The sequence below is a fragment of the Ruegeria sp. HKCCSP346 genome, from assembly GCF_017872595.1.
GTDB lineage: Bacteria > Pseudomonadota > Alphaproteobacteria > Rhodobacterales > Rhodobacteraceae > Ruegeria.
The window spans coordinates 284,408-340,437 of sequence record NZ_JAEDOT010000001.1 but is presented as its reverse complement, the minus strand read 5'-3'; the positions used below and the strand labels follow the sequence as shown (position 1 = coordinate 340,437).

General features: G+C 58.8%; 56 protein-coding genes, 1 tRNA gene and 1 riboswitch (2 of these 58 running past the window's edge). Of the genes, 27 read left to right on the top strand and 30 right to left on the bottom strand.

Annotated elements, in window-relative coordinates; all coding sequences use genetic code 11:
* Positions 1-199: the 3' portion of a hypothetical protein gene (locus tag I9185_RS01730; protein ID WP_210092202.1), read on the top strand. Its footprint begins 11 nt before the window's first position; only the last 199 of its 210 coding nucleotides appear in the window; its start codon lies beyond the left edge, outside the window; its stop codon occupies positions 197-199.
* 4 nt (positions 200-203) lie between these two features.
* Here I9185_RS01730 and I9185_RS01725 read toward each other — a convergent pair.
* Positions 204-290, bottom strand: a tRNA-Leu gene (locus I9185_RS01725).
* Positions 291-431: 141 nt separating this feature from the next.
* On the opposite strand from I9185_RS01725, the gene I9185_RS01720 reads away from it, so the two are divergent.
* Both I9185_RS01720 and lipB read left to right on the top strand, forming a co-directional pair.
* On the top strand, positions 432-1,091 hold the full coding sequence (locus tag I9185_RS01720) for a DsbA family oxidoreductase (RefSeq protein WP_210092201.1): 660 nt from the start codon (positions 432-434) through the stop codon (positions 1,089-1,091).
* Positions 1,092-1,130: 39 nt separating this feature from the next.
* Complete coding sequence (gene lipB, locus I9185_RS01715) at positions 1,131-1,787, top strand: lipoyl(octanoyl) transferase LipB (protein WP_210092791.1); 657 nt, start codon at positions 1,131-1,133, stop codon at positions 1,785-1,787.
* 315 nt (positions 1,788-2,102) lie between these two features.
* Here lipB and I9185_RS01710 read toward each other — a convergent pair whose 3' ends face one another.
* A complete protein-coding gene (locus I9185_RS01710) occupies positions 2,103-3,044 on the bottom strand; it encodes a cation diffusion facilitator family transporter (RefSeq protein ID WP_210092200.1) in 942 nt (313 codons plus the stop codon).
* Between the two features lie 82 nt (positions 3,045-3,126).
* Between I9185_RS01710 and I9185_RS01705 the strand changes: the two genes are divergently transcribed.
* On the top strand, positions 3,127-3,549 hold the full coding sequence (locus I9185_RS01705) for a helix-turn-helix domain-containing protein (RefSeq protein WP_210092199.1): 423 nt from the start codon (positions 3,127-3,129) through the stop codon (positions 3,547-3,549).
* Here the strand turns inward: I9185_RS01705 and I9185_RS01700 are convergent, their stop codons facing one another.
* Positions 3,550-3,969, bottom strand: a complete 420-nt coding sequence (locus I9185_RS01700) for an HIT family protein (protein ID WP_210092198.1) — start codon at positions 3,967-3,969, stop codon at positions 3,550-3,552.
* Between the two features lie 305 nt (positions 3,970-4,274).
* Here I9185_RS01700 and ctaD point away from each other — a divergent pair, with 305 nt between their 5' ends.
* The 3 genes from ctaD to I9185_RS01685 all read left to right on the top strand — a co-directional run bounded on the left by ctaD (position 4,275) and on the right by I9185_RS01685 (position 7,192).
* Entirely contained in the window at positions 4,275-5,933 is a 1,659-nt protein-coding gene (gene ctaD, locus I9185_RS01695; protein WP_170346621.1) for a cytochrome c oxidase subunit I, read from the top strand.
* Between the two features lie 123 nt (positions 5,934-6,056).
* Positions 6,057-6,656, top strand: coding sequence for a 2-hydroxychromene-2-carboxylate isomerase (locus I9185_RS01690; protein ID WP_171723474.1), 600 nt, complete (start codon positions 6,057-6,059; stop codon positions 6,654-6,656).
* Between the two features lie 44 nt (positions 6,657-6,700).
* Positions 6,701-7,192 carry a DUF2244 domain-containing protein gene (locus I9185_RS01685; protein WP_210092197.1) on the top strand — a complete coding sequence of 164 codons (492 nt, stop codon included), beginning with the start codon at positions 6,701-6,703 and terminating at the stop codon, positions 7,190-7,192.
* A gap of 5 nt (positions 7,193-7,197) precedes the next feature.
* On the opposite strand, the gene I9185_RS01680 is transcribed toward I9185_RS01685, so the two are convergent.
* Positions 7,198-7,683, bottom strand: coding sequence for a GatB/YqeY domain-containing protein (locus tag I9185_RS01680; RefSeq protein ID WP_210092196.1), 486 nt, complete (start codon positions 7,681-7,683; stop codon positions 7,198-7,200).
* A gap of 183 nt (positions 7,684-7,866) precedes the next feature.
* Between I9185_RS01680 and carA the strand changes: the two genes are divergently transcribed.
* Positions 7,867-9,033 (top strand): glutamine-hydrolyzing carbamoyl-phosphate synthase small subunit, encoded by a 1,167-nt coding sequence (carA, locus tag I9185_RS01675; RefSeq protein WP_210092195.1) that lies wholly within the window; start codon positions 7,867-7,869, stop codon positions 9,031-9,033.
* Between the two features lie 81 nt (positions 9,034-9,114).
* A complete protein-coding gene (locus I9185_RS01670) occupies positions 9,115-10,992 on the top strand; it encodes a glycosyltransferase (RefSeq protein ID WP_171723476.1) in 1,878 nt (625 codons plus the stop codon).
* A gap of 3 nt (positions 10,993-10,995) precedes the next feature.
* Here the strand turns inward: I9185_RS01670 and I9185_RS01665 are convergent, their stop codons facing one another.
* The gene (locus I9185_RS01665; protein ID WP_171633258.1) at positions 10,996-11,643 is read right to left on the bottom strand and encodes a GntR family transcriptional regulator; all 648 of its coding nucleotides are present in this window, start codon (positions 11,641-11,643) and stop codon (positions 10,996-10,998) included.
* Between the two features lie 100 nt (positions 11,644-11,743).
* Between I9185_RS01665 and I9185_RS01660 the strand changes: the two genes are divergently transcribed.
* The 3 genes from I9185_RS01660 to I9185_RS01650 all read left to right on the top strand — a co-directional run bounded on the left by I9185_RS01660 (position 11,744) and on the right by I9185_RS01650 (position 13,993).
* A complete protein-coding gene (locus tag I9185_RS01660; RefSeq protein ID WP_210092194.1) occupies positions 11,744-12,388 on the top strand; it encodes a pyrimidine 5'-nucleotidase in 645 nt (214 codons plus the stop codon).
* A gap of 85 nt (positions 12,389-12,473) precedes the next feature.
* Positions 12,474-12,722, top strand: a complete 249-nt coding sequence (locus I9185_RS01655) for a hypothetical protein (RefSeq protein ID WP_171228521.1) — start codon at positions 12,474-12,476, stop codon at positions 12,720-12,722.
* 74 nt (positions 12,723-12,796) lie between these two features.
* Complete coding sequence (locus tag I9185_RS01650) at positions 12,797-13,993, top strand: UbiH/UbiF family hydroxylase (RefSeq protein WP_210092193.1); 1,197 nt, start codon at positions 12,797-12,799, stop codon at positions 13,991-13,993.
* Between the two features lie 12 nt (positions 13,994-14,005).
* On the opposite strand, the gene I9185_RS01645 is transcribed toward I9185_RS01650, so the two are convergent.
* A complete protein-coding gene (locus tag I9185_RS01645; RefSeq protein ID WP_210092192.1) occupies positions 14,006-15,133 on the bottom strand; it encodes an aminotransferase class V-fold PLP-dependent enzyme in 1,128 nt (375 codons plus the stop codon).
* 229 nt (positions 15,134-15,362) lie between these two features.
* Here I9185_RS01645 and I9185_RS01640 point away from each other — a divergent pair, with 229 nt between their 5' ends.
* Positions 15,363-16,064 (top strand): GntR family transcriptional regulator, encoded by a 702-nt coding sequence (locus I9185_RS01640; protein WP_348539704.1) that lies wholly within the window; start codon positions 15,363-15,365, stop codon positions 16,062-16,064.
* Positions 16,065-16,070: 6 nt separating this feature from the next.
* On the opposite strand, the gene I9185_RS01635 is transcribed toward I9185_RS01640, so the two are convergent.
* Positions 16,071-16,529, bottom strand: a complete 459-nt coding sequence (locus I9185_RS01635; RefSeq protein ID WP_210092191.1) for an Lrp/AsnC family transcriptional regulator — start codon at positions 16,527-16,529, stop codon at positions 16,071-16,073.
* Positions 16,526-16,981, bottom strand: a complete 456-nt coding sequence (locus tag I9185_RS01630; RefSeq protein WP_209833413.1) for an Lrp/AsnC family transcriptional regulator — start codon at positions 16,979-16,981, stop codon at positions 16,526-16,528. Before I9185_RS01630 ends, I9185_RS01635 begins: the two co-directional genes overlap by 4 nt.
* A 131-nt stretch (positions 16,982-17,112) precedes the next feature.
* Here I9185_RS01630 and ilvC point away from each other — a divergent pair, with 131 nt between their 5' ends.
* The gene (gene ilvC, locus I9185_RS01625) at positions 17,113-18,135 is read left to right on the top strand and encodes a ketol-acid reductoisomerase (RefSeq protein ID WP_171633271.1); all 1,023 of its coding nucleotides are present in this window, start codon (positions 17,113-17,115) and stop codon (positions 18,133-18,135) included.
* Positions 18,136-18,267: 132 nt separating this feature from the next.
* On the top strand, positions 18,268-19,170 hold the full coding sequence (locus I9185_RS01620) for a DMT family transporter (RefSeq protein ID WP_209833415.1): 903 nt from the start codon (positions 18,268-18,270) through the stop codon (positions 19,168-19,170).
* Here I9185_RS01620 and glmM read toward each other — a convergent pair.
* From glmM to I9185_RS01575, 9 genes are all read right to left on the bottom strand, one after another.
* Positions 19,167-20,510: a phosphoglucosamine mutase gene (glmM, locus tag I9185_RS01615; RefSeq protein ID WP_171228515.1), complete on the bottom strand. Its 1,344-nt coding sequence runs from the start codon at positions 20,508-20,510 to the stop codon at positions 19,167-19,169. The genes I9185_RS01620 and glmM overlap by 4 nt on opposite strands.
* Positions 20,511-20,543: 33 nt before the next feature.
* The gene (gene folP, locus I9185_RS01610; protein WP_171633276.1) at positions 20,544-21,542 is read right to left on the bottom strand and encodes a dihydropteroate synthase; all 999 of its coding nucleotides are present in this window, start codon (positions 21,540-21,542) and stop codon (positions 20,544-20,546) included.
* Positions 21,539-22,459 (bottom strand): dihydroneopterin aldolase, encoded by a 921-nt coding sequence (locus I9185_RS01605; protein ID WP_170346604.1) that lies wholly within the window; start codon positions 22,457-22,459, stop codon positions 21,539-21,541. Before I9185_RS01605 ends, folP begins: the two co-directional genes overlap by 4 nt.
* 101 nt (positions 22,460-22,560) lie before the next feature.
* The gene (locus I9185_RS01600) at positions 22,561-23,934 is read right to left on the bottom strand and encodes a multicopper oxidase family protein (protein ID WP_210092190.1); all 1,374 of its coding nucleotides are present in this window, start codon (positions 23,932-23,934) and stop codon (positions 22,561-22,563) included.
* 73 nt (positions 23,935-24,007) lie between these two features.
* Complete coding sequence (locus I9185_RS01595) at positions 24,008-24,649, bottom strand: cell wall hydrolase (protein WP_210092189.1); 642 nt, start codon at positions 24,647-24,649, stop codon at positions 24,008-24,010.
* 187 nt (positions 24,650-24,836) lie between these two features.
* Complete coding sequence (locus I9185_RS01590; RefSeq protein WP_171633281.1) at positions 24,837-27,377, bottom strand: putative PEP-binding protein; 2,541 nt, start codon at positions 27,375-27,377, stop codon at positions 24,837-24,839.
* 89 nt (positions 27,378-27,466) lie between these two features.
* Positions 27,467-29,701, bottom strand: a complete 2,235-nt coding sequence (gene glyS, locus I9185_RS01585) for a glycine--tRNA ligase subunit beta (protein WP_210092188.1) — start codon at positions 29,699-29,701, stop codon at positions 27,467-27,469.
* Positions 29,702-29,710: 9 nt separating this feature from the next.
* On the bottom strand, positions 29,711-30,919 hold the full coding sequence (gltS, locus tag I9185_RS01580) for a sodium/glutamate symporter (protein ID WP_210092187.1): 1,209 nt from the start codon (positions 30,917-30,919) through the stop codon (positions 29,711-29,713).
* A gap of 8 nt (positions 30,920-30,927) precedes the next feature.
* Positions 30,928-31,449 carry a DUF6446 family protein gene (locus tag I9185_RS01575; protein WP_171633287.1) on the bottom strand — a complete coding sequence of 174 codons (522 nt, stop codon included), beginning with the start codon at positions 31,447-31,449 and terminating at the stop codon, positions 30,928-30,930.
* Positions 31,450-31,527: 78 nt separating this feature from the next.
* Between I9185_RS01575 and I9185_RS01570 the strand changes: the two genes are divergently transcribed.
* Positions 31,528-32,160, top strand: coding sequence for a MarC family protein (locus I9185_RS01570; RefSeq protein WP_171633290.1), 633 nt, complete (start codon positions 31,528-31,530; stop codon positions 32,158-32,160).
* Positions 32,161-32,168: 8 nt separating this feature from the next.
* Here I9185_RS01570 and I9185_RS01565 read toward each other — a convergent pair whose 3' ends face one another.
* Positions 32,169-33,098: a glycine--tRNA ligase subunit alpha gene (locus tag I9185_RS01565; protein ID WP_171633292.1), complete on the bottom strand. Its 930-nt coding sequence runs from the start codon at positions 33,096-33,098 to the stop codon at positions 32,169-32,171.
* A 206-nt stretch (positions 33,099-33,304) separates the two neighbouring features.
* Between I9185_RS01565 and I9185_RS01560 the strand changes: the two genes are divergently transcribed.
* Positions 33,305-35,044: a serine protease gene (locus I9185_RS01560; protein WP_210092186.1), complete on the top strand. Its 1,740-nt coding sequence runs from the start codon at positions 33,305-33,307 to the stop codon at positions 35,042-35,044.
* Positions 35,045-35,095: 51 nt separating this feature from the next.
* On the opposite strand, the gene I9185_RS01555 is transcribed toward I9185_RS01560, so the two are convergent.
* The 5 genes from I9185_RS01555 to metZ all read right to left on the bottom strand — a co-directional run bounded on the left by I9185_RS01555 (position 35,096) and on the right by metZ (position 41,647).
* Entirely contained in the window at positions 35,096-36,670 is a 1,575-nt protein-coding gene (locus I9185_RS01555) for a thiamine pyrophosphate-binding protein (protein WP_210092185.1), read from the bottom strand.
* Complete coding sequence (locus I9185_RS01550) at positions 36,670-38,118, bottom strand: TrkH family potassium uptake protein (protein ID WP_171723490.1); 1,449 nt, start codon at positions 38,116-38,118, stop codon at positions 36,670-36,672. Before I9185_RS01550 ends, I9185_RS01555 begins: the two co-directional genes overlap by 1 nt.
* Positions 38,119-38,170: 52 nt before the next feature.
* Entirely contained in the window at positions 38,171-38,821 is a 651-nt protein-coding gene (locus I9185_RS01545; protein ID WP_210092184.1) for a hypothetical protein, read from the bottom strand.
* 284 nt (positions 38,822-39,105) lie between these two features.
* The gene (gene folE2, locus I9185_RS01540; RefSeq protein WP_209833435.1) at positions 39,106-40,209 is read right to left on the bottom strand and encodes a GTP cyclohydrolase FolE2; all 1,104 of its coding nucleotides are present in this window, start codon (positions 40,207-40,209) and stop codon (positions 39,106-39,108) included.
* A gap of 253 nt (positions 40,210-40,462) precedes the next feature.
* Positions 40,463-41,647: an O-succinylhomoserine sulfhydrylase gene (gene metZ / locus I9185_RS01535; RefSeq protein ID WP_210092183.1), complete on the bottom strand. Its 1,185-nt coding sequence runs from the start codon at positions 41,645-41,647 to the stop codon at positions 40,463-40,465.
* 62 nt (positions 41,648-41,709) lie between these two features.
* A riboswitch (SAM riboswitch) is annotated at positions 41,710-41,787 on the bottom strand.
* Positions 41,788-41,909: 122 nt separating this feature from the next.
* On the opposite strand from metZ, the gene I9185_RS01530 reads away from it, so the two are divergent.
* Positions 41,910-42,608: a glutathione S-transferase N-terminal domain-containing protein gene (locus tag I9185_RS01530; protein WP_210092182.1), complete on the top strand. Its 699-nt coding sequence runs from the start codon at positions 41,910-41,912 to the stop codon at positions 42,606-42,608.
* 69 nt (positions 42,609-42,677) lie between these two features.
* Here I9185_RS01530 and I9185_RS01525 read toward each other — a convergent pair whose 3' ends face one another.
* Together I9185_RS01525 and I9185_RS01520 are read right to left on the bottom strand one after the other, a co-directional pair.
* Entirely contained in the window at positions 42,678-43,064 is a 387-nt protein-coding gene (locus I9185_RS01525; protein WP_171119571.1) for a hypothetical protein, read from the bottom strand.
* A 225-nt stretch (positions 43,065-43,289) separates the two neighbouring features.
* The gene (locus I9185_RS01520) at positions 43,290-43,682 is read right to left on the bottom strand and encodes an OB-fold nucleic acid binding domain-containing protein (protein ID WP_210092181.1); all 393 of its coding nucleotides are present in this window, start codon (positions 43,680-43,682) and stop codon (positions 43,290-43,292) included.
* 127 nt (positions 43,683-43,809) lie between these two features.
* Here I9185_RS01520 and I9185_RS01515 point away from each other — a divergent pair, with 127 nt between their 5' ends.
* Both I9185_RS01515 and I9185_RS01510 read left to right on the top strand, forming a co-directional pair.
* Positions 43,810-44,133: a 2Fe-2S iron-sulfur cluster-binding protein gene (locus I9185_RS01515; RefSeq protein WP_152457603.1), complete on the top strand. Its 324-nt coding sequence runs from the start codon at positions 43,810-43,812 to the stop codon at positions 44,131-44,133.
* A complete protein-coding gene (locus tag I9185_RS01510; RefSeq protein ID WP_210092180.1) occupies positions 44,133-44,876 on the top strand; it encodes a VCBS repeat-containing protein in 744 nt (247 codons plus the stop codon). The genes I9185_RS01515 and I9185_RS01510 overlap by 1 nt, the downstream gene beginning before the upstream one ends.
* A 134-nt stretch (positions 44,877-45,010) precedes the next feature.
* Here I9185_RS01510 and purD read toward each other — a convergent pair whose 3' ends face one another.
* Positions 45,011-46,279, bottom strand: a complete 1,269-nt coding sequence (gene purD, locus I9185_RS01505; protein ID WP_210092179.1) for a phosphoribosylamine--glycine ligase — start codon at positions 46,277-46,279, stop codon at positions 45,011-45,013.
* Positions 46,280-46,354: 75 nt separating this feature from the next.
* On the opposite strand from purD, the gene xseA reads away from it, so the two are divergent.
* Positions 46,355-47,839 carry an exodeoxyribonuclease VII large subunit gene (gene xseA, locus I9185_RS01500; protein WP_210092178.1) on the top strand — a complete coding sequence of 495 codons (1,485 nt, stop codon included), beginning with the start codon at positions 46,355-46,357 and terminating at the stop codon, positions 47,837-47,839.
* A 3-nt stretch (positions 47,840-47,842) separates the two neighbouring features.
* Positions 47,843-48,484: a glutathione S-transferase family protein gene (locus I9185_RS01495; protein WP_210092177.1), complete on the top strand. Its 642-nt coding sequence runs from the start codon at positions 47,843-47,845 to the stop codon at positions 48,482-48,484.
* Here I9185_RS01495 and I9185_RS01490 read toward each other — a convergent pair whose 3' ends face one another.
* A complete protein-coding gene (locus I9185_RS01490) occupies positions 48,485-48,880 on the bottom strand; it encodes a hypothetical protein (RefSeq protein WP_245223387.1) in 396 nt (131 codons plus the stop codon).
* 140 nt (positions 48,881-49,020) lie between these two features.
* Between I9185_RS01490 and I9185_RS01485 the strand changes: the two genes are divergently transcribed.
* From I9185_RS01485 to I9185_RS01465, 5 genes are all read left to right on the top strand, one after another.
* The gene (locus tag I9185_RS01485; RefSeq protein WP_210092176.1) at positions 49,021-49,659 is read left to right on the top strand and encodes a lysoplasmalogenase; all 639 of its coding nucleotides are present in this window, start codon (positions 49,021-49,023) and stop codon (positions 49,657-49,659) included.
* Positions 49,660-49,717: 58 nt separating this feature from the next.
* Positions 49,718-50,857, top strand: coding sequence for a signal recognition particle-docking protein FtsY (gene ftsY / locus I9185_RS01480; RefSeq protein ID WP_210092175.1), 1,140 nt, complete (start codon positions 49,718-49,720; stop codon positions 50,855-50,857).
* 90 nt (positions 50,858-50,947) lie between these two features.
* Positions 50,948-51,850, top strand: coding sequence for an EamA family transporter (locus tag I9185_RS01475; RefSeq protein WP_171633329.1), 903 nt, complete (start codon positions 50,948-50,950; stop codon positions 51,848-51,850).
* A gap of 16 nt (positions 51,851-51,866) precedes the next feature.
* Positions 51,867-52,472 carry an inner membrane-spanning protein YciB gene (locus I9185_RS01470; protein ID WP_171633335.1) on the top strand — a complete coding sequence of 202 codons (606 nt, stop codon included), beginning with the start codon at positions 51,867-51,869 and terminating at the stop codon, positions 52,470-52,472.
* Positions 52,473-52,587: 115 nt separating this feature from the next.
* Positions 52,588-53,256, top strand: coding sequence for a Crp/Fnr family transcriptional regulator (locus I9185_RS01465; protein WP_210092174.1), 669 nt, complete (start codon positions 52,588-52,590; stop codon positions 53,254-53,256).
* 218 nt (positions 53,257-53,474) lie between these two features.
* Here I9185_RS01465 and I9185_RS01460 read toward each other — a convergent pair whose 3' ends face one another.
* From I9185_RS01460 to I9185_RS01450, 3 genes are all read right to left on the bottom strand, one after another.
* On the bottom strand, positions 53,475-54,914 hold the full coding sequence (locus I9185_RS01460) for a Do family serine endopeptidase (protein WP_245223446.1): 1,440 nt from the start codon (positions 54,912-54,914) through the stop codon (positions 53,475-53,477).
* A 185-nt stretch (positions 54,915-55,099) separates the two neighbouring features.
* Entirely contained in the window at positions 55,100-55,294 is a 195-nt protein-coding gene (locus tag I9185_RS01455) for a DUF2065 domain-containing protein (RefSeq protein WP_152457591.1), read from the bottom strand.
* Positions 55,294-56,030, bottom strand: the 3' portion of a protein-coding gene (locus I9185_RS01450; protein WP_152457590.1) for a protease modulator HflC. Its footprint extends 160 nt past the window's final position; the window shows 737 of its 897 coding nt (coding positions 161-897); the start codon falls outside the window, past its right edge; its stop codon occupies positions 55,294-55,296. Before I9185_RS01450 ends, I9185_RS01455 begins: the two co-directional genes overlap by 1 nt.

Genomic DNA, 56,030 nt, shown 5'->3' with positions numbered 1-56,030 from the left:
AGAAAATACCCTGGGGGTGCTACCGGGCAGAAACCTCGGCATTCCGATGAACGTCCAAAATGCGGAACTGATTCAAGTTCTGAAAGCGGATCTTTCCCATGGCACCTCTGTCTTCGGCAACCCTTTCGGACGTCGCACAGTGGGCACCACACCGAATGCAATCTTCGCACCCGCCCTCAACTACCTGTTCTTTCTCTGAAAGTTGGTGCGGTCGAGAAGACTCGAACTTCCACGGGAGTTACCCCACAGCGACCTCAACGCTGCGCGTCTACCAATTCCGCCACGACCGCACTGCCAATGACTTGGTAACGCGGCGTATAGACGTTGGTGCGCGCGATGTGAAGAGGCAAAAACGCAGTGGTTTAAATTCCTTCGCCACGGGCATATCTCTCCAGTGGACAACACGCTATTGACCTGACAGGAGCCACACAATGCCACCGCCCGATAACCGCCCGATCGTTCAGATCGATATCGTCTCGGATGTTGTGTGTCCCTGGTGCGTTGTCGGGTTTCGACAGCTTGACATGGCGTTGCAGCAACAGGGTGTCCTTGCCCGGCTTCGCTGGCATCCGTTCGAGTTGAACCCGGACATGCCCCCCGAAGGCCAGAACCTGCGTGAACATATCATGGCGAAATACGGCTCGACCGCCGAGCAAAGCCAGCAGGCACGGGACAAGCTTACCTCGATCGGGGCCAAGCTCGGCTTTGCCTTCAACTTCGACGATGACAGCAGAATGGTAAACACATTCGCGGCGCATCAGTTGCTGGATTGGGCGGAATCAGTCGGCCGACAGCATCCTTTGAAACTGGCTCTGTTCGACGCATATTTCACAGCGCAGCGGGATGTTTCCGATATGGATGTTCTGCTGGAGGCTGTTCGATCCATCGGGCTGGACGCGGATACGGCGCGACAAGCGCTTGAAAGCGGAGAACACATAGCCCCGGTGCGTGAAAAGCAGCTGTTCTGGACCAGCCGGGGCATTTCAGGCGTGCCATCCATGGTTTTTGGCGGGAAATACCTGCTGACCGGCGCGCAGGGGTCTGAAACCTATACCCAGGTGCTGCAACGTTGCCTGTCCGAGGCCGCATGACCCCTTTTCTTGACCGATTCAGACGGATATGAGACCGGCATGGAATGGAAAATCACCGATGGTCTGACCAGCTATGACGACGCCGTTGCCTTTATGGAGGCGCGCGTCGCCGCAATCGCAAATGGCGAAGCCGAAGAATGTGTCTGGCTGCTGGAACACCCGCCGCTGTATTCGGCCGGCACTTCGGCCAAGATCGAGGATCTGACCGACCCCGATCGTTTTCCGGTTTACGCAAGCAAACGCGGCGGCGAATACACCTATCACGGGCCCGGTCAACGTGTGGCCTATGTCATGCTGGACTTGAACAAACGCGGTCGCGACGTGCGTCAGTTTGTGAAACAGCTGGAGACCTGGGTGATCTCGGCGCTGGCGGAATTCAACGTGCAAGGCGAGATCCGTGTCGGGCGCGTGGGGGTTTGGGTTCGGCGTGATGACAAGCCGTTGACAGTGACCGGCAAACCGGCAGAAGACAAGATCGCCGCCATTGGACTGCGCCTGCGCAAATGGGTCAGTTTTCACGGAATCTCGGTGAATGTCGAACCGGATCTGGAACATTTTTCCGGCATCGTCCCTTGCGGGATCAGCGAATACGGCGTGACCTCATTGGTCGATCTGGGCTTGCCGGTAACGATGGCAGACCTTGATGCCGCGCTGAAAAAGACATTCGCAGACGTTTTTGGCCCTGTGGCGCCCTGAATCCATCTGTCGATCACTGCGCAGCGAATCGCTGCGCGCCTCTGTTGCAAACAACAATCCCTGTGGCCGGCTGGCTCTGTTTCCCATGCGTAAGGCAATTAACCCTGAATTCGATGGATTTATGGAAGTCTTTAAGCATTTTTTAACTCAGGTAGATACAAAGACCCTGTTAACGAGTAATATGGAACTGCCAATCAAGAGTGAGTGGTATGTTAACCGGTGATCCAGGGCTCGCCCTCGAAATCCGAGAAGTGTTTGGTTACGAGTCTGCCGTTCCGACCCCAAATCGGAACGGCAATTCTCTTTCAGACACTGCTATTCTTCCTGATGGCCAAATCGGGACGAACCGACGCAGGCGCGGTCGGCCTGTTCCAGTTCGAGCGTCGCATGCCCCACCCCGAAACGAACTTGCAGCGTCTGCCTGACACTGTCCCGTACCATTTCGGCATCTGCCCACGCGTTCGCATCGATGACCAGATGCGCCGTCAGCGCGGGCTGCCGTTCCTGCATGCTCCACAAATGCACGTGATGCACTTCGACCACCCCATCCGTTTCTTCGATCGCCGCGGCAACCTGCTCTGGCTCCAGGTCGGGCGGAGCGCCCAGCATCAGAACGCGGACCGTCTCGCCTATCTCTTCTTTGACATGCCACATGATGTAGACCGAGATCAGGATCGTCACCGCCGGGTCCACCCATGTCCAGCCGAACAGGATCACTGCGGTGCCCGCTACGATCACGGCGATTGATCCCAAGGCGTCCGCAACATTATGGATGAATGCGGCCCGGATATTCATGCTGTCCTTGGCCATAGTATACGTCAGAGCAGCGGTTATGAGATCGACCACCAATGCCAGCGCGGCGACCCAGACCACAAGCCATCCGTTGATCGGCTCGGGTTCAAAAAACCGCATGACGCCTTCGTAGAACAGATAAACCGACAACACGATCAACGTGGTGTAATTGACCAATGCCGCAACGACTTCGGCCCGGCCATAGCCAAAGCTCATCCGTGGATCGGCCGGACGCCGTGCAATCTTGCGGGCAAAAAACGCGATGATCAACGCAACAGCATCCGAAAAATTGTGCAGCGCATCGGCAATCAACGCCAGAGAACCCGAAATGATGCCCCCGACGACCTGAGCCAATGTCAGGAACATGTTCACCGCAATCGCCCAGGCGACGCGCGCATCGCCAGCGTCTGGATCAATGTGGTTGTGTTGGTGACCATGCCCGGTGTGGGAATGCTGGTGTGCCATATCGTTTCATGTCCCTTGTTACGGCTTCCCAGAGCATGTAATTCCTCTAGCCACTAGAGGTTCAAGAGGTCAAAACCGAAAAATGTATTCGATCGGGGACTTATCGCGCCGAACCGGAGTGAAAATTCCGACAATCCGGTTCTATGAAGACAAAGGCCTGTTGCCCAAGCCAGAGCGAACGGCGGGCAATCAACGCCGGTATGACGATACCGCGTTGAAACGGCTGATCTTCATTCGCCATTGCCGTGATCTGGGATTGCCACTGGCCGACGTCGTGGGCTTGCTGTCCCTAGAAGGCGCGTCTGGCAGCGACCTAAACCGGGCGCACGAAATTGCCCAAAAACAACTGGCCGATCTCCGGGACCGGATCGCCCGTCTGCAAAACCTCCAGGCTGAACTGACCCGAATTGCAGCGGCCTGCGACGGGCAGCACGATCATGTCTGTGCCGTGCTGCACGCGTTTCAGGATCATGGCGCATGCATGGGGCCCCATGGCGCCGAATGATCAGACGAGAGCGGCGCTGATCTTTTTCGCGTGTTCACCGATAAGCTCGAAATCCCCCATCTTGCCCGGCGGGCGCATGGAAACACCTTCGTGGCGCGGCAGGACGTGGAAATGCAGGTGGAAGACTTCCTGCCCGCCTGCCGCCTCGTTGAATTGCTGAATCGTCACCCCGTCCGCGTCGAATGCAGACTTGACCGCCCGGGCCATCTTCTGCACCGTTTTTGTAACCGCCGTCAGTTGCTCGGGCGTGGCATCCAGTACGTTGCGGCATGGTGTTTTGGGGATCACCAAAAGATGCCCGTCCGCGCGTGGCATGATATCCATGAAAGCCAGCGTTTCATCATCCTCGTACACGCGCATGCACGGGATTTCTTCGCGCAGGATTTTGGCAAAGATATTGTCGGGGTCGTAATCAGCCATCTCAAACCTCTGGATTGCGGGTGTTGGCACAGTTCTGAGACGCGCACGGGCGACGGTCAAGGCGGAACTCTGCCAACGCCCATGCCGCATCGACAGTCCGGGCTTGAATTCTCATCCGCCATGCCCAGATACCCCACGTTCAAGGCCGGAAAACCGTGCAGCACCCGCGTGCCCGCGACAATTAATCTTGATCCAGATCAAACTCGGCCATTGAAGGTGCCCTCTTCACATTCTAAAACCAGCAGGAATCCCGCGCGTTGGAGAGGTCCGACTGCGCGGTGCAGTTGCAACAGGAGGCACCTATAATGGCAGACGCAGCCATTCACGGTCACGACCATGAAGATCAGCGCAGCTTTTTCCAGCGCTGGTTCATGTCGACCAACCACAAGGACATCGGGATTCTGTACCTGGTCGTTTCGGCCCTTGCCGGTCTGATCTCGGTGGCGATGACCGTTTACATGCGGCTCGAGCTGATGCACCCGGGCGTTCAGTACATGTGCCTGGAAGGCTTCATGGCCGACCCATGTACCCCCAACGGACACTTGTGGAACGTGATGATCACCTATCACGGTGTTCTGATGATGTTCTTCGTTGTCATCCCGGCCCTGTTCGGCGGATTTGGCAACTATTTCATGCCGTTGCAGATCGGTGCGCCGGACATGGCGTTCCCGCGGATGAACAACCTGTCCTTCTGGCTGTATGTCGCCGGCACCTCGCTGGGTGTTGCCTCGCTGCTCAGCCCGGGTGGTAACGATCAGCTCGGCTCGGGTGTGGGCTGGGTTCTGTATCCGCCGCTGTCGACGACCGAAGGCGGCATGTCCATGGACCTGGCGATTTTCGCCGTGCACGTATCGGGCGCCTCCTCGATCCTCGGCGCGATCAACATGATCACCACCTTTCTGAACATGCGTGCCCCGGGCATGACCCTGTTCAAGGTACCGCTGTTCAGCTGGTCGATCTTCGTCACCTCATGGCTGATTCTGCTGTCGCTGCCGGTTCTGGCAGGCGCGATCACCATGCTGCTGATGGACCGCAACTTTGGCTTCACCTTCTTTGATCCGGCCGGTGGCGGTGACCCGATCCTGTATCAGCACATCCTGTGGTTCTTTGGTCACCCGGAAGTGTACATCGTGATCCTGCCCGGTTTCGGCATCATCAGCCACGTGATCGCCACCTTCTCGCGCAAGCCGATCTTCGGCTATCTGCCGATGGTCTGGGCGATCATCGCAATTGGCGTGCTGGGCTTTGTCGTGTGGGCGCACCACATGTACACCGTCGGCATGTCGCTGCGTCAGCAGGCCTATTTCATGCTGGCAACGATGGTCATCGCGGTTCCGACGGGGGTCAAGGTGTTCTCGTGGATCGCCACCATGTGGGGCGGCTCGATCGAGTTCAAGACACCGATGCTATTCGCCTTCGGCTTCCTGTTCCTGTTCACCGTCGGCGGTGTGACCGGTGTGGTTCTGTCGCAGGCCGGTGTCGACCGTGCCTATCATGACACTTACTATGTTGTGGCACACTTCCACTACGTGATGTCGCTGGGTGCTGTCTTCGCGATCTTTGCTGGGGTGTACTTCTACTTCAGCAAGATGACGGGCCGTCAGTACTCTGAGTTCTGGGGCAAGGTTCACTTCTGGCTGTTCTTCATCGGCGCCAACCTGACCTTCTTCCCGCAGCACTTCCTGGGCCGTCAGGGCATGCCGCGCCGCTACATCGACTACCCCGAGGCATTCGCCCAGTGGAACTTCGTTTCGTCGATCGGCGCATTTATCTCGTTCGCCTCGTTCCTGCTGTTCTTCGGTATCGTGTTCTACGCCCTGTTCCGTGGCGCGAAAGAGACACGTCCGAACCCGTGGAACGAATACGCGGATACGCTGGAATGGACCCTGCCGACGCCGCCGCCCGAACACACGTTCGAGCAGCTGCCCAAGCAGGAAGACTGGGACAAAGGCCACGCGCACTGATCCCGATCTGATCCAAGGAAACCCCGCCCACGTGGCGGGGTTTTTTCGTTTCCACCTCTGCCGGTTCGCCAAGTGTACCAAAATCCGCTATGATACCCCCGCAGAACAGTCGGAGGATCGGCAATGCCGGAAATCGACTTTTGGTATTCAATCGGCAGCACTTACAGCTTCCTTACCGTGATGCGTCTGGACGACTGGTGCGCTGAACATGACGCCACCGTTAACTGGCGGCCCTTTAATGTGCGCACGGTCATGTCAGCCCAGCAGAATATCCCGTTCGCCGGAAAACCCGAAAAATCCGCATATATGTGGCGTGATATCGAACGGCGCTGTGCCAAGTATCACATCCACGCCAGCCTGCCCGCACCCTATCCGATTTCCGATCTTGCCCTGGCCAATCAGGTCGCTTTGCTTGGTATGACGGATGGGTGGGGCAAGTCATTTACCCAGAACCTATACCGCATCTGGTTCGAGGATGGCGTCGAGGCGGGCAGCGAAAGCGCCCTGTCCGAAGCTTTGCTACGGTGCCAGCAGGACCCTCGTCTGACACTGGCCCGCGCGCGCAGCCCGGATATCGTCACCGCGCTGGAAGCTGAAACAGACATCGCCGTAAAACTGGGTGTTTTCGGCGCCCCCAGCTTCGTGGTGAGGCAAGAGGTGTTCTGGGGCGACGACCGTTTGGATGACGCCTTGTCCTGGGCGCGTGTGGGCCACGTGGTCTGATCAAAATCCGTCGACATGAGGCGGCACTGCGATATGTTTCCGGTATGCCGTACAAATGGAATCAGACATCCGAAACCGAACAGGAACTGCGCCTCTGGCCGCATAACTCTCTGCCGCGACGTGGGGCAATGATTGCCATCCTGTCTGTATTTCTGTTCGGTTTGATCCCATTGTTGGCCGTGCTTGGGTCGGTCGTGTTGTGGGGCCTGTTACCGTTTCTGCTGTTGACGGTGCTTGGGCTTTGGCTGGCGATTCAGGCGAACTATCGCGCGCGCAGTGCGTTTGAGGTTTTCACCTTGTCCGGTTCACAAGCCCGCCTGGTGCATCACACCCCGGGCAAGGACCAACATGAATGGTCGTGCAATCGCTATTGGGCTCGACCTGAGATGTACGAAAAAGGTGGTCCGGTGCCACACTACGTCACGCTCGTCGGAGACGGGCGTGAGGTCGAAATCGGGGCGTTTTTGTCGGAAGACGAGCGTATCACGCTCTACGACGACCTGGCCAGAAAACTGCGCGATCCTGTCGCGCAGTAGGTGTCTCAGCAGTCGCCGTTTGATGCGGCGCAGAGTTGGTCCTTGACCATGGGTCCGACCTTGCCGAAGTCCATCTGTCCGGTATAGCGGGTCTTCAGCTCGCCCATGACCTTGCCCATGTCTCGAATGGAACCGGCACCGGTTGAAGTAATCGCGGCATGAATCGCCTTTGACACTTCATCATCATCCAGCTGCTTGGGCAGAAACTCTTCGATGACGGCGACTTCCTGCATCTCGCGCTCGGCCAGGTCCAGGCGTCCGCCCTCTTCATAAGCGCGCGCACTTTCCTTACGTTGCTTGGTCATTTTACCAAGTATTTCAAGCACCTCTGCATCACCGCAGCCCTTGACCTCTTCATTGTCCGAGGCGCGCGCGGCGATGTCGCGGTCCTTGATGGCCGCGTTGATCAACCGCAGTGTCGACAGACGCTCGGCTGCTTTGTCTTTCATTGCTTGCTTCAGGGCGGCATTCACCCGTGATCGCATGTCCATTTGGCTTGTCCATCCCCATGACAACGGAACCCCGAACATATCTAAACAAAAAGCGTGTTACAACCGGGGGCGACCAAGCTTAACCCATTGAAAAATAACAATAGCCCAAAAATTGAACAGACTTGACCCAAGCGCTTAACCCCCTTAGGTATGCGCCGGTTTACCTTGCAGGAGAGTCGCGCCATGGCCCAGAACGCCCCGTCCAAGCCCACCGCATGTCTGGCTTTGGCCGACGGAACGCTGTTTTACGGCATCGGTTTCGGAGCAACCGGACAGACCGTGGCTGAGCTCTGCTTCAACACAGCGATGTCCGGATATCAGGAAATCATGACCGATCCATCCTATGCCGGGCAGATCGTCACCTTTACCTTCCCCCATATCGGCAATGTCGGCGTGAACCCGGAAGATGACGAAACCGGTGATCCGGTCGCCGCTGGAATGGTCGTCAAATGGGATCCGACCGAGCCGTCAAACTGGCGCTCGGCCGAAGAACTCAAGGGCTGGCTTGCCCACCGTGGACGCATCGCCATCGGCGGCGTTGATACCCGCCGTCTGACCCGCGCCATCCGCCAGCAGGGCGCGCCGCATGTGGCGCTGGCTCATGATCCCGAGGGCAATTTCGACATCGAAGCACTGGTTGCTGCGGCCCGCGGCTTTGCCGGGCTGGAAGGTATGGACTTGGCCAAGGAAGTCACCTGTGCCCAAAGCTACCGCTGGGATGAAATGCGCTGGGCCTGGCCGGAAGGATACAAGCGGCAAGAGGCCCCCGCCCACAAAGTCGTGGCTGTCGACTATGGTGCAAAGCGCAATATTCTGCGCTGTCTCGCCTCGGCTGGATGTGATGTAACCGTTTTGCCAGCGACGGCGACGGCTGCCGAAGTGCTGGCCCATCAGCCGGATGGCGTTTTCCTGTCGAACGGCCCCGGCGACCCGGCCGCAACGGGTGCCTATGCTGTGCCGATGATCAAGGAAATTCTGGATACAACCGATCTGCCCGTCTTTGGTATCTGCCTTGGCCACCAGATGCTGGCGCTGGCGTTGGGCGGTCAGACAGTCAAGATGAACCACGGCCACCACGGCGCGAACCACCCGGTCAAGGATCTGGAAACCGGCAAGGTCGAAATCACGTCGATGAATCACGGTTTTGCCGTGGACGCACAGTCTTTACCGGAGGGCGTGGTCGAGACCCACAGATCACTGTTTGACGGCTCGAACTGCGGGATCCGCATGACTGACAGACCTGTATACTCGGTACAATACCACCCCGAAGCGTCGCCCGGACCCCAGGACAGTTTTTACCTGTTCGAACGTTTCGCCGATGCGATGGAAAAGAAAAAAGAGCAGGCATAAACCCTTAAGTTACCAGAGTTAACGGCACATTAACCTTGTTTGATCAACCCTGAGCGCAGGTAACTGTGCCAGGGTTTCTTTATGGTTGAACTTAACCTTCAGAATTTTACAACCGCCACCCCGATTCCTGCGCCCGGTTTTCGCAAACCGCTGGGCGCTTGCCTGCTGGAAACCGAGGTTATCACGCGCTCGCAACTGGACCATGCGTTGAGCTTGCAGACCAGGCAGAAAGCGCCGCTTGGCGAGATTCTGGTTGGCGAGGGGTATGCCACCAGGCAGGACGTTCTAAAGGCCCTGTCGACGCAGTTTGGGTGGCAGATCGCGGACCTCGAACAAATTCCACCGATGCCCGGATTGTGCAACCTGAAGCCGGTAGATTTCTGGCTTGAGAACAATGTCATTCCTTGGATGCGCATCGGCCCTCTGGTTTTGGTCGCCACTGCCCGGCCCGATCGTTTTGCAACCGTGGCAGCCGAGATGCAGGATTGCGACTGTGCCATCCTGCCGGTTCTTGCGGATTCTCATCAGATCGACAGGGTCATTGCACAGCACTTCGCGCGGACGCTCGCAAAAGCGGCCGAAACCCGTGTGAACGCGGCACAAAGCTGCCGCAACTGGACCGCCGGGTCCCGGCTCGTATCATCAGCAACAACGCTGGGTGTGCTGTGTCTTTTCGCCCTGTTCCCTTCGTTTGGATTGATGGTTTTGTTGGGCGCGGCCGTAGGTAGTTTGGTTCTTTTTGCAGCCTTTCGGATAATGGGCGCCCTGGCCTGTCTCAGCGACCGCATGAAAAAGCCGACCCAGCCAACAGAGGCGGCGATCGCGCTGCGTCACCCCTGCGTGTCCATCATGGTGCCGTTGTACAAGGAGCGAGAAATCGCGAGTGCTCTGGTGCAACGGCTTCAAAGGCTGACCTATCCCAAAGCGCTGCTGGACGTCATTCTCGTGCTCGAGGCGACCGATGACGTGACGCGCGACGCCCTTGCGCGAGTGGCTCTGCCCAGTTGGATGCGTGTTGTTGAAGCCCCGGAACTGAACGGGTTGACCACCAAACCGCGCGCCATGAATTACGCGCTGGATTTTTGCCGTGGTGACATTGTTGGCGTTTGGGATGCCGAAGACGCACCACAGCCAGATCAGATTGAACGAGTGGTTGCGCATTTCACCCAAGCTTCGCCCGAGGTGGTTTGCCTGCAAGGTGTTTTGGACTACTACAACCCTCGCACGAACTGGCGGTCACGCTGTTTCACCATCGAATACAACGGCTGGTTTCGCGTGATCCTACCGGGCATCGCACGTATGGGGCTGGTCGTCCCGCTTGGGGGAACGACGTTCTTTTTCCGCCGCGAAAAGCTGTTGGAACTGGGCGGTTGGGACGCCCACAATGTCACCGAAGATGCCGATTTGGGCGTGCGGCTTTGCCGGGCGGGTTACCGGACCGAGATGGTGGACACCGCCACCTTCGAAGAGGCGAATTTCCGTGCCTGGCCGTGGGTGAAGCAACGCTCACGCTGGCTCAAGGGGTTCATGGTCACCTATCTTGTGCACATGCGGGACCCGCGGAAACTGTATGCAGATTTGGGTGCGGCCCAGTTTATCGGCCTACAGGCATTCTTTCTGGGCACTCTGGGTCAGTTCCTGCTGGCCCCTGTTCTATGGATTTTCTGGTTGTACGCCCTGGGCATGCCCAATCCGATGGAGCAGATCCTGCCGCAGCAGATCACGACGGCGCTGATCTGGCTGTTTCTGGCAACCGAGGCCCTGAATATATGCGTCGGGATCATCGCTGTATCCGCGCGTGAACGTCGGTTTTTGCTGCCGTGGGTCCCGACGATGTGTCTGTATTTCCCGCTGGGGGTGGTCGCCGGTTACAAAGCCCTGTGGGAACTGGCGACAAATCCGTTTTTTTGGGACAAAACCCAACACGGGCAGGCCAGCGAAGACGTTCCGCTGGCCTGACGTTCACTTGTCGCGACGACTGGCATCCTGTTTCAGACGTGTCATGAAGGCGATTGAAATATGTTCCTTCAACGCCTGCCCTGCGGCTTCTTCGTCTCGGGCCGCGATGGCCTCGACGATTCCCTTATGCTCACTTTGCGCAATCTCGCCACGACCCTGAACAGCCAGCGAAGTGGTCGCCATCAAAGCCATGGTCCGGTGAACCAGATCAAGCTGCTGAACCAGATAGCGATTGTGTGACGCCAGATGAATCTGTTCGTGAAACCGCCGGTTGGCGCGCGACAAAGCCGTTGGGTCATCGATCAACTTGTCGTCTTCGACGACCATATCCTGAAGAACCTTGATTTCTTCCTCAGTGGCGTGCTTTGCGGCAAGGCGCGCAGCCAGCCCTTCAAGTTCCCGGCGCACGATGTAAAGCTCGGCCATCTGGTTGTGATCCAGGGACGCGACGATCAACGACCGCCCGTCCCGTTCCAGCAAAGACTGGGTTTCCAACCGTTGCAACGCTTCGCGGATCGGGGTGCGTGACACTCCGAAACGCTCTGCCAGTTCGCTTTCCACCAACCGATCACCGGGTTTGTAGACACCCACATCGATGGCTTCCAGGATAAGGCTGTAGGCGTCCTTGGTCGGGGATCGGGTCTGGCTCATGGGATCGTTTGTCTCCTCGTTCGGACATGTCTAGCCGTGACAGGGGGCGGCGATCAAGTACAGCATTGAAAACCGACCGACTGCGCCCTAAACCCAAGCCATGGTCAAACCTTCGTTTAGTCATGTCACACAATGGGTGTTCGATCTGGACAACACCCTATACCCACCGCATATGCGGCTGTTCGATCAGATAGAAGTTCTGATGACGGATTATGTGGTGCAAGCCATCGGTGTTGACCGGGCTGAGGCCGACCGGCTGCGCGCGCATTACTGGCGGGAATACGGGACCACGCTGGCCGGGTTGATGGCCGAACATGATCTGGACCCCGACCCTTACCTGCACGCGGTACATCAGGTTGACATGAGCCACATGGACCCGGATGCGGAACTGGCCGATCACATCCGCGCCCTTCCCGGCCGGCGGATCGTCTACACCAACGGCAGCGCGCCCTATGCGGAACGGGTCCTCGAGGCACGCGGCCTGACAGGCCTGTTCGACGCGATATACGGTGTTGAACATGCAGGGTACCGACCAAAGCCCGAAAAAGCTGCGTTCGAAGCGATTTTTGAACAGGACGGCCTTCAGACAGAAACGGCGGCCATGTTCGAAGATGAACCACGCAATCTCGCGGCCCCGCACCAGATGGGAATGCGCACGGTTCATGTTTCTCCGGACCCGCATGAAGCCGATCACATCCACCATCACACGGACGATCTGACCGCGTTTCTGTCGCGCCTGCGATAGGCTGTCACACTGCGACGATCTGCACGTTCTGCACGCGCTTCCACACCCCTATATGCGCGGCAGCGACGAACAGATGGAGACCCCGATGAGCGCGATTGACATGCCGCTGCGCCTACCGATTTGGCAGCGCCTTTTCTTTGCAATTCCCGTCTTTGGATGGCTGGCGCGCGACGCGGTCAACGCCAAGGCAGAAGACTTGTATTACACCGCCGCTGCGATTTTCAGCATGTGGGGCTGTTCCATCATGTTGTTCGGCCTTCCCGGCCTCTACATCCCTGCCCTTATGATGGTGCCGCTGATGTTTCTGATCCTCATCCTGATTTCACGGGGCTGAAATACGGGACAGGATGTCACTTGGCACTTGGGGCAGATCCGAACTAGGTTCTGCCCAGAATGATGAGAGGCGCCATGTCCGACAGCTGTGACATCCTGATTTCCGGTGGCGGGATCGCCGGTCTGACCGCTGCGGCGGTATTCGGAACAGCAGGTTTTGAAGTGATCTGCGTTGATCCGAGCCCTCCGATCACCGAGCGGGACGTGGACGGGTCGGACCTGCGTACAACGGCTTTCTTGCAGCCTGCGCGTGGCCTGCTGGAACTATGCGGTCTGTGGGCAAGACTGGATGCACAGGCAGCCCCGTTGCAAGTCATGCGGATCGTTGACGCCGGGGGCGACTTGCCCGAGCCACGCGTCGTTCGCGACTTCAACGCGGCCGACATCTCCGAACAACCTTTCGGCTGGAACCTGCCCAACTGGCTGTTGCGCCGTGAAATGGTGGCACGACTGGCCGAGTTGCCAAATGTCGATTTCCGCCCCGGCACCGCGACCACCAGCCTGTTCACCCGAACCGCCGAGGCCCGCGCGGGCCTGAGCGATGGCCGCCGCGTTCGGTGCAGACTTGTGATTGCTGCCGATGGTCGCAATTCGCCAATGCGCGAAGCGGCCGGCATCGAGGTGCACACAACTCGATATGGACAAAAAGCGTTGGCATTTGCGGTGACGCACCCCATTCCACACGAGAATGTCTCGACTGAGATTCACAGATCCGGGGGGCCGTTCACGCTGGTGCCTCTGCCGGACTGGAACGGGCAGCACTCGTCCGCCATCGTCTGGATGGAGCGCGGCCCGAAGGCCGTTGAACTTCTGAACCTGGAACCCGAGGCATTCGAGGCCGCCATGACCTCTCGGTCCTGCGGTTTGTTCGGCCCGCTGAAATTGGCATCCCGCAGAACGATCTGGCCGATCATCAGCCAATCGGCGGAACGGTTGGCGGGTGAACGCATTGCGCTGATGGCCGAGGCGGCGCATGTGGTGCCTCCCATCGGGGCACAAGGATTGAACATGTCTCTGGGCGACCTGCGTTGCCTGCTGGATTTGGCACAGGCTCGGCCCGAAGGTCTGGGAGACGAACAGATGCTGGGTGCCTATCACAAGGCCCGTCACACCGAGGTCGAGATGCGCGTCAAGGGCATTGATCTGCTGAACCGCGCCTCGATGATCGAGACGCGGCCGCTGCGGGATGCACGGGCGATGGGGCTGAGCGCGCTCTATTCCCTGCCCCCCGTGCGCAAGACTTTGATGCAGATGGGCCTTGGCGTTCGCTAAGGCCCGGTCCGCTTAAAGAACCTGATCCAGCACCCGTTTCAAACGCGCGATGGTGCCGTCCACGTCGTACAGCTTGTCGAGCCCGAACAGACCCAACCGAAACGTGCTGAACCCTTCGGGCTCATCACATTGCAACGGAACACCTGCGGCAATCTGCATACCAAGTGCCGCAAATTTCTTGCCGTTCTGGATTTCGGGATCCGAGGTATAGCTGACCACAACTCCGGGCGCGCCGAAACCGTCGGCCGCAACCGAAACAACACCCTTGTCCTTCAGCATCGACCGCACACCGTCACCCAGCGCCCATTGCGCCGCACGCAACTTTTCGAACCCGTATTCACGAGTCTCTGCCATGGTGTCGCGGAAGGCCAGCAACGCATCGGTCGGCATCGTGGCGTGGTAGGCGTGGCCGCCGTTTTCATAGGCTTGCATGATTTGCCGCCATTTCTTCAGATCAAGGGCGAAACTGTCGGAACTGGTCTGCTCCAGACGTGCCTCTCCGCGTTCAGACAACATGACCAGACCGGCACATGGCGAGGCGCTCCACCCTTTTTGCGGCGCCGAGATCAGAACATCGACACCGGTGGCTTTCATGTCCACCCAGGCGCAACCCGACGCAATGCAATCCAACACCATCAGCGCACCCACCTCATGCGCCGCGCTTGCCAGCGCGGTCACATAATCATCCGGCAGAATGACCCCCGCCGACGTTTCGACATGCGGAGCAAAAACAACACCGGGCTTTTGTTCGCGAATCGCGGCGACGACCTCTTCGAGTGGAGCAGGCGCAAAAGGCGATGGGCTGGAATTGCCAGTCTCGCGCGCCTTCATGACCGTGGTCGAGTTTGTCAGAGAACCGCTTTCAATGATCTGGCTCCACCGGTACGAAAACCAACCATTGCGAACCACAAGCACATCTGCGCCGCGCGCAAACTGTCGGGCGACCGCTTCCATGGCATAGGTTCCACCACCGGGAATAACGGCAACGCCATCCGCGTTGTACACGCCCTTCAACATATCCGAAATGTCGCACATCACCTGCTGAAACTTTTGCGACATATGGTTCAGCGAGCGGTCGGTAAATACGACCGAGAATTCTTCGAGCCCGTCCGGGTCAACGGTTTCCAGCAAGCCTGGCATGGCGCATCCTCTCCAAAGCGTTTTCGAAGTCTTGTCCGCTTTGTCAGTGCGGGTAAAGCCCTTTCGCTGCAAAACTTGACCCAACGTAAAGCTTAACAAACACTTAATTTTTCTCACTTAGTTTCCTGAAAACAGAAAAATGACGCCAACCAGTGTCACTTCCCCTTTACACTTCTACTTGCTTCTGAACAGATGCGCACACTTTATACTTGAAGGGATAGATTCACCCGTGACGATACAAAAGCGTATCAGCTTCCAGTTCGTTCGAGACGAAGTAAAACGACGCATTGAAAGCCGTGTCTGGCCACAAGGATCGCTTTTGCCGACGGAGACCCAGCTGGCAGAGGAGTTCAATTGCGCCCGGGCCACTGTGAACAGAGCCTTGAGAGAACTGGCCGACCAGGGCTTTGTCGAGCGCAAACGCAAGAGCGGGACACGTGTCAAGAAAGAGCCCAGCAAACACGCCAAACTTGAATTGTCACTGGCGCGGCAAGTGGTCGAAAACCAGAATGCAAACTATCGCTATGCGCTTGTTGAAAGGAATGTGGTCACCAGCCCAGGATGGCTTTCCTCGCAGATCAACGTGGCACCGGACGCGCGTGTTCTACATGTAATTTGTATGCACTATGCAGATAATCGGCCCTTCCAGATGGAAGAACGATGGATCAACATCGAGGCCGTACCTGACGTGGAGGACGCGGACCTGTTCGAACAGGGGCCACATGAATGGCTGTTGACGGCCGCACCTTTCACCGATGCCGAGGTCGCTTTCTGTGCCATTTCCGCAGATGCGCGACTGGCAGAATTCATGGGCACCACGGCGGGAACATCCATGATTCAAATGGAGCGCACCACCTGGAAAGAAGACAGGCCGCTTACCTTTGCGCGCATGACGCATCATCCGGGCTATTGCATCCGCACGAAATACTGACTCTGTTCAGCCGATGGGACCGGGCAGACGTTCTTCGCTCAGCAGAACGTTGGCCTCGACGTCGCCTGCACCCGGCAGAGTCATGATCCGACGCCGCAAAACACGTTCGAAATCGGCCAAGTCCCGGGCTACGACACGCAGTCGATAATCATACAGCCCCAGCACGTGTTCGACTGTCTGCACCTCGGGCACGGCACTGACAGCGCGCTCAAAATCTTCAAGACTGAATTGGCCCTTGCGCCCCAGCTTGATGCCCAGAAAGACTGTGACACCGAACCCCAGCGCCTCGGCATTCAGACGCAGCCGACGGCCCTTGATTATTCCTGCCTCTTCCAGCCGACGAATGCGGCGCCACGTGGCGGGTTGGGACAACCCGAACCGGCGCCCCAATGCTCCAGCACTTTGCGTGGCATCCTGTTGCAGCGCGCGAAGAAGACGGCGATCAATCTCATCCAGTTCGATCATACCGGCAGCACCTCGTCCCGCTTGACCCGCGCGATGTGCATAAGGGCCTCGATATCGGCAATATGAGGCAGGGTCAGAATCCGGTCGCGATAAAGCTGCTGATAATGCTTCATATCTCTTGCAATGACGGAAAGACGAACATCGACACGACCCAGAAAGGTCTGGATTTCGATTACCTCTGCCACGTCACGCGCCGCCTGCGTGAAATCGTCGAAAGCTCGGGCCTGCGTCTTGTCGAGCGTGATCCGAAGCGAAACTTCGACAGCATATCCCATCGCGGCCCAGTCTATCACGGCCTCCTGCCCTTCGATGATCCCTGCGGTCTGCATCTTTTCGATTCGCCGCCAGCAGACGCCCGCGCTAATCCGGCAAAGATCGGCCAGTTCCGCTGTTGTCAGGCTCGGGTCTGCTTGAAAGTGGCGCAGAATGCGCCGATCAATATCATCAAGCATGATTTTTTCACTTTCTCTAACTATTACGAATTATTCTTCATCTTTTTCGCAAAAACTCAAGCCCAACCCTATCGCCATTGCGCGAACAGGCAGATACAACCGCCGCAATCAAACCAGAAAGGACCGGCGAAATGCGCGTCTATTACGATCGCGATTGCGATATCAACCTGATCAAAGACAAGAAAGTGGCTATCCTGGGCTATGGCTCGCAAGGTCACGCCCACGCGCTGAACCTGCGCGATTCAGGCGCAAAGAACCTGGTCATCGCCCTGCGCGAAGGCTCGCCCTCGGCCAAGAAAGCCGAAGCGGAAGGTCTGCAAGTGATGGGCATCGCCGAAGCGGCTGCCTGGTGTGACGTGATCATGTTCACCATGCCCGACGAGCTTCAGGCCGAGACCTACAAAAAATATGTCCACGACAACATCAAGCCGGGCGCGGCCATCGCCTTTGCCCACGGCCTGAACGTCCATTTCGGCCTGATCGAGCCGAAAGAAGGCGTCGACGTCATCATGATGGCCCCCAAGGGCCCCGGCCACACCGTGCGCGGCGAATACACCAAAGGCGGCGGCGTGCCCTGCCTGGTCGCTGTCCACAACGATGCAACCGGCAAGGCGCTGGAAATCGGCCTGTCCTACTGCTCGGCCATCGGTGGCGGGCGCTCGGGCATCATCGAAACCAACTTCCGTGAAGAATGTGAAACCGACCTGTTCGGCGAACAGGCCGTTCTGTGCGGTGGTCTGGTCGAACTGATCCGCTGCGGCTTTGAAACTCTGGTCGAAGCCGGTTACGCCCCTGAAATGGCGTATTTCGAGTGCCTGCACGAAGTGAAGCTGATCGTTGACCTGATCTATGAAGGCGGCATCGCCAACATGGATTATTCGATCTCGAACACCGCCGAATACGGCCAGTACGTCACCGGGCCGCGTATCCTGAAATACGACGAAACCAAAGCGCGCATGAAAGCGGTTCTGGACGACATCCAGCAGGGTAAATTCGTTCGTGACTTCATGCTGGAAAACGCAGTTGGCCAGCCGACCATCAAAGCGGCGCGCCGTGCCAATGACGAGCATATGATCGAAGAAACCGGCGCCAAGCTGCGCGGCATGATGCCGTGGATTTCGGCCGGGAAGATGGTTGACAAAGAAAAGAACTAAGTAGGGCGGAAGCCTTTCACAGGGCGGCCCGCGTGGCCGCCTTTTTCGTTTGAACAAAGGTCCGGCAAGGCACATAAACAGCCGGTCAGGTTAAATTTTTTGGCGCACCCGCGCGTTCCGACAGGACAATCAATGGTTCTACAGCCGACAAGACAGGACTGGAGCGGCGTCTTCACGCTGGGCCTGATCTGGGGCGCGACCTTCATGGTCGTTGCCATGGCGCTTGAAGGGTATGGCCCAATCACCGTTGCCACCTCACGAACCACGCTGGGCGCTGTTACCCTGTTGCTGATGATGAGGGCGACCGGTCGCAAGCTGCCGGTTCTGACGCCGGCGCTGAGTGTTTCGATTGTCCTTATTGGCGTGCTGTCCACTGCCGTGCCATTCATGTTGCTGAGCTGGGGGCAGCAATTTGTGCCATCTGCCTTTGCGGGGCTGTCCATGGCTGCTATCCCGCTGATGGTGCTGCCGCTTGCGCATTTCTTCTCGGATGAACCACTGAACCTGCGCCGATTTATGGGGGTGTGCCTTGGCTTTTCCGGGGCCCTGGTTTTGATCGGACCCGGCCTTGCACAATTGGGCCAGGGGGCAGAACCCGTCGCACAACTGGCCTGCATCACGGCAGCGTTGTGTTATGCAAGTTCATCCGTGCTGACGCGACGCTGTCCGCCGGTTGACCCTTTGGTACTGGCTGCTCTGACGCTGGTTGTCGGGGCCGTGCTTCTTCTGCCCATAATGCTGGTCACCGAGGGGCTGCCGACCTGGCAAGGCCCCCGCCCGACAATCGCCCTGATCGTTCTGGGATTGCTGCCAACCGCGTTTGCCACCCTTTTGCGCGTTTCGATCACCCGCAGCGCCGGGTCGGTTTTCCTGACATTGGTGAATTACCAGGTGCCGATCTGGTCGATGGTGTTCGGCGCATGGATCCTGTCCGAGGCCCTGCCCCTGCGCTTTTACATCGCTTTGGCGCTGATCCTGACCGGCATGGCCATCAGCCAGTGGTTCAGCCTGCGAAAGGTATTGTTCGGGCACTAGCTTGTGGCGGCTTCGACCTCTGCCACGATGCTGTCGACAACTTGGGTCAGCAACCCATCGTCTTCGCATTCAGCCATCACGCGGATCAGAGGCTCGGTCCCGGATTTGCGGATCAACAAACGGCCCTGCCCGTTCAGCCGCGCCTCGGCATCGGCGATGGCCGCCTGAACACTTTGAACCTCCAACGGTGTTTGATCGCTGGAATAGCGCACATTCTTCAGCAACTGCGGAACGGTTTCGAACTGCTTGGACAGATCAGATGCCTTGCGCCCCGACAAAACCATTTCCGCCAGGAAATGCAGCCCAGCCATCAACCCATCACCGGTTGTGGCATAATCGCTCATAACGATATGGCCGGACTGTTCCCCACCAAGGTTGAACCCACCTTCACGCATCCGTTCGACCACGTAGCGATCACCGACGGCCGTTCGCTCCAGACGCAAACCCTGCGCTGTCAGATGGCGTTCCAAGCCCAGGTTGGACATGACGGTCGCGACCAGGGCGTCGCCTTTCAACTGGCCCGATTTCTTCCATGCCGTCGCCAGCAAAGCCATAAGCTGATCGCCGTCAGCCACCTGGCCGGTTTCGTCGACCACAACCACCCTGTCCGCGTCGCCGTCCAGACAAATGCCCACGTCGGCGCCATGCGCGACAACGGTTTCTGCGGCCAGTTGCGGCTTGGTCGATCCGCAGTTGAGATTGATATTCTTGCCGTTGGGCGCGATTCCCACGGGGATCACTTCTGCGCCCAGCTCCCACAGAACTTCTGGCGCGGTGCGGTGGGCTGCGCCGTTCGCACAATCGATTACCACCTTCAAACCATCCAGACTGACGTTCCGCGGCAACGACGACTTCACACGTTCGCCATAGCGAAACCGTGCGTCATCAACCCGGCGCGCCCGGCCGATATTCTGCGCCTGGGCGGGTCTGACGCCTTCGTCGATCAGCCTTTCGATCTCGACCTCGGCCTGATCGGACAGTTTATAGCCGTCCGGCCCAAAGAACTTGATTCCGTTGTCTTCGGCAGGGTTGTGGCTGGCCGAGATCATGACGCCCAGATCAGCCCTCATGGACCGCGTCATGAGGCCAACGGCGGGCGTCGGAACGGGCCCCAGCAGCAGCACGTTCATTCCAGTAGATGTCAAACCGGCCGTCAGCGCGTTTTCCAGCATATAGCCGGACAAACGCGTATCCTTGCCGATGACAACCCGGTGCACCCCTGTCGCGTCGCGTCGGAAATACCGCCCGACAGCGGCCCCGATGCGCAACGCCATCTCTGCCGTCATCGGATGCGTGTTGGCGGTGCCCCGCACCCCGTCGGTTCCGAACAGCTTGCGCATAGGTGTTACTCCGTGATTTGCCGTGCGACCGGATTACCGGACAGCAGCCCATAGGCGCAAGGCCTGAGAGGTCTCGGCCACGTCATGAACGCGGATGATCTGCACGCCCTGAGACAATCCGGCCAGAGCCACCGCGATTGATCCCGGCGCGCGGGCAGTCTTGCAAGGCTCTTTTCCGATGGCGCCAATAAAGCCCTTGCGCGACACGCCCAACAGGATCGGGCAGCCCAAGCCGTGGAACAGGCTGAGATTTCGCAGAAGGATCAGGTTGTGATCCTCGGTCTTCCCAAACCCGATCCCGGGATCCACAACGACCTGATCGCGGCTCAGGCCAAGACGTTCCAGCAACGCAATCTGGCCTTCGAGAAAATCGTAAACATCCAGCAATACATTGTCGTATTGCGGATTGATCTGCATCGTCGCCGGATCACCCTGCATGTGCATGACACAGACAGGCACTCTCTGCGCGGCACAGAACGGTGCCAATGCCGGATCGAAGGTGAAGCCCGAGACATCGTTGACCAACCCTGCCCCGGCCGCGCAGGCAGCCTTGGCGACATCGACCTTTCGTGTATCGATGGAAATCAAAGCGCCTGTTTCCGACCGGATCGCTTCGATCAACGGGCGGGTTCGCGCGATCTCTTCCCCGGCCGGGACAAAATCCGCCCCCGGACGGGTGGACTCTCCGCCGATATCCAGAATCGTGGCACCATGCGCCACCATATTCACCGCAGCCACGCGAGCAGCATCTACCGAGCTGTGAACACCGCCATCCGAGAAACTGTCCGGCGTGGCATTCAGAATCCCCATGATATGAGGCACCTGCATATCAAGGCCCGCCACGTCAGCCCGCGGTTGGATCAAACGGCTCAGGTAATCTGACGGAACGTCCGAGGCCGCGACGATTTCGGGTTCTGACCCGCGCCGCAGGGCCTCGGCATGAGTGAACCAAAGGGGTTGGCCCGCCAGCGGCACAGCGCCTGCCGGACGGGTCGCTCCATGCTGAACCAGTGGTCTGAAATAGGTTCTCACAGCTGGGCCTGATCCACCGCAACAGCGCGCAAGGGCGTTTTGGGTTCCGTCGGCAATGCGCCGCCGATCACCATCATTTCGCTCGCTTCAAAGGTCGCCGCGAACCATGCAGCCAGCGCCACGGCATCCGACGGGGCGGCAGACGGGCCGTCAACGGCGTCCAATACGATCTTGGATGGGGCCCAGACACAGATCTGGCCGTTCTTCATCGCCCAATCCAATTCGGTCCGCGTTGAGACCACCACACAGCGATGGTCCCGTGCCGCCAGAACCCAGGCATTCTGTTCAATTGCCAACAGGTCAATTCGGCGTTGCGTCATCGCATGACCCGTTTGCGGAGCGGCCAGTTCGGACGCCCCGACACACAGGATCAGCGGGCGCTGGCGGTTCTCCAACTGATCGATCCAACCCTTCAGGTTTTCCGAGGCGATGGCGTCATTCGACAGGAAGACAAGGCGGGGATGCGGGCGTTCTTCTTCGGCCACCTCATGATGGACCGAGTCTTTTCCACGCACGATCTCAACCCCCAACGCACCCGGGCCTCGATCCAGTTTTTCGATGCGAACAAAGACCCTTACAGCCTGAGGTTCAAGCAGGATGCGTTCCGCAACGCGTTCGGCCAATGTCTCAAGCAGGTTCAGGCGCTCGGCCGCCAGCTCATAGGCGATGGATTCCGTTACGCGGTCATATGACAGGATTCGGTCCACATCATCATCAATCGGGTCTGTCAGAGGCCGGACTTCGACCACGATGTTGAAACAGATCCGCTGGGTTGTTCCCCGCTCGGCTTGGAAGGCACCGATTTCGACTTCGACGATATGGTCGCGCAAAGAGATACGATCCAACGGCCCCCGAGGAGACGTCGCTTCGGACCGTTCGGACGGGTGTGCGAATGCCAAGCGGATTTCAGAACTCATGGGTCAGGCCTTTTCGGGCTCGTTGCATAGTTTGCCTACTATAGGCGTCGCGAGGGCCTATAGCATTCAAACAAGCGCCATTCCAACCGCCGAATGCGGCGTCACGAGACCCGAAACCAGCTCATCATCCCGGAAGCAGCATGCCCAAGCATATGACAATGCAGCAACCAGTTCCCGGGATTGTCCGCGATCAATGCGATTTGGCGAGTCTGTCCCCGCCCGACCAGAACGGTATCACGCCAGGGGCCCAGAGAGCCATCGTCCATGATCAGCCGGAAGTGATGCCCGTGCAGATGCATTGCGTGCGGAAATGCGGTTTCATTTACGAACTCGATCCTGTGCAAACTGCCGACGGCCGCATCCAGAAACGGATCTTCGGGGCGCTCGGCGTAACCGTTCAGCGCCCAGAATTTGCCCAACTGCGCCAGTTCGCGGCCTGACAGTTCCGTTCCACCCAGCCGGCCGCTTTCCAGCCACCGCATTGCGCCACCTTGCAGAACCATCTGGTGCGCTCTGGCACGTTGAAAATTCCCGATCTCAGGCAGAGGGTTAGGCGGCAATGCTGACACGCCCTGCCTGTGCGCCCCGGCAGCGTTTCCACCAACCTCGAACCGCGCCAGCCCAAAGGAACCATCTCTTTCGACGCTGACCAGGCTTGCCGTTTCGCCCTCGGTGACGACATCCACAATCAGATCCGCACGCTGTGCAGGTGCCAGCGGGAAAGAGCCCGACAGCCGCAGCGGTGTGTCCAAGGGCATTCCATCCAAGGCGACGATCCATCCTGAAAGACCATCAAGATCCAGGTCAAATATCCGGGCATTTGAGGCGTTGACCAATCGCAGTCGCAGTCGCTCGTTTCTGCGTACCGCAAACGCGGGATCGAATGATCCGTTGACGGTCAGGATGTTCCCAATCCGACCTGCATGGCTCAGATCATGGCCATTGTCGAAATCATCCGTGATCTGGGCGGTTTCCGGATCAAGCCGCCAGTCGTCCAGCATCAGCACCAAATCCTGATCCACATCGGGGGCCACGGTTTCTTCGACGATCAGCGGCCCATAAAGCCCGCGCGCAACCTGTTCAATCGACTGGTTATGCGCATGGTACCAATAGGTCCCTGCATCGGGAACGACGAAGGAGTAATCAAAGCTTGCGCCCGCTTCCACCGCGTCCTGCGTCAGGCCGGGCACGCCGTCCATGGCGTTTTCGATGCGAATGCCGTGCCAATGGACCGACGTGGCTTGCGGGAGCTGGTTTATCAGGGTGCGCTGGATGCGGTCGCCCTGCCTGACGCGCAGTTCAACGCCGGGAACAGACCCGTCATATGTCCAGACTACCGTTTCAGGATAACTTGCTGGCGCGATCGGGTATTTGGCTACACGCGCATTAAGCGGTGCAAAACCCGCGCTGGCCACACGCGGCATCAGAAATGCTGCGGCGGCGGATTGCAAAAGATGTCTGCGGTTCAAAATCATTGCGGGCCTCCTGGCCCGCAATATAGGATGCAACCTGCCCCACGCCAGCAAGCTTCCAGCGCGGGTGCGTCAATCAGTTGCTCGCTGTCCGATAGTTGTGGCGGTAGAAAATGTGCACGCCGATTTTCGCCGTCTGTTTATAGACCCGCGACCAGGACGGGCGAACCGATGTCGTGTGATAGTGCGTCGCCCCTTCGGTCAACTCATCCGCCACACCATCAATAGCTGCCCGCGCGACTTTTGCCACACGCTCATACGCCGTTTTCTCGTGGATGACCTCTTTGCGGCCATCACAGGTGTATGTAAATTGGCACTGGTATTTCTTGCCGGTCCCCTGATGGATCACCCCGCACAGGGAATCCGGGAAACGGCTGCTTTTGACCCGGTTCAGGATCACCTCGGCAACCGCGAACTGGCCGCGCACGCTTTCGCCGCGCGCCTCGAAATACAGGGCTTCGGACAGGCATTTCCAGTTTTCACCACCGGAGGCCTTTGGTTGCTGGTCAAGCCAGTCTTTGGAGAAGGACACTCCGACAGGTTCAGCCGCCTTGCGGGGCTGGAACAGCTTGAAATAGTCCCGGAAGCTTTGCGCCGGCAGCTCACTGCGGGCGACAAGTTCTTTCTTTGCAGTATCAATTGCTTCCCTCTCGGCGAAGGACGCACTCGGCAGCACGGTTGCCGCCATTGTAGCAACAGCCATTATGTAACGTAGCATCAGATAACCTCGCACAGGCACATCACGCGCCATACCCTCCCCCGGCGGGCGCGACGAGGCATCTAACGCAATCCTGCGCAAAGGTCCAGTATCCTGAAAAAAGCAAGTGGAAAACTGCCCGTGGCGAAAATAATTTTCGCTTACGAGTGACCGAATAACCCACTAATCCTTGGGGTTCAGCGCGGTGTCAACCCCCAAGTCTGGAGGAAATCGCCAGTTGAGCGGCAGCCAGCCGAGCGACCGGAACCCGGAACGGCGAACACGAAACATAGTCAAACCCCAAATCCCTGCAAATGGCGATTGATTCGGGGTTCCCGCCGTGTTCGCCACAGACCGAAAGGGTCACATTCGGTTTCGCGGCACGCCCTCGTTCCGCCCCGAGTTTCAGCAATTCCCCGACCCCATCCGGATCAAGAACGTGGAACGGATCTTCGCCAAAGACTCCCTGCCGAACATAGGCGGACATGAAACGACCGGCATCGTCGCGGGACAGGCCGTAGGTCATCTGTGTCAGGTCGTTTGTACCAAAACTCATGAAGGCGGTCTGCGGCGCGATTTCTTCCGCGCGCAGACAGGCGCGTGGTGTTTCGACCATGACGCCCAGCCGATATTCGAACTTCTGTCCCCGTTCAGATTCAACGGCGGCGGCGACCGAATCGATGCGGGATTTGACCAGTTCAACCTCGCGCTTGGCAGATACCAGCGGGATCATCACTTCGGGCACCACCGGGGCACCGTTTTTTCTGGCCTCCAGCGTGGCTTCGAAAATCGCGCGCGCCTGCATGTCGTAGATCTCGGGCACGGTGACACCCAGACGAACGCCGCGCAGGCCCAGCATTGGGTTGTATTCGGTCATCGCCTCAACCCGGCGTTCAACGTCGGACACAGGAAGGTCCAGCGCCTCTGCCAGTTCCCGTTGCCCGGTGCGCGTTGTCGGCAGAAATTCATGCAAGGGTGGATCGAACAGGCGGATGCAGACAGGCTGGCCTTCCATGATCCTGAACAGCTGAACAAAATCCTCGCGCTGCATCGGAAGCAGGCGTTCCAGCACCGCCGCCCTGCCCGCCGAGGTTTGCGCAAAGATCATTTCACGCATCACGATCAGACGGCCGGGATCAAAGAACATATGTTCTGTCCGGCACAGACCGATCCCCTGAGCCTGAAAGTTCCGGGCTGTCTGCGCGTCAGCCGGTGTGTCGGCGTTGGCGCGGATGTCGATGTCACGCTCGGCATCGGCCCAGCCCATCAGCGTCTGGAAACAGTCATCCAATGCGGCCTCGAGCATGGCGGGTTGACCGGCCAGCACCTGACCCGAGCTGCCATCAATGGTGACAATATCGCCGGTTTTGAACACCCGCCCATCCGGTGCGGTCAGCATCTTGTCTTTCGTCTGAAACCGCATTTCCGAGGCCCCGACGATACAGGGCAGGCCCAATCCGCGCCCGATCACGGCCGCGTGGCTGGTCATGCCGCCCTTTTCCGTCAGAACCGCAACGGCGGCATGCATCCCGCGCACATCCTCGGGCGAGGTTTCCCGGCGCACCAGAACACACGCCTCGCCACGGGCGGCACTGGCCTGCGCTTCGGCCGAGGTGAACACGATCTTGCCGGTCGAGGCACCGGGGCTGGCACCAATGGCGGTGGTCAGCACATCGCGGCGCGCATCGGGGTGGACCTGACGGTGCAGTAGTTCGTTCAGCGCGTGCGGGTCGACACGCATCACCGCCTCTTGCGGCGGTATGATACCGTCTTCGGCAAGACGTACGGCAATGCGCATGGCCGCGCGGGCCGATCGCTGCACCCGGACGCCATCCAGAATATGCACTTTGCCGTTTTGAATGACGAACTCGACCTGCATTTCTTCACGCAGTTTTTCGCGCATCAGGACGGCATGCGTTTTGACGTCGGCAAAGGCTTTGGGCGCAACCTCTTCCAGCGAGGGGCCGCGCGGGTCTTTTTCAAGAAACAGGGCTGCCACATCTTTGCCTAGCGCGTCGCGCCCCTGGCTCTGGCTTAGGTAGCGACCGGTGATCTGTGGCATTCCTGTTGTGGAATCAACCAGTTGAAGCACGCCTGATCCGCATTCACCCTGCCCGACGCCCGGGATCATCTCTTGAATGACAAGCCCAAGACCCGCATCTGCCGGGGCACCCTTGGCCTGCCGCAGCAGCCGGGCGGACGTCCCGTCCCATGCACGTGCCATCGAGCGCAGAACGCCGATCAGCTGTTCACCCCGGTCCTGCGGGAAGGCTTCATCCGTTTCATCTTCGTAGGCGCGCAGGGAATGGCGCAAGCCTTCGCTGCCATCCATGTCGATGTCATCAAACACATCCGCGTCCAGCCGCGCCACGTGGATCGCATAGCTTTGAACGAACCTGAGATACAGCGCAGCAGCGGCCTCTGCCCCCATGGTGTCGGACAGGTCCACATAGCGGGCATCATTCATGCCAATGTTCAGAACCGCACCGGGCCCGCCCCAATCGGGATCTTCAGAACTTGGTCGGACGCACAGCAAGGTCGTGGGGTCGAATTGCTCAAGGATCGCGTCAAGGTTCGGAACGTCGCCTTCCGCAATCTGATGGACCGCATCAAACGACAAGGCGACGGTCCGGGGCACCGGCAGGTCCAGTCGGACCAGCCGTTGCAGACACTTGGCCCGCCCGCCATGGGTATGGGCCGTGACCGGCGCATCGGATGTAATGAGCGTGGTATGCGGATTATTCTGCACTGCAGCACCTTTTGATTTGCCTGCAGCATAAGCGCTTGCGCCCTTCGTGCAAGGGCGTTGTGGGCACGCATCGCTGCGTGCCCGAGGTTTTAACCTTCGATCCGCGACAGATCGGCCACGCTGGAACAAACCTGCCTGATCTGACTGAGCAGGTTCAGCCGGTTGCGGCGGATCACGTCATTGTCGGTGTTGACCTGCACGTCCTCAAAGAACGCATCCACCGGCCCGCGCAGCCCCGCCATGGCCGCCATTGCAGTTGGAAAGTCTTCGGATTTCAGGGCCACGTCGATTTGCGTCTGCGCCCCATCCAAAGCCATGAAAAGCGCCTTCTCGCTGTCGGTCTCGGCGAATTTCACATCCGCACCGTAAGAGTATTCCACGCCGTCCTTTTCCTCGGCCTGGGTCAGGATGTTGTTGGCCCGCTTGAACCCCTGCACAAGGTTTTCCCCATCCTCGGTCGCGATCACGGCATTCAACGCGCGGGCACGTTTGACCAGCAGGTTGAGGTCGTCATTCCCCTCCATCGCGATGCACGCATCGATGATGTCGTGGCGGATGCCCTCGTCACGCAGAAAGACTTTGAGGCGGTCGTGGAAGAAGGACAAAAGGTCATCGGACGTATCGGGTACCTTCCGTTCAAGACGCAGAAAGTCCGTCATTTGTTGCGTCCCGGCCTTGTCGCCCGCAAGCTTCTCCTTCACCGTACGGAACGCCGCTCCGAAAACACCGTGGTCGGCAATCTCATCCAACAGCTCTGCGACATGCCCGTCGTGCAAGGCTTCGTTGGAAGCCGCTTCGGCCCGAACGAGTTGCGCGTCGAAGAAACGATCCAGCTTCAGCCGCAGATCATTGTTCAGGATCAACCGGATCACCCCCAATGCCGCGCGACGCAGCGCGAACGGGTCCTTCGACCCGGTGGGCTTTTCGTCGATCGCCCAGAACCCTGCCAGAGTATCAAGTTTGTCCGCAAGCGCCACGGCGACCGACAGGGGTGCCGCAGGCACATCATCCGACGGCCCCAGCGGCGAGTAATGTTCCTGCGCAACAGCAGCCACCGCGGCATCCTCGCCGGCGGCTTCGATGTAATACCGCCCCATGAGCCCCTGAAGTTCGGGGAATTCATAGACCATCTCTGAACTCAGATCGGCCTTGGCCAGACGCGCGGCTTTCTCGGCCTGATCCGGGTCGGCGCCCGTCACCAGAGCCAGTTCGCGGGCCAGCGCGGCGATGCGCTCGATACGTTGGGCCTGAGTGCCCAGTTTGTTGTGGAAGGTCACGTTCTCCAGCGCGCGGGTCCATTGGGCGATGTCCGATTTGGCAACGCGCAGGTCGTTCTCCCAGAAGAATTTCGCATCTGCCAGACGCGCCGACAGCACCTTCTGGTTGCCCGCCAGAATGGTCGCGCCATTGTCGGCGGTTTCGCGGTTGGCGACGGTGATGAAACGCTCGATCCGACCGGTCTTGTGGTTTTTTACGGAAAAGAACTTCTGATGCTCTTTCATCGAGGTCTGCAACACCTCGGGCGGCAATTCGAGGAATTCCTCGTCGATTTTCCCCATCAACACCACAGGCCATTCCACCAGCCCGGCAACCTCGGCCAACAGCCCCTTGTCTTCGACGATTTCCAGACCGGCGGCAAAAGCCATATTTTGCGCATCATTCCAGATGTGTTCGGCACGTTCATCCTGTGACAGCAAAACGAATGCGCGTTTCAGCTTGGCGGCATAGTCCTCGAAAGACGTAACCGAGAACCGGTTGGGGGCCATGAAACGATGACCGGCTGTGGTGTCACCGGAACGGATGCCATCGACCTGCATCGGAACAACCTGCGCCCCTGATTCATCCGACAGGATGCACAGAATCGAATGCAACGGGCGCACCCACCGCAGACTGCCACTGCCCCAACGCATGGATTTGGGCCATGGGAAGTTGCGAATAGTGGCTTCCAGCACTTCGGCAATGATCTCGGCGGCCGGACGGCCCGGTTTCTCGATGGTGGCGAAGTAAACGGCGCCCTTGGGGGTCTCGCGCTCTTCCAGTTGGTCGCGGGTCAGGCCAGCACCCCGCAGAAATCCTTCAATCGCCTTGTCCGGCGCGCCGACCTTGGGCCCTTTGCGCTCTTCCCGGATTGTCGGGCTTTGCGCCAGCAGACCTTCCACCGCCAATGTCAGACGGCGGGGTGTCGTCAGTGCGGCCGCGTTTGAATAGGTCAAACCGGCCTCGACCAGACCATCGGTAATCCGCTTTTTCAGATCCTCACCTGCACGGGTTTGCATCCGCGCAGGAATTTCTTCGGAAAACAGTTCGATCAGCAGGTCGGGCATAGTCGGTCCTTAGAAGTTCACAATCGTCTGAATGACGATGGCATTGGCGATATCCACAAAGAAGGCGGATACAAGGGGCAACACGATAAAGGCAATAGGCGACGGCCCATATCGCTTGGTTACAGCCGTCATATTTGCAATCGCCGTGGGTGTGGCGCCCAGGGCAAAGCCTCCGAAGCCCGCTGCCAGCACCGCTCCGCGATAATTCGAGCCCATCAGGGGAAACAGCACCCAAATCACGAAGGCAACCGTAAACACCGTTTGCGCCGTCATGATCACGGCAATTGCCACACCCAGTTCCGCGATGGTCCACAACTGCAAGCTCATCAGTGACATTGCCAGAAAGGCCCCAAGCGCAAATTCAGACAGCAATGCCAGCGACGGTGTCCGTGCAACCGGCGGCGCGGACGGAGCGATGGCCGCCCGGACATTCGAAATCACGATGCCCATGATCAGACAGGGCACAAACAGCGGCAGTTTAAGCCCCGCTGCCGAAATCGCCTCGCCCAGCGCATAGCCCAGAATAATCGCAAGGTTCAGATGCAGCAGCACGCGCATGATGGTCATATGGTCAATTTCGGTGGCTGCGGTCGTTTCTTCCGGCAGTCCAACGGTATGTTCTTCGTCAGGTCGGTCCGGCGACAGGCCTCGTGTTTCCACCAGAAGACGGGCGATGGGGCCCCCGACCAGCGCTGCAAGCACCAGTCCGAGCGTCGCCACGGCAACGCCAAGTTCAGTTGCACCGTCCAGACCCGTAGCGCTGGCAACTTCGGGTGCCCATGCAATTGCGGTTCCGTGTCCACCAATCAACGCGGCCGAACCGAACAGAACGCCTGCTTGCGCCGGATAGCCAAACAAGGAAGCCCCTGCCGCGCCGATAACGTTCTGCGCAACAATCGTGACAAGCGTCAAAATCAACAGGATCAACAAAGGCTTACCACCGGCAATCAAGTCAGAAAGCCGCGCGTTCAATCCGATTCCGGCAAAGAACAAAACCAGCAGAGCGTCCCGGGTCTGCAACTCGAATGACAGCTCTACATTGGCACCAAGATACAGAAACAAGACCACGAGCGAGGCCAAAAGGCCGCCCGTGACCGGTTCAGGAATATTGAACTGCCTCAAAACTGCGACTTTGCTGTTGATCCGGGCACCCAACAAATACACCGCAAACCCCAGAGTTGCAGTAATGAAGTCCGGGATCAAAACGGCGTCAGCCATGGTTTTCCTCAGTTTTCAGGGCGCGTCGGGCACTCCTCACCCACCACCGTACCGTCATAGGCTTTTTCTCCGCAGTTGTTCAACGCGTGCCAGACATATCCCTTGCCATCCCTGGTAATCGCCACGATCCGGTCGACGCCGAAATGGATGTTCTTTTCGCTCAAAAACGCCTGCGCCTGCCCCGATTTCAGCGCATCGCCCAACGACACAGCGTCGTAACAGTCAAACCAACCCGGCGCGGTCAAGGGGTCGGGGTTTTCGACAGCAATAAACCCGGCCATCTGATCCGGTTTCAGATCCGTTTCAAAACAGCCACGGTAGCGGATCGGAGAACTGTCTGCATCAATCGCCTGAAAGTCTGAATAGGTGATCGGGACAGGCGCATCGCTTTGGTCCGTCATCAGGACCACGTCCTGGCCGGGTTGCGGTTCGACCTCGTAGTAGAAACCGTAAATCTGCAAATAATACATTCCGGCCCCGGCCACCAAGGCCGACAACAACAGAACAATTGCCAGCAGTTTTCCCGTCATGTTTCAGGCTGCCTCTTTCAAGTTCTTGTAAAATAGGACAGGTTTCGTCCGGGTATAGGCATCAATGAGGTCAACACCATGGAATCCACGCTTGCTGTCGGTTTTTTCGGCGCATTGTTTGCCATCATGAACCCGGTTTCCAACCTGCCGGTGTTTCTGAGCGTCACTCAGGATCTGCCTGCCGCCGACCAGCGCAAGATTGCGGTGAAGACGGTGATCTATTGCCTGATCCTCGGCGGTGCCTTTGCGCTGGTCGGAAGTCAGGCGCTTGGCCTTTTTGGCATCAGCGTCAATCACCTGCGCGTCGCCGGCGGCCTGGTCGTCATGATGATCGGTCTCAACATGCTGAACGGAAACGAAAGCACCTCTCATCACGGAACAAAAGGAGAGAAGGAAGCTTACCCCGAAACCGATACGGTGGCCTTTTACCCGCTGGCCTTTCCCATTCTTGTGGGCCCCGGCACGATAACCACCCTGATCTTGTACGCACATCAGGTTAAAACTGCGGTCGAGGCCTTTGTTTTTGCAGGCGTATTTCTCGTTGTGGTCGGCCTGCTTCTGATCACGTTCTGGAACGCCGCCTGGCTGGCTGAACGCCTGTCCAGCAACGCGCGCGTGATCATGAGCCGCTTCATGGGTATGATCCTTGCCGCCATTGCCGTCAGCATGATCGCAGACGGGCTCAAGGCGCTTTTGCCCGGGCTGGCCTGATTGCCTCATCAGGCCTGAAACCCGGCGGCCTCGGTCTGCACGAACGCATCCGCACATTGTTTGGCCAACGCCCGGACGCGCCCGATATAGGCCTGCCGTTCAGTCACCGAGATCACGCCGCGCGCGTCCAGCAGGTTGAAGATGTGACTGGCCTTGATGCATTGATCATAGGCAGGGTGCGCCATGATGATGCGTTTGCCCGTCTTCGGGTCCACATGCGCCTGGCTCAGAATCGCCGCGCACTCGGTCTCGGCCTCTTCGAAGTGGCGCAGCAGAACTTCGGTGTTGGCCACGTCAAAGTTCCAGCGGGCGTACTCCTCTTCGGTCTGCTTGAAGATATCGCCGTAAGTCAATGGACTGGGCGACTGGGGGTCATTGAACGGCATGTCCATCACGTGATCGATGCCGAGCACATACATGGCCAGACGCTCCAGCCCATAGGTCAGCTCGCCTGATACTGGCGCGCAGTCATGGCCGCCAACCTGTTGGAAATAGGTGAACTGGCTGACTTCCATTCCGTCACACCAGACTTCCCAACCCAGACCCCACGCGCCAAGTGTCGGGCTTTCCCAGTCATCTTCGACAAAACGGATGTCGTGCAGGTCCATGTCGATGCCAATCGCCTCGAGGCTTCCAAGATACAACTCCTGCAAATCCGGTGGGCTGGGTTTGATCAGCACCTGGTACTGATAATAGTGCTGCAACCGGTTCGGGTTCTCGCCATAACGCCCATCCGTCGGGCGGCGTGACGGCTGAACGTAAGCCGCAGCCCAGGCTTTCGAGCCAAGCGCGCGCAGGGTGGTCGCGGGATGAAACGTTCCGGCGCCGACTTCCATGTCATAGGGCTGTAGAATCGCACAGCCTTTAGACGCCCAATAGGTCTGAAGCCGCAGGATGATCTCCTGAAATGAACGCGGTGCGCTGGTCGGTTCGGTCATGGCATTCCCTCTGGGCGCCTCTGCGCCCGGTTCCGGTCGGTTTTGCCCTTCCTATGCAAGGGGCAAAGGGGCGTCAACGGGGCTTGGGGCCAAGCCTGTATCTGCAGAGCCACACCGTAAATTCCCCGCATTCGCGGCATGGCGTTTCGCAAATGAATTCGCGTATTCTGCGCCAAAGCACGAACACTGCATAAGACGGGCAGACTATGACACGCGTATTTTCAGCAATCCTATTGTTTCTTCTGGTCGGCCTGCGCGCCGCAACCGCACAACAAGATCCCGGCGTCTGGGTCCAGGTCGAGGCCCAGCCCTCGCTGCGCGAAGCGCAGGAACGGGCACAGGCCTATGCCAGTGCTTTGCCGGATGTGAACGGGTTTCGCCTGAACAGCGGCTGGTACGCGATCGTGATCGGCCCCTACGCGCGGACCGACGCCGAACAGGTGCTGCGCGTCTATCGGGCCGAAGGCCAGATACCGCGCGACAGTTACATCGCGTTTTCCAGCGCGATGGGGCAACAGTTCTGGCCCATCGGGGCAAACGTGCTGAACCGTGGCACCGTCGCGGCACCGATTGAACCTGTGGCACAACCGGAAGAGGCTCCGGCGGTTACCACACCACAGGATTCGGATGAAACCCGTGCGCAGGCGCTTCAGTCCGAACGTCTGTTGACCGCGCGGGAACGCAAGGATCTGCAAACGGCTCTGCGCGCGGCGGGGTTTTACAACTCGACCATCGATGGTGCGTTCGGGCAAGGCACCCGCCGTTCGATGAGCGATTGGCAGCGCTACAACGGGTTTGACGCCACGGGCGTTCTGACGACGTTGCAGCGCAAGGCCCTGATGGATGAATACAACGCGCCGCTGATCTCTGTTGGAATGGAGCGGTATTCCAACGACAAGGCCGGGATCGTGCTCGACATGCCTCTGGCCGCTGTCAGCCTTGATCGCTATGAGGCCCCCTTCGCACATTTCAAAAGCACCTCTGACCTGAACGCCAAGGCGCTGCTGATCAGTCAGGAGGGGGACAAGAACACGCTCCGCGCGCTCTACGAAGTGATGCAATCGCTTGAGATCGTTCCACTGAATGGCCCTCGTGAACTGGGCCGCGACCGGTTTACCCTTGAAGGACGCGGCAACGGCATAGTGTCCTTTACGCAAGCGCAATTGGCCGATGGAAAAATCAAGGGCTTCACCCTTGTCTGGCCCGAAGGAGACGAGGCACGTCGCCTGCGTGTCCTGTCAGCGATGACATCCAGCTTCAGCACGACGGATGCGGTTCTGGATGCCGCCGCCGGTGCATCCGCAGAACAGCGCATCGATCTGGTGTCGGGCCTTCAGGTCCGTAAGCCCCGACTGACGCGCTCTGGCTTTTTCGCGGATGAGAATGGGACAGTACTGACGGTTTCCGAGGCCGCAGACAGCTGCACGCGGATCACGCTGGATGGCGATCACGAGGTTCAACTGGCCCTTACGGACCCTGAACTTGGCGTGGCGGTCCTGCGCCCTGCAAAAACGCTCGCCCCCATGAGCGTCGCCGCGTTCAGTGCGGCCAAGCCGCAGATCAAGTCTGAGGTGGCCGTGTCCGGCTATTCCTATCAGGGCGCATTGGGGGGCCCCACCCTGACCTACGGGCAGGTCGCGGACATTCGTGGGCTGAACGGTGAGACCGGCGTCAAGCGTCTGGCGCTGAACGCCCAACCCGGCGATGCAGGCGGCCCCGTCTTCAATGACAGCGGTAACGTCGTCGGAATGTTGTTGCCCACACCGTCCGAAGGGCGCACCCTGCCCGCTTCGGTCAGCCTTGCGGCCACCGTTGATAGGTTGACCGAAATTCTTGCAGAGGCCGGAGTGTCCGGTCAGTCGAGCGAAGAAACCACACGGATCTCACCCAATGAGCTGAACCGGCGCGCAACCGGCATGACGGTTCTGGTTCACTGCTGGGATTGATCCGACAGCACCTCAAAAAAAAGTGCCGCATGAAAGTGCGGCGCTTTTTCGTTACAGAATGTCAGGTGTCACGTGGATCAAGGTCGGCACAGGCGCATCGAATGCGGCCCTTACTGCACTTTGCATCTCTGCTACATTCGAAGGCGCCGAGGAGCGCGCACCAAAGGCTTCGGCAAGTTTGCAGAAATCGGGATTGTGCGCCATGACCGCGTTGGGCGCGATCTGGCTGCGCACCATACTGTCCTCGATTTCCTTCAGTTTGCCATTGTCCCATAAAATGATTGGAAGCGACAATCCCAACTCAACTGCCACGCCCAGTTCCTGCATCGTGTAATGGAACCCGTAATCCCCGGCGATAACCGCCGTGGGTTTGCCGCGCCGGGCAACCGCCCCGCCAATACCGGCGGGCAACCCATAGCCAAGAGTGCCAAACCCCGTCGGATGATGCCAGTGATGAGGATAGGCCATGTCCCACACCTCTTTGGCGACATAGGCAAACTGCGTCATGTCCGAATAGATCATGGTGTCGGCCGGCATGGCCGCGCGCAAAGCGTCCGCGATCGGCACGATTCCGGGCCGCTCTGCATCCACCTCGGCACGCCAGCGGGCGCGCATCTCGGCGACTTCCTCGGGTGACCAGCCTGTTGCCGGTTTCATGTCCTGAGTTGCGTGCCACAAGGCGCGGGCAAAGCTCTGGCTGTCGACTTGCAGCTTGATGGCGGCGCGATGGCAATCGGAAAGAACCTCGGGGTCGAGGTCGACGCGTATCAAGGTCGCCTTGTGCCCCAAATCCTGCCGCCACAAATCGACCTCGCCCAGCTCGGCCCCGACCGCAACGACCAGATCCGCCGACGCGATTACCTCGGCGCTGCCGGGACGCGGCAACATGGACCCGAAGTCCAGCGGATAATTTGCGCCCGGCAGCCCGCGCCCGGCATAGGTGGTAAAACAGGCCGCCCCCAGCTGTGTCAAAATCTGACGCCAATCATTCGACCTGCATCCGCCACCCAGGATGAACAGCGGCCTGCGGGCAAGGTTCAACATGGACACGACCGATGACACGTCAGGCGGCAAGGCTTTGGTGCGCAGCGCGGGCTGGTTGGGGAACGGCGCGGGGTCGGCCTCGGCCTGCAACTGCGCGATGGGCACCTGAATGTGCTTGGGGCGCGGGCGCGAAAGCTCGAATTCTTCAAACGCCCGTTCTATCAGCCCATAGGCAGCTTCGGCGGAGTTGGCCTGTACGGACCAATCCGCAACCGTACCGGCGGCGGCACGTTGATCTTTCATCTGGTGCAACTGACCCCGGACAGCCTGCGTTTCATCCAGGCATGAGGACAGAATCAGCATCGGAACCGAGTCGCTGTAGGCCTGTCCGATCGGGGTCATGATGTTGCAAAGGCCGGGACCGGTGATCACATAGGCGACGCCGGGCTGCCCGGTCGCGCGCGCGTAACCGTCAGCCATGAATCCGGCACCCTGCTCGTGCCGGGCCAGTACATGCGTGATCCCGGCCTCTTCAATACCGCGATACATTTCCTGATTATGGACACCGGGAATGCCGAATATCACATCCACACCGCGATCCTTGAGCATATGCGAGATTTGCGCGCCAAGGGGTCTTTTCATCAGCCTCTCCAGAATTGAACGGTAAAGATCGCATATACGGCCAAAAGTTCGAGCCGCCCGGCCAGCATCCCGAAAGTCAGCAGCCACTTGGCCGTATCGTTGAGACCTGCGAAATTGCCCGCCGGTCCGATCTGATCGCCGAGTCCCGGTCCGACATTGGCCAGCGCCGTCGCGGCCCCGGATACGGACGTGACGAAATCCAGACCTGTCAGCGCCAACGCCCAGGACAACACCCCCATCGACAAAACGAAGAACATGAAAAAGCTCATCACCGATGTCAGAACGTCCCGCCCGACCGGCCTTCCATCATAGAGCGGCATGAACACGCCATGCGGGGACCGGATCCGTTTGATCTGGCTTTTGATCGAGGCGAACAACAACTGATAGCGGAAAATCTTGATCGAACACGCCGTCGACCCCGCACATCCACCGATCAATCCGATCAGGAAAAACAACATGATCGGAAAGCTGCCCCACCCCATGTAATCGACACTGGCATATCCTGTCCCCGAGATGATCGAGGTGATGTTGAACAATGACTCGCGGAACGCCTGTTCCCAGTGATGCGGAAAGACCGAGGTAAGAAAGACTGACATGATGACAACCAGAACCAGAATGGTCGCCAGAAATGCCCGGATTTGACTGTCTTTCCATAAGGACGCCGTATGACCATTGGCCAACTGGACATAGCGCACAAACGGCAGAGCCGCCAGAATCATGAAGACGGATGCAGCATATTCGGCCGGGCCTGAAAATGTTCCAAACGAGGCATCATAGTTCGAGAAACCACCCGTGGACACCGTCGTGAAAGCATGCACCAACGCGTCAAAAAAACTCATCCCCAATGCGGCATAGACCAGCACGCATACGAGTGTCAGGAAGACGTAGATCAGGGAAATCTGTCCCGCAATCTCCTGCGCGCGAGGCAGGATTTTCCCCATGGTCTCAAACCCTTCCGACCGGAAGATTTGCATGCCACCAACCCGCAACTCCGGCAGGAACACCATCGCAACAACGATTATGCCGATGCCTCCCAGCCATTGCAGGATACCGCGCCACAACAAAAGCCCCTGCGGCAGCGTGTCCAACCCTGATATCACAGTCGAACCGGTCGTCGTAAGGCCCGACATCGCCTCGAAATAGGCATCGACAAAGCGCAGTTCGGTTTCACCGAACAGAAACGGGATTGCACCAAACACCGGCAGCGCGACCCAAACGCCGGTTGTCAACAAAAAGGTCTGCCGGATGGTCAGACCCTCGCCCACGCCGTTGGAACAGCTCATCGCAAGAACGGATCCGGTCAGCATCGTGATTATCGCGCTTTCCAGAAATACATTCCATTCGCCGCGACCTTCGATAATGTCCGCGAGCATAGGCAGCAGCATGGTCGCCCCAAGAATGGCGACCAGCAAGCCAATCACATATCCGACCGGGCGAAGATCCATCATGACGCGCAGCGTTGGCGCGCCAACCCGACCGTGTCAAGCAGATGATCCCGGTTTACCCGTCAGTTTTTACATCTGCTTCGGGCATCACGGGTGGTTTGGACGGGGCACGAGTTTTTCGCGCCTGCGGTTTGCGCGGTTCCGTCACCGGGGCTGGTTTTGCCTGCACCTTGGCCGGGGCAGGATCGGCCGGTGTCGGCTTGACCTGCGCTGCCTGGACAGGCGCCGGTTTTGCGGGGGCGGGCTTGGGTGTTACGGGCAACACGGTTTCGGCCGCAGGTGTCGCCGAGGGTTCAACAGGTTTTACCGCTGTTTTGTCACTAACTGCAGGTGTCGGTTTGGCTGCTGCCGGGGGTGCTGCCGTGGGCCGCGGACTGGCTGAAAACTCAACCGGTTTTGCCGCCGGCTTGGTCACCGGTTTGGTCGGTACAGGTTTGCGGGCCAGCTTGTTCTTGGTCGTTGGCGATTTCGCCGGTACGCGTTTTTTGCGCGTCGCAGCGGCTTTGGCCACCGGTTTTGCCGCCGGAGTTTCCACCACTGGACCCGGTGCTGACGCTGCCACGTGTAGCGCGTGGACCGACACCATCGGCAGTTCAAGTGCTGAACGTGTCATGATCTGTGCGATCTTGATCTGGTTGACGATCGCATAGCCAGCCATGCGTAAAGCCGCGGCCTGAAGCTCCAGCGGTTGGGTAATCGAATTCATTCCATAGATCTCCTGTGAAAACGATGCAGCCCGAAGAGAGAGGGTAAAGCGCCCTGCCCGCTCGGGGGATCCGGGCGGAGGTTGGGGTCTTGCAGTCCAAGGCGTCTCACGTCTCGGCTTCCTTTTGGGGTGACACACCATTGAGCGCGCCGGTGTGCCGAAGCTGCATTCCCCGTCAGGATACAGGAGTTTCTCACGCAATTGCAGCATTTTTGCTGCATTGCGGCGAATGAGCGCCGATCAGATAATTCTCTGATTAAATTCTAGCCACTTACCCGAGAAGTTCAGCCAACGTGAAACAGGGTCGTGAACAGTTTCGGGTCCAGGCTGGACGCGGCGAAGGTTGGGCCTTCGGTCAGAATCGACACGGCGTCATGGCTGTGCAGGCTTTCCTGATGGCTTGCGACAACGCGAAAATCACCGACGTGATGATCGGCCAGCAATTCCGCGCAGAACAAGCGCGCCGCATCTTCGACAAAAATCGGATTGGCTGCGTTCAACTCGGCAAAAGCCTGTTCGTCTTCGCGTTTGACCATGACCTGAGTTTCGGTCGGCACCGCGCGTCGGCACAACTCGATCAGGTCTTCAAACCAAAGACAATCGGCATCGCAATCCACGACCACGGAAATTCGCGCGACGGAACGTTGCGAATGCGGTGTTGCCAATTGTCCCCGCATGGCACGGGCATGTTCGCTCAGCTCCAGAGAGCACGGGCAGGTCGAGGAATAGACATAGTCCAGATGCATGATCTTCTGGCGCACGCCGCCGGACTCCACCAGTTCCAGAGCGATGTCGTAATACTGATATCCTTCCAGACCCGATCTCAGGCTCTTGACCCTGTCGGGGTAAGAAAACCGCATTTGGATACGCGCGTCAAAGCTGTCCAGGTCGGTCATATAGTCGTCAAGCGCCGCCTGCATGACTTCAAAGCTGAAAGTACGCTCGGCATGTTTGTAAAAAGACCGCATGATCCGGGACATGTTGATGCCCTTTTTCTCGGCCTCAAGGCTGACGGTGCCCGTAACAGACGTCTCAAGCGTCAGGTCTTCCCCATCTTTCCGATGGAAACGGATCGGCAGGCGAAAGTTCGAGATGCCAACATGCTGGATCTGCTGCTTGGCACCGCGTATCAAGCTGGACGGGCCGTTTTGCAAGTCGGGCAAAGACGCGCGGTAATTCGCGTCAACCGAGAAACCCTCCGGGTACTCGCGCGAAAGCGAAGGATAGTTCACCTGCGTCAGGCCGGGCACCAGCCGCGCGATAGCCGGATCCAGCTGGCTGATCTCGGATGCCGTCGCAGATTCCGCCCATTGCCGCAGAACCTTCAGGGCCTCGGCGGCTTGCTCCTGATCCGGGGTCTCATCAATGTCGCGCGGGTGAATGTTCATCGGCTGCGGTTCCTCGATTGGTCGTAGGAATATATACGACTACAGGTGATTTACCAGTTTAACCCAATACGCAGGCAATAGCAGTCCGGATTGAAAAAACCGGCGCAAAACCGTCATTCTGCAACGAAATACGCCTTTCGCAGACATAAAGGCCAGGCTTCAACCGCGAATACCACCCGAAAAGACGCCGCGTTCACAGACAACGCGACGGCCCCGACGGGCAAGAGGCTTTTCACTGTGCTGCTGTTTGCTTCTACGAAGCCTCCAATGCCTGCTGGATGTCAACCAGCAGGTCTTCGGCGTCTTCCAGGCCTACGGAAAAACGGATCAGGCCCGGCGTAATGCCCAGCTCGTCCTTCTGCGCATCGCTCAGACGCTGGTGCGTTGTGGTCGCCGGGTGCGTCGCGATCGACTTGGCATCGCCCAGGTTGTTCGAGATCACAGGAATGGTCAGCGCATTCAGGAAAGCAAAAGCCGCGTCCTTGCCGCCCTTGATATCCAGGGACAACACAGTCCCGCCCTTTCCGCCAAGTTGCGATTGAACCAGAGCATTTTGCGCGTGGGTCTTCAAACCTGGGTAAAGAGTGCGCGCCAGCGCCGGGTGCCCTTCCAGCGCCTCGGCGATCCTTTGTGCACTGTCGGCCTGCGCATTGACGCGCAGCGCCATGGTTTCCAGACCTTTGAGCATGACCCAGGCATTAAACGGGCTGAGCGCGCCGCCGGTGTGCTTCAGATACGGCTCAACGGTTCCGCGGATGAACTCCCTGGTGCCGATGATGACGCCGCCCAGCGCACGGCCCTGTCCGTCAATATGCTTGGTCGCCGAATAAACGACCACATCCGCGCCCTGTTCTATCGCGCGCGAAAAGACGGGCGTCGAAAACACGTTGTCCACCACCACAATCGCCCCGACGGCATGGGCCAACTTGGACACGGATGCGATGTCGATCACTTCAAGAGTCGGGTTCGACATCGATTCGAAGAAGACCGCCTTGGTGTCCGGGCGGATCGCTGCCTGCCATTGCTCCAGATCGGTGCCGTCCACAAAGGTCACCTCGACGCCAAAACGGGTCAGGATGTTCTCGAGGATGTACAGGCAGGACCCGAACAATGCCTTTGCTGAAACAACATGGTCCCCGGCCTTCAGCATAGAGGTCAGCGCACCGTTCACCGCTGCCATGCCCGAAGCCGTCGCAAACGCATCCTCGCCACCTTCAAGGGCCGCGATGCGCTGTTCGAACATCGAGACCGTCGGATTGCCATAGCGGGCATAAATGAACTCATCAGGGCCGCATTCCAGAAACCGGGCTTCGGCCTGTTCGGCGGTTTCGTACACAAAGCCCTGCGTCAGGAAAATCGCCTCGCTCACCTCGTTGTACTGACTGCGGCGGACACCGCCATGGACGGCTTGGGTGCGTTTGTTCCAGTTCTCGCTCATCTCATTCCCTTTCAGCCTCCGGAGGAGGCAAACAAAAAACCCCAGACGCGGCCAAGCGAAAGGGGTCTTTCATCCTGACCTTTTAGCGGTGTTGTTTAGCGTGGCCCGCAATCCGGTAACAAATCGCCACGAAGCTTTGGGATGGCAATACGCCTCGGGCGGTTTGCGGTCAAGCCCGGCCTGCGTTTCGGTCACGCTTTCGTAAGCGGTACTTGCCGAACCGGCAGAAACCCGCATGATCCCTTCAACATTAGGAGAACATATGGCCGACCCGATTGATCTGTATTTCTGGCCCACACCGAACGGCTGGAAAGTGTCCATCGCCCTGGAGGAGATGGAGCTGCCCTACACCACACATCTGGTCAATATCGGAAAGGGCGATCAGTTCGACCCGCAGTTCCTGAAGATCGCCCCGAACAACCGGATGCCCGCAATCGTGGACCCTGACGGGCCGGATGGTGCACCGATCTCGGTTTTTGAAAGCGGGGCAATTCTGATGTATTTGGCCCGCAAGACCGGGCAGTTCTATGGCAGGACCGAGCTTGACCGGATCGCCGTCGAAGAATGGTTGATGTGGCAGATGGGCGGTGTTGGCCCGATGGCCGGTCAGGCGCATCACTTCCTGAAATACGCCCCGCAACTGAACCCGCCACAGGACCTGCCCTATGCCAAAGATCGTTACCGGGCCGAGGTCGGTCGTCTGTACGGGGTGCTCGACAGACGGCTGGCCGAGAACGAATACGTTGCCGGAGACTTCTATTCAATTGCAGACATGTCGATCTGGGGCTGGGCCAGCCTGTGGGAAGGGCAGCAGCAAGTGCTGGAGGACAAACCCCACTTTGCGCGCTGGCTGAAGACCGTCGGCGCCCGCCCCGGTGTTCAGGCCGGGCGCGCTCTGCACGCAGAGCTGCGAGGAGACAATCGTGACAAGCAGGCGCAGGAGGTCTTGTTCAAACGATGACTGCGTTGAAAACCCGTTTGGATTGACGCGGATCATCAACCCTGTCCGCCTTGGCCACGGCAGGTTCGGCTAGCGAAACTTGAATTCGGGTTCTGCCGGGAAAGGCATCGGGGTGTTCCTCCAAGCTCCACTGCGCAGCGCGGCGGGATTTCTGTGGTCAACGCGCATCCGGGGCGTCAGGACAAAAGCCGCTTGCTTCTTCCCATCCGTTTCCCGCACCAAGCGTGTCATCTCTTTGCGCTTTAGACGCTGCAATTCCGAGAGGTATTTTTGGGTGTTCCCAAGGTGTCTGCGCTCGAAAGAGTGGGCACTCAATGCTTCCTCGATCATTCTGGCGGTATGCACGTATCCTTTTGAACGCGTATGCTCCAACAGTTCGCCAAGGCGACCGGCAATCTGGCTCTCATCCAGCTGGACGGTTTTTTCGAACGATCCATTTCGTGTTACTTCGGGCATCTGAACTGACTCTGAGAAGGTGTTGAGTAGCGTTCCGTCGCGCCTGCGTTCAGACACAGGCCGACGCATAGAGATGCCCGCAGTACTAACACGGCATCAAAGAGTCGACCGACCAATGCCGAATTGGCGGAAAAGCGCCTCTGACCCAGCGTGATATGCGGAAACTTACCGACATTCATCGGCGCACAGGTCTTGCTGGGCGCAAGGCGGCAAGGCAGCCGCCCGCTATTGTCCGTCACAGCTGGCCGCCCCTGCGCCCTGCACCAGCATATCCAGCATCCCCGAAATATCCTCGATTTCTTCCGCAATCACATGGGTCACTGAATGCGCCCGCTGCACCCGGCCCGTCACCTTCAGCAACCGCCCCGAAATCACCGCACGGCGGAACCGTTCGTAGATTTTGCGCCACACCACCACATTCACGATCCCGGTCTCATCTTCAAGCGTCAGAAAGATCACGCCCTTGGCCGTCCCCGGCCTCTGCCGCAGGATCACAAGCCCGGCCACAGCCACGCGCGCGCCCTCGGGCGGGGAATCCAGTTGGCTGGAAGGCAGACAGGACGGCGGGCGCGGCCAATCCCGGTTTGAAACCACAGGGCGAATGGGTGTAACAAGCATGAGAACAAAAATAGAACAAACGACAAGAAAGTCCAGACACGGCGCGCTGAGTCGCAAATGAGGCTGGAAAGACCTAAATGCCTTCACTAAGGAAGAAATCGAACATCGCAAAAGGAAGACGCACGCAATGGCAAAGATCACCTATGTCGAGCACGGCGGTACCGAACACACAGTCGAGGTCGCCAACGGACTGACCGTCATGGAAGGGGCCCGTGACAACAACATTCCCGGCATCGAGGCCGATTGCGGCGGCGCCTGCGCCTGCTCGACCTGCCATGTTTACGTCCACCCCGACTGGGTCGAGAAAATCCCGGCCAAGGATGACATGGAAGAAGACATGCTGGACTTTGCCTATGAGCCCGACCCGGCCCGCTCGCGCCTGACCTGCCAGATCAAGGTCACCGACGCGCTGGACGGTCTGGTCGTCCAGATGCCCGAAAAACAGATCTGATGCACAACAATGTGCCGCGCCTGCCCCGCCGCTTTTGTCAACGCCGGGCACGCGGCGCTTTGCTATCTTTCGGACTTTGGCTCTCGCTGCAACCGGCTGGCGCGGCGGAAACCATCAACGACGCCCGCTTCACAGAGCCAACCACCCGTTACGCCCATGGCGTCCTGGGTGATACGATCGAATATGGCGCGGTGGAATTCACGACCGACACTACGGTCGTAACTGTTCGACTGCCGCAGGATCGCGTGTTCGAAGACCTCGCTCCGCGTTTGGCAGACGTCAACCTGGACGGCGCGCGCGAAGCAATTGTCGTTGAATCCCACGACAAATCAGGGGCTCAACTTGCGATCTACGACGCCGCCGGAGACAAGATCGCGGCCACGCCTCATATCGGTACCCGCTTCCGCTGGCTCGCCCCGATCGGGGCAGCCGACCTGGACGGCGACGGACATGTCGAGATCGCCTATATTGATCGTCCGCACCTTGCCAAAACGCTGCGCATCTGGCGCTACAAAGACAACGCCCTGGGCGAAGTCGCGGCTCTGCCCGGATTGACCAACCACAGGATCGGTGAAGATTTCATTTCCGGTGGTCTGCGCACCTGCGGCGACCGCCCGGAACTGATCGTGGCCAGCGCCGACTGGACGCGGATCGTCAGCGTCTTCTACGACAACGGCTGGATCACATCCGACCGGGGCCCGTTCCACGGCCGCAAAAGCCTTGCCCAAGCCCTGAACTGCTGATCCGCCTCTTCATCTAGCCAAAAATATCCCGGGGCGTGAGCGGTTGAAAGGAATTCGTCCAATGGACGATTTCGACCGCGAACGCGCGCAGCGCCGGGAAGCCGCAAAGCCGAGGGGTCAACCGCCCTGCCCCGTCAACCTTCCAGGGCACGCCATCCGATATCGCGCCGGTAAAACCCGTCAGGCCAATCCACAGCTTCAACCATTTCATAGGCCCGGTCGCGCGCCTCTTTCAGCGTGCTCCCACGGGCGGTCACGTTCAGCACACGCCCGCCCGATGCAACCACCTGCCCATCGACACTCTTTGTACCAGCGTGGAACACCATGTTCTGGCTGTCTTCCGGCAGGCCTTCAAGCCCTTTGATCGCAGTGCCTTTCTTGTAAGCACCCGGATAACCATTGGCCGCCATTACAACCGTGATCGCATGGTCATCCGCCCAATTCACCCGCATTTCACCCAACCTGCCCTCGGCCGCGGCGTGCATCAGGTCCATCGCCTGCGCGCCCAACCGCATCATCAACACCTGACATTCCGGATCACCGAAGCGGACGTTGTATTCAACCAGCCTTGGCTGCCCGTCCCTGATCATCAAACCTGCATAAAGAACGCCCTGAAACGGCGTTCCCCGGCGCTTCATCTCGGCGATGGTAGGGCGCACGATCTCTTCCATCGCGCGCGCCTCCACCTCTTCGCTCAACACCGGCGCCGGAGAATACGCGCCCATCCCGCCCGTGTTCAGCCCGGTATCGCCCTCGCCAACCCGTTTGTGATCCTGGGCCGTGCCGACTGAGAGAATGTCCTCACCATCACACAGAACGAACAGCGAGGCTTCTTCCCCATCCATGAATTCTTCAATGACGACTTCCGCACCAGCACCGCCAAACGCACCCCCAAACATGTCGTCAATGGCGTCCAGTGCGGTCGTTTCGTCCATCGCAACGATAACGCCCTTGCCCGCGGCCAGACCATCGGCCTTGACCACAATCGGTGCGCCCTGTTCGCGGACATAGGCTTTGGCAGGCACAGCCTCGGTAAACCGGGCATAAGCTGCGGTGGGGGCGTTGGCCGCGTCGCAGATTTCCTTGGTGAAGCTTTTCGACGCTTCCAGCTTCGCCGCCTCGGCTGAGGGCCCAAAAACCAATACTCCGGCTTCGCGCAACCGATCAGCCACACCGGCCGCCAAAGGCGCCTCGGGCCCAACGATCACGAAATCAATCGCATTTTCTTCGGCAAAGCCGACAACAGCCCCGCCGTTTTCAACATCCAGAGCGGCACAGTCAGCGATCTGCGCGATCCCCGCATTTCCCGGAGCAACGATCAGGCGATCACATTTGGGGTTTTGCAGCACTGCCCATGCCAGGCTGTGTTCGCGCCCTCCGCTGCCGAGAATGAGGATATTCATGAAAGCTCTCCGATCTGCTTGGCCTTGCCTGCGCGGCGTTCTAAGCTGGGCGCGCATTTGAAACAAGGCGCTGAAATGTCCGACCTGCTTGATGACCCGATTCCGGGCCAAAACACCCCTGAATATACAGTGTCCGAAATTTCGGGTGAGGTGAAACGGACTCTGGAAGGCTCATTCGGCCGAATCCGAGTACGCGGAGAGGTTGGGCGCGTGTTCAAAGCCCGATCCGGGCATCTGTATTACGACATCAAGGACGACCGGAACGTTTTGGCCTGCACGACATGGAAAGGTCAGGTTTCCAACCTCTCGGTCGTGCCAGAGGAAGGGCTGGAGGTTGTCGTCACCGGTCGCCTTACGGCTTTCGGGGCGCAATCCAAATACAACCTGAACGTCGATGAGGTTTCCGTCGCGGGTCAGGGCGCGCTCATGGCACTGCTGGAGAAGCGCAAGAAACAACTGGAATCCGAAGGTCTGTTCGCGCCGGAACGCAAGAAACCCCTGCCGTACCTGCCGCAGATCATTGGCGTTGTGACATCCCCTTCCGGTGCCGTGATCCGCGACATTCTGCATCGGCTCAGGGACAGGTTTCCGCGCAAGGTGCTGATCTGGCCTGTGGCGGTTCAAGGGGCCAACTGCGCGCCCGAGGTCGCCCGCGCCATCGAAGGCTTCAACCAACTGACACCCGGCGGCGCGTTGCCCCGGCCCGACCTGATCATCGTCGCCCGTGGCGGCGGATCGATCGAAGACCTCTGGGGCTTCAACGAAGAGAGTGTCGCGCGCGCAGCCGCCGCATCGGGCATACCGCTGATTTCGGCCGTTGGGCATGAAACCGACACCACCCTGATTGATTTTGTCTCGGACCGCCGCGCGCCTACACCCACGGCTGCGGCAGAGCTGGCCGTGCCGGTCCGCATCGAACTGCTCGCCTGGACCGAAGAACAAGCTGCGCGCCTGTCGCGCGCGGCAACGGACGCGGTGCAGCGCCGTTCGCAAAGGCTGCGCGATTTGTCCCGCGCCCTGCCGCGCCCGGACAGTCTGTTGAACTCCCCCAGACAACGCCTTGATTTGATTGCAGATCGCCTCACACCCGCCTTGATACGCGGGGTGCAGAACCGTCGCCTGCAAGTGGTGGAATTGTCTGCTCATCTGCGCCCCTCGACCCTGCAAAGCTTGATATCGACGCGACAGGAATCGCTGCGCAACCTGTCATCGCGCCTGTCCTTGCGACCGATCCAAAGGGAAATCGATCAACAGCGGCAAAACCTAGATCGTTTGCGCGATCGAATGCACACGGCCCAAACCACGCGACTGGACCGCCTCAAGCAGCAACTCGAAGCGACGGACCGCCTGCGCGAGACGTTGAGCTACAAGGCCACTTTGGACCGCGGATACGCGGTCGTCCGGGCCGAAGGGAATGTGATCACCACCAAGGCTCAGGCCGCCAAACAAACGGCGCTCGAAATCGAATTCGCCGATGGTGTTCTCAGCACGGGCCCGGCCGCGAAGTCACCTTCGAAAAAACCCAGACCGGACACCCCGGATCAGGGATCGCTGTTCTAGGCCATGCTGACCATCTGGGGCCGAAGAACATCATCCAATGTACAGGCCCTGATGTGGTGCGTCGGTGAACTGGCGCTGGAGTTTCAGCGCCACGATGTGGGGCACAGGTTCGGCGGGCTGAACACGGATGGCTTTCGCAAACTGAACCCAAACGGCACCATCCCTGTGATACAGGATGGCGAACGCCCCCCGCTTTGGGAGACGGGCCCAATCCTGCGGTATCTGGCCTCCGCGTATGGTGAAGATGATTTCTGGCCACGCGACCCGACCCGGCAAGCCGAAGTGGACAAGTGGGCGGAATGGGCCAAGATCAACGTCGCGATGGCATTCACGGTACCTGTGTTCTGGCGGGTTGTGCGGACACCGGAGGCAGAGCACGACCACCATGCAATCGAAAAAGCCCTGACAGCGCTAGAAAGCACGCTGGCAATCGCCGATGCGCAACTGTCTGAGCATGCGTTCCTGTGCGGTTCCTGCCTGACTTTGGCCGATATCCAGTTGGGACACGTTCTCTATCGCTACTATGACATCGATATATCACGTACATCACTGCCCAATTTGCGCCGGTACTATGACACGCTGACCGAAAGGCCAGCCTACCAGACCCATGTCATGATCAGCTATGACGAGCTGCGCCGAAACTGATCAAACGCCAACGTCGGGCCCGTAACAAACCATTTCTTCCCCAAGATCCTCTGCCTCATACAGTTCGGTCGCTTCCGGATTACCTTCGAATTGCGCAATCAAACCGCCACCGGATTGAGTGAAAACCCAGCATTGCGGATCCAGCCTGTCTTCGTAGACAAAGCAAATCTGTTCACCCTGCTGATACCAAATACCTTCCTTGCAATTCCCGTCGAGAAAAGACCAGATCACACGACGGTTCGGAAGATACCGCTCCACCCCGTAAATCTGACCTTCGAACCCGTAGAACAGAGTTTTACCCTGCGTATACTTGTCGAACTCCGAGTCAGACAAAGGCGTTTGTGCCGCCACTGACTGTGCGGCAAAAGTTGCAAGAATCATAAAGGATCTGAACATGTTTCCATTTTGGCAGAAGCGCTCCGGTCATGCCATTCGCCTGTTGGACCGGTGTCATCACATAACACTTAACTCAACGTAAGCGGTTGATTTTAAGCCACGCCGCAGATCAGATTATTCTGAACCGGCGAGGAGATGACATGACAACCATACTGTTCTGGATCGCCCTTGGCAGTGCCCTTGGTTATCTGCCGCTGACCTCCCGACCCGCCGGATCTTTGCGCACCGTGCTGAAAACCGCTTCGGTCGTCTTGTTGGCGGTCATAGCCGTCTTGCACGGTGGGCCTTGGTTGTTGGTTCTTGCGCTCGCTCTGTGTGCGTCCGGCGACGCTATGCTGTCACGCGAAACAGATGCCACGTTCATGGCGGGCATCGCCGCTTTTGCCGCCGGGCATCTGGCCTATATCGCTCTGTTCCTGTCTCATCCGACCAGTTCCGTTGCGCTGATTTGGAACGCACCAGCGATTGTATGGTCCTTGATCATTCTTGGCATCATCATGGCCACACTGCTTGCGCCCCGCGCCGGAGACCTGAAGGGGCCCGTTCTGGCCTATATCCCGATCATTCTCGGAATGGGGATCACTGTGCTGGCACTGCCGGATGCCGGCCCGCTTCAGTGGGCCTTGCCCGCCGCCATGGCCTTCATCGCGTCAGATCTGATCCTCGCAACCGAGAAATTCCTGCTGCCACCGAACCACCCTGCCCTCAAGGTAACGCCTTATCTGGTGTGGCCCCTTTACTGGGGTGCTCAGCTTGGCTTTGTCCTTGCGTTTGTGTGACCCTTTGCAACTGCCGCAAATCCGCATTAGGTGAAGGGAACACCTGTGGAGACCAAGTATGGCGTTTTTCTCAAAGCTAAAGGACAAGCTGTTCAAATCTTCATCTCGTCTTGAAGAAGGGCTGGAAGCCATCGTCGAGGATGGCGGCGAGGAAACAGCGGCTCCGGACCCTGTGATCCCCCAGCCGCAGCCCGATCCGCAACCGGTTCCAGAAGTGCCAGAGCCTGCCCCGGCCCCGCAACCGGCTGAACCGCCGGCACCGATCCCGGCTGACCCCACGCCTGTCGCTCCACCGCCGGAAATGCCGGAATCCAAGGGTATCCTGAACCGCCTGTTCAATCGAGGCGCCGCCACCGAAATGCGCCGCACCCTGGACGATGACATGCTGGAACAGCTCGAAGAGCTGCTGATCGCCTCGGACATGGGCGTCGACACGGCCTTGCGGGTCACGTCTAACATGGCTGAGGGCCGCTTTGGCCGCAAACTGTCGACCACAGAGATCAAACAACTTCTGGCCCAGGAAGTCGCCCGCGTGATGGAGCCTGTGGCCAAGCCTCTGCCGATCTATCCCAAACGACCACAAGTGGTACTGGTCGTCGGCGTCAACGGCTCGGGCAAGACCACGACAATTGGAAAACTGGCCAGCCAGTTCAAAGAGGCCGGCAAAAAGGTCGTCATCGCCGCCGGCGATACCTTCCGCGCTGCGGCCGTGGAACAGTTGCAGGTCTGGGGTGATCGCGCCGGAGTTCCGGTTCTGACCGCCCCCGAAGGCTCGGACCCCGCCAGCCTCGCCTTTGACGCGCTGACCCGTGCACAGGCAGAGGGCGCTGATCTGCTGATGATAGATACGGCGGGCCGCCTGCAAAACCGCACCGACCTGATGGAGGAACTCGCCAAAATCGTCCGCGTCATCCGCAAGGTTGATGACACTGCTCCGCACAACACTTTGCTCGTACTCGACGCCACCACCGGTCAGAACGCGCTGAGCCAGGTGGAAACGTTCCGCAAACTGGCGGACGTTTCCGGTCTGGTCATGACCAAGCTGGATGGCACGGCCAAGGGCGGTGTTCTTGTTGCCTTGGCGGACAAATTCGGGTTGCCCATCCACGCGATCGGCGTCGGCGAACAGATCGACGACCTTGCCCCTTTCGACCCCGAAGAATTCGCTGCCGCCCTCACCGGTCTCGACAAAGGCTGATCTTAGGCTTCATCTGGCCCCAAATATCCTCGGGGGGTGTGGGGGGCAGACAGCCCCCCACCTTCTCCGCTCCGCAAAAGGTCCGCGTATTTGAGCGACTGGCTGATCTCTCTCGAAGGCACCGAAGCCGGACACCAGCTGGCATTGGCGCTGGCTTTGATGGCGGCGTTCCTGCACGCCGTCTTCGGGGCATTGCAAAAAGGCAGGCATGACCCGTGGCTGTCCCGCGGCGCGATCGACGCCTGCTATTGCCTCATGGCAGCCCCCTTCGCCTTTTTTGTGGTGCCCTGGCCCGAACCTCATATGTGGCCGATCTTCGCACTCGTCTGGCTGATCCACATCGCCTACAAGACCCTGCAAGCCATGGCATATACCAAAGGCTCTTACACCGTCGTCTATCCGGTGGTGCGCGGTACGGGTCCGCTGTTCACCGTCATCGGTGCCTATCTTCTGTTCGGCGAAACATTCTCGGCCGTTCAATGGCTGGGCGTGGCCACCTTGCTGGCCGGGATATTTGGGTTGGCCGCCTACAACTTCAGGTTCCTGGAAACCAACAGGGATACGCTGGGTATCGCGCTGACACTGGCGATCATCACTGGCCTGTTTGTGGCCCTGTACACCACCTATGACGCCTATGGCATTCGCGCCACCGCCGATCCGTTCACCTTTCTGGCCTGGTTCTTCATGATCGACGGCGCGGCCATGCCGATCTACGCATATCTCAGGTGGCGCGTGATGGCACACAGACCTGCACCTGGCCCGCTGATGCTGCGCGGCCTCGCTGGCGGTATCATCGCTCCTTTGTCCTTCGGGGCAATCATGCTGGCCACCCGGCTGGACAAGGTCGGTGAAGCAGCCGTTCTGCGCGAAACCTCAACAGTCTTCGCTGCGCTGATCGGCTGGCTTGCGCTAAAGGAAACGGTTGGCCCAAGACGCATTGCCCTGATGGCATTGATTGCACTTGGCGCCGTAATAGTTGAAATGGGCGGGTAAGCAGCAGGAAGTACAGATGACAGGCAAAAAAGACATCAACCCGTTTCTGAAACAGATTCTGGAACTTGGCCCCCCGCTGGCCTTCTTCTTCATCTACCTGCGCCTGCGCGACGACAGTTTTCTGATCGGCGGCATCGAGTATTCCGGCTTCATTGTCGCCACGATTATCTTTGTCCCCCTGATGCTGGGGGCAATGGGTATCCTGTGGTATCTGACCGGCAAACTCAGCCGGATGCAGATCTTCACGGCCTTCATGGTGATTTTCTTCGGCGGTCTCACGGCCTGGTTCAATGACGAGCGGTTCTTCAAGATGAAAACCACACTTGTCTATGGTCTGTTTGCCTTGATCCTCGGCATTGGCCTGATGCAGAAAAAATCCTATCTCGCCTATGTGCTGGATGAGATGCTGCCGATGAAGCACGAAGGCTGGATGATCCTGACACGCCGCCTGTGCGCCTGTTTCGCCGTTCTGGCCGCCGCAAACGAATTCGTCTGGCGCACCATGTCGACGGATCTGTGGGTCAAGATCGAGACCTTCGGCTTTCCCATCGCTCTGATGGCCTTCCTGATGCTTCAGTTCAGCATTCTGCAACGCTATATGGACGATCCCGAGCAGAAATAACGGCCCCTGCACCCGCCAGACCTGCCAAAACAAACAAAATTCTTGGCTTGAGCGCCGAGCTATGGGAAGTTGTGCCACCACCCACACTCACAGCTTGCCCAAGATCGGTGCACACATGACGGCCTTTCCCAACAGCGGCTTCCTTTCCGAAGCCTCCGACGGGCTCAGAGAAATGCTTTCGGCGCAAGCGACCGACATATCTCTGTCCCAAGGTGAAGTACTTTTTGAACAAGGTGACGAGGGCGACTCTCTCTATGCCATTCTGGAAGGCACGTTAGAGGTTTCCTTTCTGGCCATGAGCGGCCGCAAACTGACGCTTACCCTGATGCGCCCCGGCGAAGTCTTTGGTGAGATCGCGTTGTTCGACAATGGTCCGCGTACGGCCACCATTGCGGCGGCAGAACAGTCGCGTGTACTGCGTGTGCGCCGCAACGACGTTATGAACCAGATCAGACAACAGCCTGACCTTGCCGTGGATATGATCCGTCTGGCCGGATTGCGGATGCGATGGATGGGGCTGCAACTGAACGAGCAGGTCTTTCTGCCCATGCCTATTCGGCTGGCCCGCAAGCTGCTGCACCTGTCCAGTTTACAGGACGACCCGGCCGCGCGCATCACCCTGTCGCAGAGCGAACTGGCCGAATTTGTCGGTGCCACACGCGAGGCAGTATCCAAAACCATCTCGATCTGGAAACGCGACAACATGGTCGAAGCCTCTCGTGGCGGTTTGCTGATCCAGGATTTTGAAGCCCTGCGAGAACTGGCTGATTCAGATCTTATTTGATCCGGTGTGATCTTGTTCACAGACCATCGATTACGCTTTGACCTAACGTGAGATTGTTACCGTAGGAGGTCAGAGAATCATCCCCGATATCTGTCCACTGACCTCTCCCTGTATCTGAGCCATACGCACTCACTGCGTGTGGCTCATTTTTTGCGTGGCGGTGATACCCGGTCTGGCCCGCAATAAAAAAGGCCGGGAGGTTGTCCCGGCCTGTTCAATCAGTTCTCAAGGCTCAGCGCCACAAAACGCGGATCGCCACCCCTGCGCACCAACAGCAGCAGAGATTTGCGACCAGTTTCGCGCGATTCTTCCATACGGGCTTCGAGATCTCCGATGGTTTCCACCTTTTGCTGGCCTGCTTCGGTGATCAGATCACCTGCCCGCATTCCCTTGGCATACGCCTCAGATGCTTCATCGACATCTGTAATCACAAGGCCGTCTGCATCACCATCCAGCCCCAAATCTGCACGCAGCGTATCGGTCAGGGGGGAAATCGTCAGGCCCAGAATATCCGCATTCTCCTCAATCGGAGCTTCCTGCGGTTCCTCCTCGCCATTGTCAGCACGTTCCGCCTCTTCCCGACGCCCTAGTGTCACAAGTACGGTCTGGGTTCCGCCGTCGCGGTGCACGACCACTCTGACCGACTTGCCAACTTCTGCTTCACCGACCTGACGCACCAGACCTCGGGTGTCTTCCACCTCGACGCCATCAAAGCTGAGGATCACGTCACCCGCCTTCAACCCAGCTTCTTTGGCAGGGCCGTCCGGTACATCGCTGATCAGCGCGCCGCCAGGTTTTTCCAGACCCATGGCCTCGGCCATGTCCTCGGTTACGTCCTGAATGCGAACGCCCAACCAACCCCGACGGGTCTCGCCATATTTCCGCAGTTGATCCACGACCTTCACGACAACATTCGACGCCATCGAGAATCCGATGCCGATCGAACCGCCGTTGGGCGAAAGGATTGCGGTGTTCACACCGATCACTTCGCCGTCCATGTTGAACAGCGGCCCGCCCGAGTTGCCCCGGTTGATCGCCGCGTCCGTTTGAATGTAATCGTCATAGGTTCCGCTCAGCGCTCGGTTGCGTGCAGAAACGATCCCTGCCGATACCGAAAAGCCTTGCCCAAGCGGGTTGCCCATGGCGATAACCCAGTCACCCACACGCGCTACGTCGCTGTCGCCGAATTTCACGTATTTCAGTGGGCCCGAAGCCTCGACCTTGAGCAGCGCGATATCGGTTTTCTCATCCGTTCCGATAACCTTGGCCACCAGCTCTTTCTTGGGTTGCCCATCGCCGGGGAAGAATTCCACAAGTATCTCATCGGCTTCGGCGATCACATGGTTATTTGTGACGATAAACCCATCTTCCGAGATCACGAACCCAGATCCCAGCGCGTTGCTTCTGCGCGGCGCGTTGTCACCGTTGTCACCGTTGCGATCCTGAAACTCGCGAAAGAAATCCTCGAACGGAGAGCCTTCAGGAACAATACCTTGCGGTCCAGTCTGGCCTTCGATCAAAGTGCTGGTGGTAATGTTCACCACTGCCGGGCTGATTTCCTCGGCCAGCGGTGCCAGACTTTCACTTTTGGCCTGCGCTGCAACCGATTGCGCCAGCAACAGCAGTGAACCTGCAAAAGCCAGCCACATCAGCCGCATCCAAACACTCACTTCGTCCCACCGGACGGATACACTGCGCGCTTTCGCCTGCACTTGAGCTCTCCTTGTCGACATTCACGCCAAGACCGCTTGTTCTCGGCCTTTCTTACAAACCAATGTAGTCAGTTTGCCCCCACGAGCAACTCGGGATCGCAGCGAAATCACCAGCAAGTGAAACCACAGCGTCAAAATCCCAATTGTTGCGCGCCCCAAAGCAGGACCAAACCGCTGATCACGCATAGCAATCCGACCAATCGCCGGGCTTGCTCTGGCATGTCCCGCAAGGCTTCAAGCATCCGCTCGATAAGCGAAGGGGCCAGCGCATAGGCCAGCCCCTCGACAATCAGTACCAGCCCGAAAGCCAGAAGGATCATACCCATTATTCAGACGCCGCAGCCGCCGGTGCTCGCCGTCCGGTTGGCGAAGCGAGGTAGTTGAAAAACTCGGAATCCGGGCTCAGGATCAATGAGCTATTACCACCTTGCAGCGCATTTTCATACGCGGTCAGCGAACGGTAGAACTCGAAGAACTCCGGGTCTGCACCATACGCTTCTGCAAAGATCGCGTTGCGTTCGGCGTCAGCTTCACCGCGGATGATTTCCGCCTCACGACGGGCATCCGAGACCAGTTCGACCACGGTACGGTCTGCCTGCGCGCGAACACGTTGTGCAGCTTCGTTACCGCGGGCGCGCTCGTCGGTCGCCTCACGTTCGCGTTCAGCCTTCATCCGATCGAATGTTGCCTCAAGGTTCGCCTGCGGCAGGTCGGTTGCCTTCAGGCGCACGTCGATAACGTTGACGCCCAGCGCCCGCGCTTCGGCAATCGCGCTGTTGCGGATGCGCAGCATCAGCGCGGCACGGTCTGAACTGAGGATGTCACGCGAGGAGACCGAACCCAGTACTTCGCGGGTTTCAGCGCGCAGGATACGATCCAGACGGTCTTCGGCGACCGGAATACCACCCACACCAACGGCCTGACGGAACTGTTCCAGATCAGAAATCCGATAGCGGGCGAAGGCATCAACCACCAGTCGGCGATCATCCAGAGGCGTAACCTCCAACGGCTGAACGTCGATGGACAGGATCCGGTCGTCATAGCGGACAACTTCCTGAATCA

Excerpts from the sequence above, each read along its gene's own strand:
- I9185_RS01490 (WP_245223387.1), bottom strand. The coding sequence starts at position 48,880 with ATGTTCAGATCCTTTATGATTCTTGCAACTTTTGCCGCACAGTCAGTG.
- gltS (WP_210092187.1), bottom strand. The coding sequence starts at position 30,919 with ATGGCTGACGCCGTTTTGATCCCGGACTTCATTACTGCAACTCTGGGG.
- I9185_RS01620 (WP_209833415.1), top strand. The coding sequence starts at position 18,268 with ATGGTTCTACAGCCGACAAGACAGGACTGGAGCGGCGTCTTCACGCTG.
- I9185_RS01565 (WP_171633292.1), bottom strand. The coding sequence starts at position 33,098 with ATGACCGAACCGACCAGCGCACCGCGTTCATTTCAGGAGATCATCCTG.
- I9185_RS01545 (WP_210092184.1), bottom strand. The coding sequence starts at position 38,821 with ATGAATTCGATTACCCAACCGCTGGAGCTTCAGGCCGCGGCTTTACGC.
- I9185_RS01460 (WP_245223446.1), bottom strand. The coding sequence starts at position 54,914 with ATGCGGCTGATGTGGCTGGCTTTTGCAGGTTCACTGCTGTTGCTGGCG.
- I9185_RS01510 (WP_210092180.1), top strand. The coding sequence starts at position 44,133 with ATGCACAACAATGTGCCGCGCCTGCCCCGCCGCTTTTGTCAACGCCGG.
- lipB (WP_210092791.1), top strand. The coding sequence starts at position 1,131 with ATGGAATGGAAAATCACCGATGGTCTGACCAGCTATGACGACGCCGTT.
- carA (WP_210092195.1), top strand. The coding sequence starts at position 7,867 with ATGGCCCAGAACGCCCCGTCCAAGCCCACCGCATGTCTGGCTTTGGCC.
- I9185_RS01455 (WP_152457591.1), bottom strand. The coding sequence starts at position 55,294 with ATGGGTATGATCCTTCTGGCTTTCGGGCTGGTACTGATTGTCGAGGGG.
- I9185_RS01635 (WP_210092191.1), bottom strand. The coding sequence starts at position 16,529 with ATGATCGAACTGGATGAGATTGATCGCCGTCTTCTTCGCGCGCTGCAA.
- ilvC (WP_171633271.1), top strand. The coding sequence starts at position 17,113 with ATGCGCGTCTATTACGATCGCGATTGCGATATCAACCTGATCAAAGAC.
- I9185_RS01555 (WP_210092185.1), bottom strand. The coding sequence starts at position 36,670 with ATGAAAAGACCCCTTGGCGCGCAAATCTCGCATATGCTCAAGGATCGC.
- I9185_RS01680 (WP_210092196.1), bottom strand. The coding sequence starts at position 7,683 with ATGGACATGCGATCACGGGTGAATGCCGCCCTGAAGCAAGCAATGAAA.
- I9185_RS01600 (WP_210092190.1), bottom strand. The coding sequence starts at position 23,934 with ATGATTTTGAACCGCAGACATCTTTTGCAATCCGCCGCCGCAGCATTT.
- I9185_RS01705 (WP_210092199.1), top strand. The coding sequence starts at position 3,127 with ATGTATTCGATCGGGGACTTATCGCGCCGAACCGGAGTGAAAATTCCG.
- I9185_RS01495 (WP_210092177.1), top strand. The coding sequence starts at position 47,843 with ATGCTGACCATCTGGGGCCGAAGAACATCATCCAATGTACAGGCCCTG.
- I9185_RS01700 (WP_210092198.1), bottom strand. The coding sequence starts at position 3,969 with ATGGCTGATTACGACCCCGACAATATCTTTGCCAAAATCCTGCGCGAA.
- I9185_RS01645 (WP_210092192.1), bottom strand. The coding sequence starts at position 15,133 with ATGCCAGGCTTGCTGGAAACCGTTGACCCGGACGGGCTCGAAGAATTC.
- I9185_RS01465 (WP_210092174.1), top strand. The coding sequence starts at position 52,588 with ATGACGGCCTTTCCCAACAGCGGCTTCCTTTCCGAAGCCTCCGACGGG.
- I9185_RS01710 (WP_210092200.1), bottom strand. The coding sequence starts at position 3,044 with ATGGCACACCAGCATTCCCACACCGGGCATGGTCACCAACACAACCAC.
- I9185_RS01605 (WP_170346604.1), bottom strand. The coding sequence starts at position 22,459 with ATGAGTTCTGAAATCCGCTTGGCATTCGCACACCCGTCCGAACGGTCC.
- I9185_RS01685 (WP_210092197.1), top strand. The coding sequence starts at position 6,701 with ATGCCGTACAAATGGAATCAGACATCCGAAACCGAACAGGAACTGCGC.
- I9185_RS01575 (WP_171633287.1), bottom strand. The coding sequence starts at position 31,449 with ATGACGGGAAAACTGCTGGCAATTGTTCTGTTGTTGTCGGCCTTGGTG.
- metZ (WP_210092183.1), bottom strand. The coding sequence starts at position 41,647 with ATGAGCGAGAACTGGAACAAACGCACCCAAGCCGTCCATGGCGGTGTC.
- I9185_RS01720 (WP_210092201.1), top strand. The coding sequence starts at position 432 with ATGCCACCGCCCGATAACCGCCCGATCGTTCAGATCGATATCGTCTCG.
- I9185_RS01570 (WP_171633290.1), top strand. The coding sequence starts at position 31,528 with ATGGAATCCACGCTTGCTGTCGGTTTTTTCGGCGCATTGTTTGCCATC.
- ctaD (WP_170346621.1), top strand. The coding sequence starts at position 4,275 with ATGGCAGACGCAGCCATTCACGGTCACGACCATGAAGATCAGCGCAGC.
- glmM (WP_171228515.1), bottom strand. The coding sequence starts at position 20,510 with ATGCGCAAGCTGTTCGGAACCGACGGGGTGCGGGGCACCGCCAACACG.
- I9185_RS01660 (WP_210092194.1), top strand. The coding sequence starts at position 11,744 with ATGGTCAAACCTTCGTTTAGTCATGTCACACAATGGGTGTTCGATCTG.
- I9185_RS01485 (WP_210092176.1), top strand. The coding sequence starts at position 49,021 with ATGACAACCATACTGTTCTGGATCGCCCTTGGCAGTGCCCTTGGTTAT.
- I9185_RS01520 (WP_210092181.1), bottom strand. The coding sequence starts at position 43,682 with ATGCTTGTTACACCCATTCGCCCTGTGGTTTCAAACCGGGATTGGCCG.
- purD (WP_210092179.1), bottom strand. The coding sequence starts at position 46,279 with ATGAATATCCTCATTCTCGGCAGCGGAGGGCGCGAACACAGCCTGGCA.
- I9185_RS01690 (WP_171723474.1), top strand. The coding sequence starts at position 6,057 with ATGCCGGAAATCGACTTTTGGTATTCAATCGGCAGCACTTACAGCTTC.
- I9185_RS01560 (WP_210092186.1), top strand. The coding sequence starts at position 33,305 with ATGACACGCGTATTTTCAGCAATCCTATTGTTTCTTCTGGTCGGCCTG.
- I9185_RS01630 (WP_209833413.1), bottom strand. The coding sequence starts at position 16,981 with ATGCTTGATGATATTGATCGGCGCATTCTGCGCCACTTTCAAGCAGAC.
- I9185_RS01650 (WP_210092193.1), top strand. The coding sequence starts at position 12,797 with ATGTCCGACAGCTGTGACATCCTGATTTCCGGTGGCGGGATCGCCGGT.
- xseA (WP_210092178.1), top strand. The coding sequence starts at position 46,355 with ATGTCCGACCTGCTTGATGACCCGATTCCGGGCCAAAACACCCCTGAA.
- I9185_RS01595 (WP_210092189.1), bottom strand. The coding sequence starts at position 24,649 with ATGCTACGTTACATAATGGCTGTTGCTACAATGGCGGCAACCGTGCTG.
- I9185_RS01515 (WP_152457603.1), top strand. The coding sequence starts at position 43,810 with ATGGCAAAGATCACCTATGTCGAGCACGGCGGTACCGAACACACAGTC.
- I9185_RS01665 (WP_171633258.1), bottom strand. The coding sequence starts at position 11,643 with ATGAGCCAGACCCGATCCCCGACCAAGGACGCCTACAGCCTTATCCTG.
- I9185_RS01655 (WP_171228521.1), top strand. The coding sequence starts at position 12,474 with ATGAGCGCGATTGACATGCCGCTGCGCCTACCGATTTGGCAGCGCCTT.
- I9185_RS01550 (WP_171723490.1), bottom strand. The coding sequence starts at position 38,118 with ATGATGGATCTTCGCCCGGTCGGATATGTGATTGGCTTGCTGGTCGCC.
- I9185_RS01670 (WP_171723476.1), top strand. The coding sequence starts at position 9,115 with ATGGTTGAACTTAACCTTCAGAATTTTACAACCGCCACCCCGATTCCT.
- glyS (WP_210092188.1), bottom strand. The coding sequence starts at position 29,701 with ATGCCCGACCTGCTGATCGAACTGTTTTCCGAAGAAATTCCTGCGCGG.
- ftsY (WP_210092175.1), top strand. The coding sequence starts at position 49,718 with ATGGCGTTTTTCTCAAAGCTAAAGGACAAGCTGTTCAAATCTTCATCT.
- I9185_RS01530 (WP_210092182.1), top strand. The coding sequence starts at position 41,910 with ATGGCCGACCCGATTGATCTGTATTTCTGGCCCACACCGAACGGCTGG.
- folE2 (WP_209833435.1), bottom strand. The coding sequence starts at position 40,209 with ATGAACATTCACCCGCGCGACATTGATGAGACCCCGGATCAGGAGCAA.
- I9185_RS01470 (WP_171633335.1), top strand. The coding sequence starts at position 51,867 with ATGACAGGCAAAAAAGACATCAACCCGTTTCTGAAACAGATTCTGGAA.
- I9185_RS01525 (WP_171119571.1), bottom strand. The coding sequence starts at position 43,064 with ATGCCCGAAGTAACACGAAATGGATCGTTCGAAAAAACCGTCCAGCTG.